The organism is Streptomyces sp. NBC_01352 (assembly GCF_036237295.1).
Lineage (GTDB): Bacteria > Actinomycetota > Actinomycetes > Streptomycetales > Streptomycetaceae > Streptomyces > Streptomyces plumbiresistens.
The window spans coordinates 1,991,252-2,048,147 of sequence record NZ_CP108354.1 but is presented as its reverse complement, the minus strand read 5'-3'; the positions used below and the strand labels follow the sequence as shown (position 1 = coordinate 2,048,147).

Here is a 56,896-nt window from a genome sequence, read left to right as displayed (position 1 = left end):
GCGGGCCCGGTCGGAGGGCCGGGTGCCCGCCGACTGGCCACTGGGCCCCTCCCTCGAGGTCAACCACGTGCTGATCCAGGGCGGTCCGGGCTACCCCGCGCTGCGCACCGCCTGGGACGCGGCACTCCGGCCCTTCCAGGATCCCCGGCACCCCCAGGCCAAGCGGCTGAAGTCGGCCGTCACGGTCTACGCCGACGAGCTGATCACTCTGCTCGCCCAAGGCGGCGGCACCGGCATGGCCGACCTGTCGGCGCAGTTCTCCCGACCGCTCCCGCTGATGGCGGCGAGCCACCTGCTCGGCTTCCCCGGCTCCCAGGGCGACGACGCCCTCATGGACATGTGGCGGGTGCTGGACGCGGGCCCGGACGCCGAACCCGCCCTGGAGCGGCTTCTGAAGACGCTCTCGGAGCTGGCCGCCGCCAAGCTCGAGCGACCGGGGGACGACTTCCCCTCCCACCTGCTGGCCGCACATCCCGACCTCTCGGTCGACGAGCTGGCCCGGGAACTGTTCATGCTGCTCGGCATGACCTCCGACCACGTCGGCATCCTCATCTCCAACACCGTGGTCGAGGTGATCTCCGGAGAGCGCGAGGGCGGAGTGCGCACCACCCTGTCCGCGGGAATGGTCCGGGAGACCATGAACCGGGTGGTCATGCGCAAGCCGCCCCTGGTCAACTTCGTCCCGCGGTTCGCGACCGCGGACACCCGGCTCGGGAACTACACCATCCACGCCGGCGACCCCGTGTGGGTGTCCTCCGCCGCCGCGCACGCCGACCCCCTCTTCTCCGGGCAGATGACACCGGGCTCCTCCACCATCAGCAGCCGGGCGCACCTCTCGTGGGGTGCGGGGCCCCGCCAGTGTCCGGCCCGCGAGCTGGCGTCGACGATCGCGGCGGCCGGAGTGAGCCGCCTCTTCGAACGGTTCGGGCACCTGGAACTCGCCCTCCCCGTCGACCAACTGCCCTGGCGCTCCTCGCCGTTCATGCGAGGGCTGCGCTCGCTGCCCGTGCGCTACGAGCTCACCGCATCGCCCGCACGGTATGTCCCGGCGCTCCCGGAGGCCGAGACGCCCGCCGCGGACGTACCGGACCAGGCAGCCAAGCGCCGGTCGTCGCTGTGGCGGTACCTGACGGGCCTCATCCGCTCGGACGGCTGAGCGGCGGTCAAGTTCCGGCCCGCACCTGCCCGTTCTGCCACGCCCAGGCCGCGATCTCCACCCGGTTCCGCGCCGCCAGTTTGAGCTGGACGCTGGACAGGTGCGTCTTGACCGTGGACAGGGAGACGTACAACTCGGCGGCGATCTCCGCGTTGGTGCGGCCGAGGGCGACCAGGCGGACCACGTCGAGTTCGCGGTCGGTGAGGGGTTCGGCGGGGGGCGCCGGACGGGCCGGGGCGCTCGGCTGCGGGGTCTCGGTGACGTGTCTGAGGAGACGGACGGTGACCGACGGGGAGACCAGGGAGTCGCCGGCCGCGGCCGCGCGGACCGCCTCCGCCAGCAGGGTCGGCCCCGAGTCCTTGAGCAGGAACCCGCACGCGCCGCCGCGCAGCGCCCCGTACACGTACTCGTCGAGGTCGAAGGTGGTCACCACGACCACCCGCATCGGGTCGGCGACCTGAGGCCCCGCCAGCATGCGGGTGGCCTCGAGCCCGTCCAGCTTCGGCATCCGGATGTCCAGCAGGCACACGTCCGGTCGCACCTCGCGGGCCAGCGCGACGGCCTCCTCGCCGTCGGCGGCCACGGCGACCACCGTGATGTCGGGCTGCGCGTCCAGGAAGAAGCGGAAGCCGGTACGGACCATCTCCTGGTCGTCGGCGATGAGGACGCGGATGGGGGCGCCGGGCGGGGTGGGGCTCGTCATGGCTCGATCATGCCTCAGGGGTTGGAGGGTGAGGGCCCGCCGGCAGGTGCGGCGGGCCCCGGCGCTCTTCAGTCCGCGGTCGGGGCCGGACCGTCCGTGACCTTCCGCAGCAGCGGTCTGCTGCCGGCGATGGCGGCGAACATCGCCAGCGCGCCGACGACCACGCACGCGGCCAGCTGCAGGGCCCCGGTGGTGTTGATCGTGACGTCGGCCGCCTTGTTGAGCTGGTAGGAGCCGTAGACCCCCATCGCGGTGGTGCCGCCGGCCAGGACGACCAGGGGCAGGACCGTCTCGCGCACCCGGGCCCGGTTCAGCACCCGCAACGGGGTGCCGGCCAGCCGCAGCAGGCCGTACACCCGCCGCCGGTCCAGGACGTTCGCCGCCGCGGTGAGTCCGGCGGAGGCGGTCGCCAAGGCGAAGCTCAGGGCCAGGGTGGCGGTGCTGACGTCGGAGACGCGGTCGATGGCGATGCGGTCGGGCGCCGTCGCGTAGTCCTCGGTGTACGGGGGCGTGCCCGCCGCGACGGCGGTGAGGGCGGTGACGGCCGCGTCGATCCGCTCCGTACCGCCGACGACATGGGCGATCACCCCCGGGTTGCCGCCCAGCAGATTGCCGGAGTCGTCGGCGCCGCCGGTCGTGACGGTCGCGGTGACGCCCGCGCGGTCGAGCAGTGTACGGGCCTCGGTGGCGGTGTGCCGGGCCTCGGCGGCGCTCGGGGAGACCACGGCGACCTGATTCCCGTAGTCCGAGCCGCCCAGCTGACTGCCCAGCTGGCTCACGGAGAAGAATCCGGCCACGAATCCGGCGAGCACCAGACCGCTGACGGTGCGCCAGGCGCCGCGCGGGTCGTCGCTGAGCCGCCGCGCGGCCAGCAGGGTCGCCGGGCGGCGGGCGAAGCGGCCCACGATCCGGCCCAGCCGGTCCACGACCCACGGCCCGAACAGCCAGAACGTGCCGTAGAACAGCCCCAGCAGGACCAGCGCCTGCCGGGACGACAGCTCGCCGCTGCCCGCGGACTGCCATATGTAGAGCAGGGCCACCGCGAACAGAGCGAACCGGATCCAGCGGGTGCGGCGCGGATTCGCCTCCTGGGCCACGCCCAGCGGCGCGGTCGCCACCTGGCGCAGCATCGACACCGCGCTGACGGTGAGGAGCACCGTGACACCGGCCACCACGGCGGCGCACCACGGCAGGCCCACCCACAACTGATCGGTGTACCAGCCGCCGACGCCGTACGGGACCTCGGCGAGGATCGGCAGCAGCGCCACGTACGCGAGCGCGCCCGTCAGGGCCCCGGCCGCGCCGACCGCCGCCGCCTCGACCGCGGTCATCGTGAGGATCTGCCGGGGCGTGGCCCCGGCCAGACGCAGCGCGGCCAGCCGTTGCTCGCGGCGGGCCGCGCCGAGCCTCCCGGCCGCCGAGGACAGCACGACCACGGGCATCGCCAGCAGCACCAGACCCAGCAGCACCATCCCCTTGTCCAAGCCGGTGAGCAGGGGCTTCTGCGTTCCGGAGAACCCGGAGATCTCGGCACGGGCACTCTGCCCCTCGTCGAACCACGGAGTGCTGCCCTCGGCCGCAGCGGACACCGCCGGGTGGCCCGGCGCCCGTCCCACCACGGCGACCAGTTCGTCGGGCGAGGCGAGACCGGCGGCGCCGATCGTGCCGTACGACGTCACCTTCGGGAAGCGGTCGGCCAGTTGGTTCGCGGGGAGCCCGCGCAGCAGCGCGGCCAGGGCGGGGGAGACGTACACCTCGCCCTTCTCGGGGAAGGCGCTCAGGCCGGGCGGGGCGGGGGTCGTCCCGCGGCCGGGCAGTCGAGCCAGCGAGACGACGGTCACGGGCTCGTGGCGGACGTACGTCGTGGCGAGCGCCTGGACTGCGGTGGCCCGCTTCGCCGGTACGGCGTCGGGGGTGCGCCAGGTCGTGTGGTCGGCGCGGATGCCGGCGCCGGAGGTGGCGGCGATCATCACCAGCATGACGAACGCGCCGACGGCGGCGGCCCCGGCCGCCAGCAACTGGCTCTGCAGGCCGCGGCGGCCGGAGGACCGGGCCAGATGCCAGGTCAGGGGCAGGACGGGGGAACGCATCGGAGTCTCCGGAGGTTCTGGGCGCGAGGGTCTCAGGCGGCCGTGTACTGGGTGTAGTGGGTGATCAGGCCGTCCCGGACCTGGAGGACGCGGTCGCAGTGGGCGGCGACATCCGCGTCGTGCGTGACCATGACCAGGGCGGCGCCCTGCTCGCGGGTGACCGAGGTCAGCAGTCGGACGACCTCCGTGCTGGTGGTCTGGTCCAGGGCGCCGGTCGGCTCGTCGGCGAAGACGACGTCCGGTTCGACGACCAGGGCGCGGGCGATCGCCACCCGCTGGGTCTGACCGCCGGACAGCTGGCCGGGCCGGCGCTTCTCCAGCCCGTCGATGCCGAGCGGGGCGAACCAACGGCGGGCCCTCTCGACGGCCCGCCCACGGGGCATGCCTTCCAGCATCAGCGGCAGGGCCACGTTCTCCTCGGCGGGCAGCTCCGGCAGCAGCTGGCCGAACTGGAAGACGAACCCGAAGCGCTTCCGGCGCAGCGCGCTGAGCCGGTTCTCGCCCAGCTTGTCGATGCGCTCCCAGCCTTCGCCCGGCGGGACCCCCGTCTCGCTTCGCTCGCTGCGCAGCAGCACCTGCCCGCCGTCCGGGCGGACGATCCCGGCCAGGGTGTGCAGCAGGGTGGACTTGCCGGACCCGGACGGGCCCATGATCGCCAGCGAGTCGCGCTCGCCGACCTCGACGTCCACGCCGGACAGGGCGGTGGTGGAGCCGTACTTCTTCACGAGGCCGTGACCGGCCAGAACGGTGTTCATGATGTGGCGGGGCCCTTTTCTAGCGCTCGAACTTCCAGGTGACGGAGTGGGCCGTGGCCTTGACCACGGTCACCGGTATGTCGACGGTCTCGCCGTCGCTCTTCTTGCCGGTGCAGGTGACGGTGGCCCCGGCGACGGCCTTGAGGCCGGTGGGACAGGTGACCCCGGAGACCTTCGCCCCGACCCAGGGCAGCGGGTGGTACTTGCTCTCGGTGCGGCCCGCGACGATGTCGGCGGCCAGTGCCCGGTGTCCGCCGACGGACACCCCGGAATCGTCGTTCAGCCCGGTGGTCGACTGTGTTCCGGACAGCAGATGGGTGCCGACACCGAAGACGGCCGCGACGGCGGCGGCACCGCCGACGGCACCGACGAGGAACTTGCGCTGCATCACGTACTCCTGAGGGCTCTGATGGCTGGGGCGCAGGCTGCGGCTCCGCCTGCTGAGGAAGTGGCTCCACCCTCGCCCGCGCACCCGGCCGCGCGCCTCGGCCATACGGTCAGGGTTCACGCGGTGCCGCCTCGACCGTTCGGCCGATCCCGCCGCCGTCCGCGCCGCATACCGTGAGCGGCATGAGATCCGTTTCTCCCCGGGGCCTGGCCAGGGGCTTCGGCGTCGGCGCCCTGCTCAGCGCGGCGACCGTCGACCTGGCCTACGCCGCCGGCCAGGACGCCGGCGCCTGGCCGACCGCGGTCGTGCTGCTCGTCGGCGGCGCCGCCGTGCTGTGGCCCGCCGACCGGCGCCCCGCCTGGCTCACCCCCCAGGTGCGCACGGTCGTGCCCGCCGTGGTCTCCGGCCTCTGCACACTGGCCACGGTGGAGTACCCGGAGGCGCTGTTCGGCCCGGGCGAGCTGAGCATCCTGCTGTGCCTGTTCTTCATCGCGGTACGGCACTGTCCGCGCGGATCGGTCGTGGCGTGCGGCGCGCTCGTCGGCGGTGCCGTCCTGGCGCTGCCGGTGCGGGCCCTGCGCAGCGAGCCGGACACCATGCAGGGCTTCATGCTGATCGCACTGGTCCTGATCGGACTCACCGCCGGGTTCGCCGCCTATCTGCGCTCCATGGACTACCGCCGGACCGTGGCCGTGAGTGAGACCCGCCGCTCGGAGCGCCTCGCCATCGCCGCCGACCTGCACGACTTCGTCGCTCACCACGTCACCGGGATCCTCGTCCAGAGCCAGGTGGCCCGCATGATGGCCGACTCGAGGCAGGACGAACTCGACCCCGTCCTCGCCGGCATCGAGCGCGCCGCGACCGAGGCGCTGGCGTCCATGCGCCGCACGGTCGGCGTGCTGCGCGACGCCGGCACCGACCCGGCCGACCGCCGCCCGGTGGGCGACCTCGCCGGCATCGCCGACCTCACGGAGGGCTTCGCGGGCCCCCTTCAGAAGGTCGCTCTGCTCCGCGACCCCACCGTCCACGACGACCTTCCGCACGAGGTGCAGGCGGCCGCCTTCCGCGTCGTCCAGGAGGCGCTGACCAACGTACGGCGCCACGCGGGCGACGCCACCCAGGTCACCGTCCGCCTACGCCACGACGAGGGCCGACTGGAGGTGTCGGTCACTGACGACGGCCGCGGCGGCAGCCGGCTCCCGGACGCCGCACACGGCGGTGGCTTCGGCCTCGTCGGCCTGAAGGAGCGGGTGACGGCGCTGGGGGGCGACCTGCACGCGGGGCCGCGCGGCGGGTACGGCTGGGAGGTGCGGGCGGTGTTCCCGACGTGAGGGGATCGGAGGGTGCGCACGACTGTCGCGCAAGGCGTAGTGAACGGGCTGGCGTCAAGGCATCAGGGCGTCGGTGTCGGGGCGTCGGTTCTTGGGCGTCGGTTTCAGGGCTTGAGGCCGACCGCGCCGTACAGCGACACGGGCCCCTGCCCGTCGGGTTTCTCGCCTTCCGCGGTGAGCTCCGGATGCCAGTCGGCGACCGACACGATTCCCGGCTCCATCACCTCGAGCCCCTTGAAGAATCCGCCCATCTCGGCCTGCGACCGGGCCACGAGTGTCACCCCGCCCGCCGCATAGGCGGCGATGCCCCGCCGTACGTGCTCCGGCTCGAAGTCCGCCGTCATCGCCGACAGCACCAGGCAACTGCCCGGCGCGAGGGCCTCGACGAGAGCGTCCACCAGCTCGTACGCGCCGTCCTCGTCCGCGACGAAGTGCAGCAGGGCGATCAGGGACAGGGCGATGGGCCGGTCGAAGTCGAGGACGCGGCGGGCCTGTTCGAGGATGCCTCGCGGATCGCGCGCGTCCGCCTGGAGATACTCCGTCACGCCCTCGGGGGTGCCGTGCAGCAGGGCCTCGGCGTGGGCCAGGACGATCGGGTCGTTGTCGACGTAGACGACCCGGGCGTCCGGGGCGACGGACTGGGCGATCTGGTGGAGGTTGGGCTCGGTGGGTATGCCCGTGCCGATGTCGAGGAACTGGCGGATGCCCGTCTTACGGGCGAGCCGGCGGGTGGCCCGCTGCATGAACCGGCGGTTGGCGTGGGCCGCCCGCGGGGCTCCCGTCTCGATGGCCATGATCTGTCGGCCGAGTTCCTCGTCGACTGGGTAGTTGTCCTTGCCGCCGAGGAACCAGTCGTAGACCCGTGCCGGATGAGGTCTGGTGGTGTCGATCCGGCTCGGACCGGTCCGAGCCGTAGCCGTCCGATTCATAGCCGTCTGACTCGCATCGGTCCGGCTCGTGTCGGTTCGGTGGACGGCCGGCTCGGTCACGCCGTACTCCTCTGCTCGACAAGGCCCGCGCAACACCCGGCAGGCTGTTCGAGCAGTCTGGCACGATCATGCGACGTGGCAGAGGCGGTCTTCGGCCACCTGTTCGGCCAAGCGCTGCCGCGTCAACGCGGCGGCGGGCACGGCCGGTTCGGCCACTTCGACCGGTCCAACGGGATCGGCCGTCCTGGCCGGTCGGTCACGGCTTGAGCGGGTCGTGGCCGATCGTCATCAGGCGCTGGCGGCGGGCCGTGTCCTCGGCCGCCGGCTCGTTCTCCATATCCGTCTCTTCGACGACGGTGTCGACGACCTCGTGCATCACCCTGAGGTCGTTGTCGGTGAGATCCGTGCGCCGCTTCTGCAGGATCGCGAGGACGTGCTGCCCCGTGGGCGTACCCGCGTTCTCCGGCAGCGGCTCCGTGTTCTCGTCGGCGTCGCGGACCCGCAGCCATGCGGCCAGCTCCTGCGAGGTCATGTTCACCACGCGGTGGAAGTCCTCCCACAGCGCGTCGAGCTCGAGGGCGTCGGTCATCGAATGCCCCTTCGTACGTATGGGTTCGGGCGTTCGGGCGCTGGTCAGCTGTCCTTGGGCCAGTTCTCCGCATCGAACATCCAGCGCTGCTTCTCCAGTTCGGCGGTGACCGTGATCAGCAGGTCCTGGGTGACCGGGTCGGCCTTCTCGGTCGCCTCGATGCGCTCGCGCAGCCGGCCGATCGCCGCCTCCAGGGCCTCGACCATCACCTCGACGACGTCCGAGTCACGGACCCAGCCGTCCTTCGGGCTGGGCAGGGTGAACGCCGACGCGATCGTCTCCGGCCGGCCGTCGGGCGGCAGACCGAGCGCCGAGGAGCGTTCCGCCACGGTGTCGGCGAACTCGCGTGAGGCCGTGACCACTTCGTCGAGCTGGAAGTGGATCGAACGGAAGCGCGGGCCCACCACGTTCCAGTGCGCCTGCTTCCCGATCAGGGAGAGCCCGAGAAGGTCCACCAGCGTGCTCTGCAGTGCGTCCCCGGTGACCTGACGGGCGGCTTCGGGAATCGTGCTCTTCACGACAGTCATACGGTGCTTCTCCTTGCGGCGTCGTCTGTGGTGGTGCGGAGCAGTGCGTCTCGCCCTCCTCCTCGCGGCAACCACTCCTGGCGGCGCGGGTGCCCAGGGCGAACCGGTGCAAACGCCTCGCCGGGGATCTTCCCCAGGAGTCACGGGCAGGGCGGCAGACCGCGCGGCGCCCTGTCCGCCGTACGGCCCTACGACCGACGACGTCTGCTGGGGCGCCGCCGCCAACCCGGCCGGCGGGGACAACCGCCACGTGGCCCGCATGGCCGCGCTGCTCGCCGGCCTGCCCGAGACCGTGCCCGGCGCCACGGTCAACCGGCTGTGCGCCTTTGGCCTCGAAGCCGTCACCACCAACCCGGCCCGGCGCCGCCCCCACCGGCCACCGCCCTGATGCCACCCACACCAAGCCCGCCCCGACGTCGCCACTGCAACACTGGTCACCTGGCGAGACGCTCCTTACGCGACCTGGTTGCTTGCACATAGCATCGGTCTCCGCATGAACACCATGACCCTCTGGCACATCACCGGCTGGGAGTTCGCCGCCCTCGCCTTCGCCGCCCTGCTCGTCGGCTTCTCCAAGACCGCCGTGAGCGGGGCCAACACGGTCAGCCTCGCGATCTTCGCCGCCGTGCTGCCCGCCCGCGCCTCCACCGGCGTGCTGCTGCCGGTCCTGATCGCGGGGGACCTGCTCGCCGTGCTCACCTACCGGCGGCACGCGCACTGGCCCACGCTGTGGCGACTGTTCCCGGCGGTCGCGGTCGGCGTGGTCGCCGGCACGCTGTTCCTGGTGTGGGCGGACGATGAGATCGTACGGACGTCGATCGGGGCGATCCTGCTGCTGATGGCAGGGGTCACGGTCTGGCGCCGCCGCAGGGCCGACACCGAGGAGGAACCCGACTCGGTCGCCACCCGATCGGGCCGCGTGAAGGCCCGCTCGTACGGTGTCCTCGGCGGCTTCACCACCATGGTCGCCAACGCGGGTGGCCCGGTGATGTCGATGTACCTGCTGTCCGCCGGCTTTCGCAAGCTCGGCTTCCTCGGCACCTCCGCCTTCTTCTTCCTGATCGTCAACGTGTCCAAGGTGCCCTTCAGCGTGGGGCTCGGCCTGATCGACGGCCGCTCACTGCTCCTTGACGCGGCGCTCGTGGCGTTCGTCGTGCCCGGCGCGTTCATCGGCAAATGGGCTGTGAACCGGATCAACCAGCGCTTGTTCGAGCAACTGGTGATCGGGGCGACGATCCTGGGCGGCCTACAGCTCCTGCTGCGCTAGTCCCAGCAGGGCGGGCAGCTCCGCGAAGGACTCGATGACGTGATCCGGCGTGCCGCTCGCCGCCTCGTGGGTCTGAGGCAGGTACTTGCCGGTCTTCACCAGCACCCCGGTGACACCTGCGCGCTGCGCCGCCAGTACGTCGGACTCGATGTCGTCGCCCACCATCACCGCGTCCTGCGCGCCGACGCCGAGGTGCGCCAGCGCCGCCGCGAAGAAGGCCGCCGACGGCTTGCCCGTCACCTCGGCCTCGACCCGCGCGGCCTGCTCCAGGCCGACCAGGAAGGCACCGGAGTCGAGCCGCAGCCCGGCGTCGGTGCGCCAGTACAGATTGCGGTGCATCGCCACCAGCCGCGCACCGCGCTGCACCTGGCCGAAGGCCCGGTCGAGCGCCGCGTAGTCGAACTCGGGACCGGCCCCGCCCACCACCACGACATCCGGGACACTGTCGGTGTCGTCCGCGTCGAGGACGGTGACACCCTCCAGATCCAGGTCCTCCCGGATGTCACCGCTGTTCAGCAGGGCGCACCGCGCGCCGGGCCAGTGCTCGGCGAGATAAGCGGCCGTGACGGCCGGCGCGGTCAGGATGTCCTCGGCGGTCACCGGGAACCCCGCGTCCGCCAGGGTCGCGGCGATCGACGCCCGCGTCCGGGACGTCGTGTTGGTGACCAGGGCCACCACGAGACCGGCCTCCCGGATCTCCCGCAGGGCCTCGACCGCCCCCGGCAGCGGCTGCCACGACACGGTGAGAACCCCGTCGATGTCGATCAGGACGGCACGCACGGATTCCATGTCCGGTTCCATGTCCGGACGATAGCCACCCGGGCCCGGGAAGTCGGCTCGTACCCGGCGTGCTGTCCTCCGTCCGGGCCTCGTAGGCTCGGCGCCATGCCTTCGCACGTCCTCATCCTCGGAGGTACCGCCGAGGCCCGGGAGCTGGCCGCCGTGCTCGCGGCTCGCCGCGGTCTTCGTGTCACCACCTCGCTCGCCGGACGCGTGGCGCGGCCCGGGGTGATCGCGGGGGACGTACGGATCGGGGGCTTCGGCGGGGCGGAGGGTCTCGCCGACTGGCTGCGCGAGCAGCGCGTGGACGCGCTCGTCGACGCCACGCATCCCTTCGCCGCCGGGATCACCGCGAACGCGGCGGCGGCCGCGGCGGCGACCGGCGTTCCGGCGGTGGTGCTGCACCGCCCGGCCTGGCAGGCCGGCCCCGACGATCGCTGGCACACGGTCGCGTCGCTGGACACGGCCGCGGACCTGCTGCCGAGCCTCGGCCGACGGGTGTTCCTGACCACCGGACGCCTGGGCCTCGCCGCCTTCGCCCACCTGACGGACCTGCACTTCGTCGTACGGTCCGTGGAACTGCCCGACCCGCCGATGCCGCCGCACACCGAAGTCCTGCTGGCGCGCGGCCCGTTCACCGTGGCCGACGAGTCCGCGCTGCTGTACGACCACTGCATCGACGTACTGGTGACCAAGGACAGCGGCGGAGAGGCGACGTCGGCCAAGCTGACGGCCGCGCGCCACCTCGCGCTGCCCGTCGTGATCGTGGCCCGCCCGCCACTGCCTCACGGCGTGACGACGGTCCCCGACGTGGCGGCGGCTCTGGCCTGGCTCGGCCTCAAGACGACAGGGCCTAGCCCGCCGTGACGACGGAGGCGCGGAGGCGGTCGACGGCGCGCAGTACCTCGTCGCGGTTCTTGGCGTTCTTGATCCAGGTGGGCAGGCGGGCGACGTAGGTCATCTTCTGACCCGTGTCGTACCAGGGCGCGCGTTCGCGCAGGGAGGCGCCGACGAACCGCCCGAGCAGATCCAGCTGTTCGAGGTTGTACGCCCAGAGTCCGCCGTGCCGGGTCTCGAACTGCAGCCAGAGCGGCAGGCGGAAGTACGGATCGCGGGCCGGCGAGTGGCGGCCGCCGGAGAACTCGATCGACCGGCCCTGCCAGGTCCGGGACAGCCCGCAGGCGCGGCAGACGAGACGGCGGGGCGCGAACAGCCGCGTGGGCAGCGCTTCTTCGGTCGTCCTGTAGGCCTCGACGTGCGCGATCCGCGTACAGCGTGGGCAGGTCACCAGTACCGAGCCGATGAAGTCGTATGTGGTGCTGCGCGGATCACGGAAGCGGGTCGGTTCCGGAGACATGCCGCGAGTATGGCCATCGCGCCGACCGCCCGCACCTGGTTATCAGCGGGCCGTGCTCGACGCCAACTCCGCCGGCTGATGCTGTGTCACTCCATGGGTGAGGTCCTCCACCAGCAGCCGTTTCGCGATGGTGTCCACCGCGGCACGCAGATCCGTCCCCGAGGGGCGCCCGATGTCCTGCTGTACCCGGTCCGCCAGCCAGCTGCCCCAGGCCTGGCTGATGACCCGGGCCTCCCGGGCCCCCGCCTCGGTGTGGGACAGGAGGGAGCCGTCGCGGGTCAGATAGCCCTCGTCGACCATGCGGTCGAAGACCGGCAGCAGCACCTCCGGCGGCACGTGGCGGCGGGCGGCGATCATGCCGAGGCCGGCGTGGCCCACCATGCGCGTGAAGAGCTCGACCTGCATGACCGCCCAGGCACCGGCGATGTCGAGCCGGGTGTCCGCCTCCGTCATGAGCCGGCGGGCGGTGTCCAGGTCCGTACTGCCGATGATCTTCCCGACGGTCGCCTCCAGCACGCGCTGCGAGTCCGCGCCGGACGGCTGGGCGAACCCCTCGCCCATGTCGGTCGAGCCGGCCCGCGCACTGTCCCGCAGCTCGACCTGCTTGAGGAACAGGGCGACCACGAAGCCGATGGCCGCGACCGGCACCGTCCACAGGAAGACGGTCTGGATGGTGTCGGCGTAGGCTCCGATGATCGGGGCGGCGACCTCGGAGGGGAGCTCGTGCAGGCCCTCGGGGCTGGTGGCGGCCCTGGTCACGGTGGCAGCGTCCACGGACCCCACCTCGACGGCGGACGCGATCCCGTCCCTGAGGTTGGGCGTGAGGGAGTTGGTGTAGATCGTGCCGAAGACGGCCGTGCCGAAGGAACTGCCCAGCGTACGGAAGAAGGTGACACCGGAGGTGGCCGTGCCGAGGTCGGTGTAGTCGACGGTGTTCTGCACGGCGATCGTCAGCACCTGCATGCACAGCCCGATGCCGGTGCCGAGCACGAACATGTACAGGGACTCCAGCCAGGCACCGGTGGACGGGTCCATGAGCGACATCAGATACAGCCCGACCCCCATCACCAGGGAGCCGACGATCGGGAAGAACCGGTACTGCCCGGTCTTGCTGACCACGTTGCCGCTGAAGACCGACGCGATGAGCAGACCGAGCACCATCGGCAGCGTGCGCACACCGGAGACCGTGGCCGAGTCGCCGTCGACGTACTGCAGGTAGGTCGGCAGGTACGTCAGCGCGCCGAGCATCGCGAAGCCGACGATGAAGCTGAGGATCGAGCAGACCGTGAACACCGGATTGCCGAACAGCCGCATCGGCAGCATCGGTTCGGTCGCCCGCGTCTCCACCCAGCAGAACAGCCCGAGCGCGACCGTACCGCCCACGAACAGCCCGATGATGACGCCGGAACCCCACGCGTACTCGTTGCCGCCCCAACTGGTCGCCAGGATCAGCGCGCTGGCGCCGACCGCGACGAACGCGATGCCCAGGTAGTCGATGACCGGCCGGATCGCCGACTTCACCACCGGGATGGTGCGGGCGGCCGCGATGACCACGACGATCGCGATGGGGACGTTGACGTAGAACGCCCAGCGCCAGGTCAGATGGTCCGTGAACAGGCCGCCCAACAGCGGCCCGATGACCGTGGCCACCCCGAACACCGCGCCGATCGCGCCCTGGTACTTGCCGCGCTCCCGCAGCGGGATCACATCGGCGATCAGCGCCATCGACGTCACCATCAGCCCGCCGGCGCCGATGCCCTGCATCGCCCGCCAGAGGATCAGCAGCGTCATGTTGGAGGCCAGACCGCACAGGAACGAGCCCGTGATGAAGACGATCGCGGAGACCTGGAAGACCACCTTGCGGCCGAACATGTCGCCGAACTTGCCGACCAGGACGGTCGCCACGGTCTCCGCGAGGAGGTACGACGTGACGACCCACGACATGTGCTCCGCGCCGCCCAGGTCCGACACGATCGTCGGCAACGCCGTGCCCACGATGGTCTGGTCGAGCGCCGCGAGCAGCATGCCCAGCATGATCGTCACGAAGACGACGTTGCGGCGGCGCTTGTCCAGCACGGGGGGTTGGGCGGCGGCGGGCAGTGCGGTTTCCTCCACGACTGTCACGAGGTCACCTTCACACCGGTGGATTGCTCCCGCATGCGGGGACGGTCCGCACGAGTGCCCGGACCACCCGTGCCTCACTCCTGCCGATTCCGGCGCAGCAGATACGTGTCCATGATCCAGCCCTTGCGCTCGCGGGCCTCCGCACGCAGCCGCTCGATCCGGGGCGCCGCCTCCGCGATCGGGCCGGCGGCGAGGATCTCGTCCGGCGTGCCTATGTAGGCGCCCCAGTAGATGTCGATGTCCTGGTCCGCGTACTGCCGGAACGTCTGGTGGGCGTCGAGCATCACGACCACGTCGTCCACGCCCTCGGGGAAGCCCTCGGCGAGCCGCCGGCCGGTGGTGATCTGCACGGGGCGGGCGACCCGGTTCAGGCCGGTGCGGTGCCGGGCGACGAGCGCGGAGACACTGCTGATGCCCGGCACGACGTCGTACTCGAACGCCTCCGCGCCCCGCTCGAGGATCTCGTCCAGGATTCCGATCGTGCTGTCGTACAGCGCGGGATCCCCCCACACCAGGAACGCGCCGCTCTCGTCCTCGCCCAGTTCCTCGGCGATCAGCCGGGCGTAGATCTCCGCGCGGGCACTGCGCCAGTCACCGACCGCGGGGGAGTACGCGGCCCCGCCGGCCGCCCGGTCGCGCTCCGGGTCGCGCGCCTCGACGACGCGGTACGTGCCCTCCGGTACGTGCGCGTCGAGCATGTCCCGGCGCAGCTGCACGAGGTCGGACTTCACCTCGCCCTTGTCCAGGACGAAGAACACGTCCGTGCTCCGCAACGCCCTGACCGCCTGCAGGGTCAGCTGGTCGGGGTCGCCCGCGCCGATACCGATGACATGAATCTTTCGCACGCCCCGAGTCTGCCGCACGGCACTGACACCGCGGACACCGCGTCCACGCCGGCCCGGCTGCTACGAGCCCGTGTCCCCTCGCAGCCGCGGCGCCCGCGCCCGCGCGTCGACGGTCCGCTCGTCCCGCTCCACGTCGTGGGCCAGCCGCCGCGCCCAGCCCACGATCCCCGGCAGGTCCATTCCGTACGGCCGCTCCCGCCCCGCCGCCGACGCCCACTCCTCCACGGCCCCGGCGCCGCGCCGCAGCAGCCGGGCGCCGCCCGTGACATTGCCCCGGGCCGCATGGGTGAGCCCCACGGCGAGCTGCGCCAGCCCGCGCCACAGCCCGCGCTCCTCTTCGGGCCCCGACTTCCAGGCGTCCTCGAACACCTCGTGCGCGTGGAACGGCTTCCCCGCGTCCAACAGCTCCTGGGCCTCGGCGACGCTCTCGTCCGGCGTGCGGACGACGCCCTCGGGCTGCCGCTCCACACCGTCCGAGCCGTACGGCAGCGGCTGCCCGAGCCCGTCCCGGGGCCGCGCGTTGCGCGCCCGCCCCTCGTCGTCCCGGTCCCGTGCGTCGGCCTGTCGTCCTGAGGATGCACTGCCCATACGCCGATTGTCCCGCGCACCGCCCCCCACCTCGCCCCGCCCCGCCTTCGGCGAGGCCTCCGACGTGGGGTAAAGTGCTCTTCGCGCGATCCCGTGGGTCACTGCGGCAGGCGCGCACCGGGACGTGGCGCAGCTTGGTAGCGCACTTGACTGGGGGTCAAGGGGTCGCAGGTTCAAATCCTGTCGTCCCGACGGTGTTGACCAGCGGGTCTGCCGACAGCGGCAGACCCGCTGGTTGCTTTTGTGCGGTAGGTGACGGCGCCGTCATCCACCACCGTCCAGGTCGGCGCGTCGGCGGAGCACCCGCAGCTCGTCGCCGAGGAGCTGCATCTCGTACAGCTTTCCCCGCGCGTTGTCGAAGGGGCGGTGCAGGACCATCATCAGGCGGCCGTCGAAGGTTTCGAACAGCATGCCGTGACCGCTGTCGTCGCGGACCAACGGCCTCTGCTGCTGCCACGGTCCCGTGAGATCGCCGGACTTGGAGACGGCGTAGGTCTGCACATAGCCGCCGCTCACGGTGCCGTCCTGGCCGGCCGTGTTCTTCTCGTACGTCGACCACAGCATGAGCAGGGAGCCGTCAGGGGTGCGGTACAGCTGCGGGCCGTCGGTGATGTAGGGCGGGAGCTGGTGCGGTACGCCGCCGGGTATCTGTTCGCTGATCCAGGACGCGTCCGAGGCCTTGAACAGGAAGATCGGCTCCCCGATCGACCGGGACAGGTCCGGGGCGAGCCGGATCGCCTCCATGGTTCCGTCGATGGTCTGCAGCCACTCGTGCGCGTACACCATCCAGGGCTGCCCGGACGGGTCGACGTAGAGCGTGCCGTCGAGGGTCATGAGGCGCTCGGGCGGGGTGGGGCGCGAGGGGTCGACGGCGGTGAAGGGACCCAGCAGCGAGTCCGAGACGGCCGTGATCGTGCCGCGCATGTGGCTCGGGGTCCGGAACGGCGCGCCCCACTGGTTCGGCGGTGGTACCGGAAGCGGCTTGTCCTGGTCGTGCAGCGTGGTGAACAAGTAGTACCTGTCGCCCCACGCGTGCACCTCCGGCGCCCATCCGCCGTCGGTCGCCCAGATCCCCTGCTGCTCGGCGGCCAGGAACACCACGACGGGGCGCGTCCAGTCGCGCAGGTCGCGGCTGCGGTAGACCATCGTGCCGGTGCCGTCCACGCCCGACACGGAAGGGTCGTTGGACGTGTAGAGGTGGTAGGCGCGGGTCTTCTTGTCGGCGACGATGTACGGATCGTGCAGCGGCATGTCGGGAAGTCGCATCAGGTCGGTCTCAGCCACGGCCGAAGAATACGTCGATGTGGTGGCGGCGGAAGCGTCGCGTCTTGCGAGGGTGGAGCCTGGCATGCGGGTGGTGACCTGGAACGTCTGGGGCCGTTTCGGGCCCTGGCGCGAACGAGAGCCACGGATCCTGGCGACCTTGGACGAGCTGCGAGCGGACATCGTCTGCCTGCAGGAGGCCTGGAGCACGCACGGCACGACCCAGGCCGACGAGCTGGCCGCGCGGCTCGGTCTGCATGCGGTCTTCGGCTGAAGCCGGATGCCGAGACCGGAGCCGGGGCCGGGGCCCGAGACCGGAGCCGGAGCCGGGTCCCGAGCCGGGGCCCGGTCCGGGGCCGCAGCCGGCCGCCGACGCCCCCGTTCTCGGTCTGGCGGTCCTCGGCCGGTGGCCCGTTCTGGAGTACCGGCTGCACCGGCTGCCCGACGGCCCGGACGGCCCCTTGCACGACCGCGCCCCCTCGATGGCTCTCGTCGTCACCTTCGAGCATCCGGCGGGTCCCCTGCACATCGCGACGGCCTGCCCGGACTGGCAGGCGGACCGTGGTGGCGCCCGGCTCGCCCAGAACCGCGGGCTGACGGCGCTGCTCACCGACCCCGCTCTCGACGGCCCGCTGCCGGTCGTCCTCGCCGCCGATCTCAACGCGCGCCCCGACACACCGGAGCTCCGGCCGCTGGCCCGGGCCTTCGTCGACGCCTGGGATGCGGTCCGTCCAGGACAGCCCGGTTTCACCTTCACCACCGGCAACGGCTTCGTCGGGTCCCACGAGTGGCTCGCCGACGGACGGATCGACCACATCCTCGCCCGCCCGGGCACACCCGGCCGTGCGGTCAGCGTTCAGGCGGCTGCCCTGGCCGGCACCGCCGATCCGGCGCCGTCGGACCACTACGCCGTGGTGGCCGATCTGGGCTGGTGCCGATCTGGGCTGGTGAAGCCGCGGGAGGGCCGGTCGCATCGATCGGGAAAAAAAGAGTTCTGGTGTTCGGGAATGATTCCGGTGGTGGCCCCGTTGTACGAGGCGGTCGCAGTTTTACTTGTGTGTTTGTGTCAGTCGCATGCTCGCAGAGAACGATGTTGCGGGCGCGAAGCTTACCTTCAGGTTGCTGGAGGAGCCGCGTCGTTAACCGGCCGGGGTCTCGCACGGTGCGAGTCCCTCACCCAGCCCCTGTAAGGGAGCAGCAATGACTCAGGGAACCGTCAAGTGGTTCAACGCCGAGAAGGGCTTCGGCTTCATCGCCCAGGCCGAGGGCGGGCCGGACGTCTTCGTGCACTACTCGGAGATCGACAGCTCCGGCTTCCGTAGCCTCGAGGAGAACCAGCAGGTGGAGTTCGAGATCGTGCAGGGCCCCAAGGGCCCGCAGGCCTCGCGCGTCCGCCCGCTGTAATCACGCGTCTTTCGGCAGGCCCGACCTGCCGCAGTTGATCGCATGAGGAGGGCCGGCACCGACAGGTGCCGGCCCTCTTTTGTGCGCCGGTTCGGTAGTGGAGAGTGCGCCCCCCGGGAGGCTGGCTTCTGGTTGACTCTGATCGATTCTGATCAATCCAGAGATCAATTCAGTGATCAACCCAGAGATCAATCCAGAGGGGGATGGGCATGGAGCCCACACGAAGACTGTTCATGGGCGGAGCCGCGGCGGGGGTCGTCGCCGTTGCCTCGGGGGCGGGGAGCGCGACGGCGGCGGAGGCGGCCGAACCCGGACCGAACGACCTCGGCTGGCATGATGTGCGCGCCTACGGGGCCACGGGCGACGGCACCACCGATGACACGGCCGCCATCCAGGCGGCCCTGGACGCCTGCGAGCCGGGCAACACCGTGTATCTGCCCGCGGGCCAGTACCGTACGAGCGAACCGATACGGATACCGCCGTCCGTCACCTTGCAGGGCACCCACGGCTCCGGCGAGAACGAATGGGACGTGAAGGACCCCGAGTTCGGGCTGAAGCCGCTGCCGGGGTTCACCGGGGTGGCCGTGGTGCTGATCCTCGACCAGCTGAGGGGCGGCTATCCGCGCCGGGCGCTGGAGCCGAGGATCTTTCAACTGACCATCGACGGCAGCGCGTTGCCCCGCGACGGGGCGGAGGTCGACGGCATCCGGGCCGTCGGTCAGATCCAGCACTTCCAGCTGCGGGACGTCCAGGTGCGCAAGGTCACCGGCGTCGGCATCAACAACACCTTCAACACGGACGTCCCCAAGGGGCCGCAGGCGCCGTTCTGCCTTCACTTCGAACGCGTCTCCGTCCAGTGGTCGGGAAGCTTCGGCATCGCACTCAACAACTGCACCGACTCCGTCCTCCATGACGTGTACGTCCTCGGAGGCGACGGACCCGGCTGGTGGATCGCCGGCTCGGGCAACTCCAACTTCGTCAGCTGCCGGGCCGAATGGACGGCCAAGGAGGGCTTCCTGCTGCAGGGCTGGACGGGAGTCATCCAGTTCACCGGCTGCTCCACCGACCGCAACGGGTACGACGGCATCAAGGTGGAGAACAAGGACGCCCGGGGCATCCTCCAGCTCAGCGGTTGCCGTCTGACCCGCGACGGCCGCAACGGCGGTGCCGGCGGCGGGGGTTACGCCGGCCTTAAGGTGGTCGGCACCACGGCCAAGGTGCTGGCCGACGGGCTCCTCGTCACCGCCGGGAACGACGACGACGGCGCACTGCAGGCCTCCCCGGCGCGCGGGGTGTCCGTGACCAACTCGGCCTACACCGTGGTCAGTTCGGGTTTCCTGGACGGCGTCGAGATCGACTGGCACGACGGCGGCGGCAACACGCGCCTGGTGAAGGGCGCCACGGTCTGACGCACCTCGGGCAGCTGTCGCAGCCGGCGCAGCTGCCGTGAGATCTGCGGCGATGCCGTCCCGCGCGGCGCCGGTTCCGGGAGGTCCGCCTCCCGGAACCGGCGTGACCGGAACCGGCGCAGGTCCCGCCGTCCCGCCCCTGGAGCCTCAGCGGCCGGGATCCACCCACGTGAGCCCGTCCTCCGAGGCCACGAGACCACCGGGGCGTTGCGGGGTCTCGTCCTCCAAGGGGCCGCCGAAGACGCCCCGTTCCTGCAGAACCGCGCCCTCCTGGAACACCTGGCGGATCGTGGCGGCCTCGAAGAGCGGATTGCGCAGGCCGGCGGAGTCCGGGAGCCGGGCCACGGCCTCGTCGAGTTCCGAGGAGGCGGCCGCGAGCCGGGCGCCCGCCTGCCCGGACTGCCCGGACTGCCCGGACTGCACGGACTGCCCGGGCCCGCCGAGGGACGCGTCGCCGGAGGCCAGACCGCCCACCAGCTCGACGAATGCCTCCAGTTCGGATGTGTCGACGTGGGTGACCTTGCGCGCCTTCCAGAAGTACGACCGCTCGTCCTGGTGCATGTCGTAGAAGGAGACCAGAAACTCGTGGAACAGGCCGTACTCGTGCCGGTAGCGGGCCTCGAACTCGTCGAAGAGGCGGCTCTCGTCCGGCGCCCCGGCGAGGCCGCTGTTGACGGATCGGGCCGCGAGCAGGGCGCCGTACGTGGCGAGGTGCACTCCGGACGACAGGACCGGGTCGACGAAGCAGGCCGCGTCGCCGACCAGCACCATGCCGGGCCGCCACAGCCGGGTCTTCCAGTACGACCAGTCCTTGCGGACGCGCACCTGGTCGTAGGGCGCCTCGGTGGCCTGCGGGACGCCGGGGAGCAGGTCGCGGACCTCGGGACACGAGTCGATCAGCCGGCGCCAGGCCGTCACCGGGTCCCGCTGGATCGCGGCGGCGCTCTCCCGGCTCACCACCGCTCCGACGCTCGTGAGGTCGTCCCGGAGCGGGATGTACCAGAGCCAGCCCTCGTCGAAGGCGGCGCAGAAGATGTTGCCGTCGTTCGGTTCCGGGAGCCGCGCGCCTCCGGCGAAGTAACCGAACACCGCGATGTTCCGGAAGAAGTCGGAGTACGTCCGGCTGCCGCCGACCTCGCCGTGGATCCGGCTGCCGTTGCCGGAGGCGTCCACGACGTACCGGGCCCGGGCCTCGCGGATCTCCCCGGAAGGGCCGGTCCAGTTGACGCCCCGGACGCGTTCCTCGTCGGCGAGCACGCCCTTGACGCGGCAGCCCTCCCGTACGTCGACGCCGACCCGGCGGGCGTTGTCCAGGAGGATCTTGTCGAACCGGGACCGTTCGACCTGGTAGGCGAAGGAGGTCGGGTCGGCCAGCCGGGGAGACAGCGCGAAGGAGAACTGCCACGGCTCCGGGTTCCGGCCCCAGCGGAAGGTTCCGCCGCGCTTCGTCTTGAAGCCCGCCCGCGCGACCTCCTCCTCGACGCCCAGGATCCGGCACACCCCGTGCACGGTGGACGGGAGCAGTGACTCGCCGATCTGGTAGCGGGGGAACGTCTGCTGCTCCAGCAGCAGGACACGGTGGCCCCGCAGGGCGACGGCCGTGGCGGCGGTCGACCCGGCCGGGCCGCCGCCCACGACGACGACGTCGAACTCCTCGACCGCCGTCCGCTCATCGGTGGGGTTCACTGTTCTCCTTCTGCGGTCGGCGTCGGCGTCGGCGTCGGCGGAGCGTCCGTGCGGTCGAGCGAGTCGATCCAGGTGCGGACGGCCGCCGCCGTGGTCGGGGTGTGGTCCTGCATGAACGAGAAGTGGTCGCCGGGAACGTCGACGTGGGCGTGCGGCAGCGGCCAGGACGTCCGCCACTCGTCGGGGTCCGCGCTCGCCACCATCTCGGGCGTCGGCTGCGTGGCCCGTACCAGCAGGGTCGGGGTGCCGACCGGTTCCGGATCCCAGTCGAGGAACATGCGGGTGTACGCGCCCAGCGCCGCCACCCCGGTGTCCTCGTCGCCGGTGAACTGGTTGCCGCCCAGGCGCGGCGCGATGACGGCCGGCAGGGACAGCAGCCAGTCCTTGTCGCTGTTGCCGTCGTTGATCAGGTACGTGTCGAGCAGCACCTGACCGACGGGAGCCCTCCCCATGGCTTCGAGCCGCCGGGTCACCGTGTGGGCGACGGCGCCCCCGGTGCACATGCCCACGACCGCGAAGGGCCGGTCGCCGACGTGCCGCAGCACCGTCTCCGCGTGGGTCCTGGCGAGCGTGTCCCGGTCGGCCGGCACGGCAGGACCCGCCCCGATGCCCGGGTGCGGGAGTTCGAGGATGTCCCGCTCTCCCTGGAAGTGAGCGTGGAACCGGGCGAATTCACCACCCGGGGCCGCGAAGGGCGGGTGGTACCCGGTGAAGAAGACCAGCACCGGACGCTCCCCGGAGCCCTCGGCGCGCCGCAGCGGAGGCAGGGCGTGCTTCCGGCTGTCGGCCCGGTCGAAGGTCGGCACCGCCCAGGACGCCGTGACCAGCATGTGCATCGCGGCGACCACCTGACCGGCCTCGCAGACCCGCCGGTAGAGCGAGGAGAGGGTCTGCGGGGGTCGGTCGTCCGCCGATGCGCGGTCCGGGTCCGGGTTCTGGTCCGGGTCCGGGTCCGGGTTCTGGTCCTGGTCGTGGTCCGGTGCGGCCTCGGGCAGGTCGTCGAGCAGACCCAGTACGTGGCGGGCCAGTCCCTGGGCCGTCGGGTGCTCGAACACCACGGCGGCGGACAGCCTGAGCCGCAGGGCCATGCTCAGCCGGTTGCGGACCTGGACCGCCATCAGCGAATCGAAGCCCAGCTCGGCGAAGGACTTGCCGACCGGAAGCGCGTCCGCGCTCGGGTATCCGAGCACCGCCGCCACGTCGGCGCTCATCAACTCCGCGAGCCTCTCCTCCCGTTGGGCGGCGGGCAGCGCGGACAGCACCATGCGCCAGGCTCCCGGCTCCCAGGTCTGTTCCGTACCGGGCGCGGAACTGGTACCGGCATCCCCAGTACCGGCGTCCCCGGTGCCGGCGGCAGGCCTGCGCGGGCGCAGCAGTCCGTGCAGGAGCGGCGGCAGGGGCCCTCGGGCGGACCGGAGGGCGTCCCGGTCCAGCAAAATCGGCGCCAGCACGGGCTCACCCGCGCCGAGCGCCGCGTCGAACAGGGCCAGGCCCTGCCGCACGGAGACCGCCCGGAGCACGTCACCGGTACTTCGGCTCGGGGAGCCCGCACCGGCCATGCCGCCCCCGTGCTCCCACGGCCCCCACGCCAAGGACACGGCGGGCAGGCCGAGTTGGGCGCGGTGGCGGGCCAGGGCGTCCAGGAAGGAGTTCGCCGCCGCGTAGTTGCCCTGACCGGCGCGACCGAGCAGGCCGGACACGGAGGAGAACAGGACGAACGCCGACAGATCCAGATCCCGGGTCAGCTCGTGCAGATGCCAGGCCGCGTCCGCCTTGGGCCGGAGCACCGCGGCCATCCGCTCGGGAGTCAGCGCCGCCAGCACGCCGTCGTCCAGTACCCCGGCGGCATGGACCACGGCGGTCAGCGCGGGCGCACAGCCCTTGATCACCTCGGCCAGCGCGGCGCGATCACCCGCGTCACAGGCCACGATCCGCACCTCGGCGCCCAACTCCTCCAAGCTGCGGCGCAGTTCCTCGGCGTTCGGCGCCTGGGGCCCCTGACGCCCGGTGAGCAGCAGGTGCCGTACGCCGTGCGAGGTGACGAGATGGCGGGCGAGTTCCGCGCCCAGCGCCCCGGTACCGCCGGTGATCAGGACCGTGCCGTCCGGGCCGAAGGCGCCGCTAGAGAGGGGCAGTTCACCGAGCCCGACGAGGCGCGGCACCGTCAACTGCCCGCTTCGTAACGAGAGTTGAGTCTCTCCGGTGGCCACCGCCGCCGGAAGCAGTCGCAGTGACTCGGGCCGACCGTCCACGTCGACGAGCACGACGCGCCCCGGCAGCTCCGCCTGTGCGGCACGCACCAGCCCCCACACGGCCGCCCCGGCCGGATCCGGGTCCGGCGCGGTGGCGTCCCGCGTCACCACCACCAGGCGGGAGCCCGCCGTCCGCGGGTCGTCCTGCCAGTCCTGGAGGGTACGGAGCACCCTGCCGGTCAGCAGGCGGACGGCGGCCGGCGGATCGGCATCGGTCACCGGGCCGCCGACAGCCGTGACGACGACGGTGTCCGGCTCGAGAGCCCCGGCAGCCACGGCGTCGGGCAGCAGCTCGCCGAGATCCAGGTCGTCCGGGCCCGCGAGCTCCCAGCGCCGGGTGTCCACCCGCTGCCGCTCACCGCCGGGCGGCTCGACGGTGGTCCACTCGGGGCGCAGCAAAGCGCGTCGTACCACCTCGGCCGCCGGCAGGGCCGTGTCGGCCGGGAGTTCCCGGGTGGTCAGGGAGCCCACCCGCGCCACCGGGCGCCCGGTCGGGTCGGCGAGGGTCACGGAGACCGTGTCCGTCCCGTCCGGGACGACCTGTACGCGTACGTCCGACGCACCGGCCGCGTACAGGCGTACGCCGTTCCACGCGAACGGCACCCGGAGCGCGTCGGACTCGGATGCGGAGCCCGCGAGCAGCGGGGCGTGCAGTGCCGCGTCCAGCAGCGCCGGGTGCAGGCCGAACCGGTCGGCGGACGCCAACTCCGCCTCGGCCAGGCGGACTTCCGCGAACAGTTCGTTGCCGCGCCGCCAGACCGCCCGTACGCCCCGGAAGGCCGGGCCGTAGGCGAGGCCGCCGTCCGTGAGACTGTCGTACGCGCCGTCGAGGTCGACCTCGACGGCGCCCTGTGGCGGCCACACCGCGAGCTCCGGCTCCGGCTGAGGGGTCTGAGTCCCGCCGAGTACCCCGGTGGCGTGCCGGGTCCAGGCGGGTTCGGCGTCGTCCAAGGCGGGCCGGGCGTAGATGTCGACCTGGCGCCGGCCTTCGTCGGCCGCGCCCACGACGACCTGGACGCGTACGCCCGTGGCCGCGGGCAGGATCAGCGGGGCCAGGACGACGAGTTCGTCGAGCGCGCCGCACCCGACCTCGTCGCCCGCCCGTACGGCCATCTCCACGAACGCGGTCGCCGGGACCAGGCCGGTACCGGCGATCACATGGTCGGCGAGCCAGGGGTGGGTCGCGGCGGAGAGCAGACCGGGGAACACCGTCCGGTCGGTGTCCGGCACGGCGAACGCCGGGCCCAGCAGCGGGTGTTCGTCGGGGTTCGCGGCGGGGCCGGGAGTGCGCGGTGCGTCCAGCCAGTACCGCCGGCGCTGGAAGGCGTACGTCGGCAGGTCCACCCGCCGGGCACCGGTGCCCGCGAACACCGCGGGCCAGTCGACGCGCGCCCCGCGCACCTGCAGCCGGGCCACGGCGGACAGCAGCGTCTTGGGCTCGTGCTCGCCGCCACGCGTCGCCGCGGCGCACAGGGGGGCCGGGCCCTCGTCGTCCGACCCCGTCAGACAGTCCTCGGCCGCGGCGGTGAGCGCGGGACCCGGGCCGACCTCCAGGAACGCCGACACCCCATGATCCCCGAGCCACCGCACGGCGTCGCCGAACCGCACCGGCAGGCGGGCGTGCCGTACCCAGTACTCCGGCGAACACAGCTCCCCGGCCTCGGCCAGGCGGCCCGACACGGCCGAGACCACCGGGATCCGCGGCGGCCGGAAGGACAGCTCCTCGGCGACACGGCGGAAGTCGTCGAGCATCGGTTCCACCAGCGGCGAGTGGAAGGCATGGCCGACCCGCAGACGTACGGTCCTTCGACCGCGCGCCTCGAACCCGGCCGCGACGGCGAGCACCGCCTCCCGGACGCCCGAGATCACCACGGAACGCGGCCCGTTGACGGAGGCGATCGCCACCCGGTCGCGCAGGCCGCCGAGCTCCGGCAGTGCGGCTGCGGCGAGGACCTCCTCCTCCGTCGCGTGCAGTGCCACCATCGCCCCGCCCTCGGGCAGGGCGTGCATCAACCGGCCCCGGGCCGCGACGAGTTCCGCCGCGTCGGCCAGGTCCAGCACTCCGGCGACATGGGCCGCCGCCAGTTCCCCCACGGAGTGGCCGGCCAGGAAGTCGGCGCGCACGTCCCAGGACTCCAGCAGCCGGAACAGCGCCACCTCGAAGGCGAACAGACCGGCCTGGGTGAAGTCCGTACGGTCGAGCAGGGCGGCCTCCGGCGAACCGGGCTCGGCGGACAGCACCGTGCCCAGCGGTCGCTCAAGACGCCCGTCCAATTCGCTGCAGACCTCGTCGAAGGCCGAGCCGAAAGCGGGGAACGCGGCGCGCAACTCCGTGCCCATCCGCACCCGTTGAGCACCCTGGCCGGTGAACAGGAAGGCCGTACGAAGACCGGGATCCGCGACGGCCCGCCCCGCGCTCGCGCCGGCGGCGAGCGCCTCCAGCGCGGCGAGCATCCTCGCCCGGTCGCCGGACGGCACCAGAGCCCGGTGGGGGAGCGGCGACCTCGACACGGCGAGGGTGAAGCCGACGTCGGTCGCGGACAGGTCGGGGTGTTTCGCCAAGTGGGCCGCCAGGCGGTCGGCTTGGGCCCGCAGGGCGCTCTCGTCGGCGCCGGAGAGCAGCCAGGGCAGGGGCAGCTCCAGGGGCAGCTCTTCGGCGGTCGATCCCGGGTGGGGTGGCTGTTGAGCTTCGCCTGTGTGGGGCGCGCGTGGAGCCTCGCCTGTACTGGGCGGGCGCGGAATCTCCCCCGTACGGGGTGGCCGCGGGGCCTCGCCTGCGTGGGGCGCCCGTGGAGCCTTGCCCGTGCGGGGCGGCCGTGGGGCCTCGCGCGTGCGGGGTGGCCGTGGAGCCTCCTCCAGGATCACGTGCGCGTTGGTCCCGCCGATGCCGAAGGCCGAGACGCCGGCCCGGCGCGGCCCGGTGTCAGTGGCGGGCCACGGGCGGGCCTCGGTCAGCAGTTCCACCCGGCCCGCCGACCAGTCGACGTGCGGGGTGGGTGTCTGGGCGTGCAGCGTGCGCGGGAGCTCCTCGTGCCGCATGGCCTGCACCATCTTGATGACCCCGGCGACACCGGCGGCCGCCTGAGTGTGCCCGAGGTTGGACTTGACCGAGCCCAGCCACAGCGGAGGCCGGTCCGCGGCCCGTTCCTTGCCGTAGGTGGCGAGCAGGGCCCGCGCCTCGACGGGGTCGCCGAGGGTGGTGCCCGTGCCGTGCGCCTCCACCGCGTCCAGGTCGTCCGGGCGAAGCCCCGCGTCGGCCAACGCCAGGGTGATCAGCCGCTGTTGGGCCTGGCCGTTGGGGGCCGTGAGGCCGTTGGACGCGCCGTCCGAGTTGACGGCGGAGCCGCGCAGCACGGCGAGCACCGGGTGGCCGTTGCGCCGGGCGTCGGACAGCCGCTCCAGCAGGACCAGTCCCGCGCCCTCGCCCCAGGCGGTGCCGTCCGCCGAGGCCGCGAACGACTTGCAGCGGCCGTCGGGGGAGAGGCCGCGTTGGCGGCTGAACGCGGTGAACGGCTTGGGTGTCGCCATCACCGTGACCCCGCCGGCCAGGGCCAGGGAGCACTCCCCGGAGCGCAGGGCCTTCGCCGCCCAGTGCAGTGCCACCAGCGAGGAGGAGCACGCGGTGTCGACCGTGATCGACGGCCCGCGCAGGCCGTACACGTACGAGATCCGGCCCGAGGCCACGCTGCCGGCCGAGCCCAGCGCCAGATGGGCCTCCAGCTCGCTCCGGGTCAGGCGGGCGGAGTAGTCGCCGTGCATCACACCGACGAACACGCCCGTGTCGCTCTCACGCATCGCCGCCGGGGCGATGCCTGCCCGCTCCCAGACCTCCCAGGAGGTTTCCAGCAGCAGCCGCTGCTGCGGGTCCATCGCCAGCGCCTCGCGCGGCGAGATCCCGAACAGGCCCGCGTCGAACTCCGCGGCCCGGTGCAGGAATCCGCCGCTGCGGGTGTACGAGGTGCCGATGCGGTCCGGGTCGGGGTCGTACAGGGAGGCCAGGTCCCAGCCCCGGTCGGTGGGGAAGCCGGAGATCGCGTCCCGGCCCTCCGACACCAGCCGCCAGAGGTCCTCGGGGGAGTGCACGTCACCGGGATAGCGGCAGCCCATGGCGACGATCACCACGGGATCGTCCGTGCGCGCCGCTGCGGCCGAGGGCGCCGGGACGGTGGGCACCGGCGTGAAGAGGGTGCTGTGCACGTGCTCGGCCAGGGCCGCCGGGGTGGGGTGGTCGAAGACCAGCGTCGAGGGAAGCCGCAGGCCGGTCGCCTCGCCGAGCCGTTCGATCAGCGTGACGGCGCCGGCGGAGGTCAGCCCGAGATCGGTGAAGGGGCTGTCGGCGTCGACCTGTTCGTACCTTCCGCTGCCGACCTGTTCGTACGGTCCGCCGCAGACCGCGGCCGTCTCCGCGAGCACCGCCTCGCGCAGCGCGCGTTCCCGGCCCTCGGGTGGCAGGGACAGCAGCCGCCGGCGCAGGGCTCCGTCGGCGGCCGTCGCTGTCGCTGCCGCAGGGGAGAGTGGGGCCGGCCGGGCCAGATCCGGCAGGACCGCGTGGCGGGCGATCTTGCCGGACGCCGTCCGCGGAACGGCCGCGATCTCGCGGATCTCGACGGGCAGCTTGAAGTCGGCCAACCGGGTGCGGCACGCGGCCAGCACCCGCCGCGGCTCGAACCCGTCCGGTCCCGGGACGACGTAGGCCACCGGGACCTCGCCGAGGACGTCGTGCGGCATGCCCACCACCACCGCGTCCCGCACACCGGGACAGTCCAGCAGGGCCTGTTCGACCTCCGTCGGGTGGATGTTCTCCCCGCCCCGGATGATCAGCTCGCTGACCCGGCCGGTCAGCGTGAGATGGCCGTGCTCGACGCGTCGGCCGAGGTCACCGGTGCGGTACCAGCCGTCCCGCAGCGCGGCCTCCGTCGCCTCGGCCTGGTTGTGGTACCCGGTCATCAGGCTCGGCCCGCGCGCCCAGATCTCGCCCTCGTCGCCGTCCGCGACATCGTTGCCAGAACCGGGATCGACGAGCCGTACGTCCATGCCCGGGACCGGCGGCCCGCAGGACCCGTCGACCCGCGGCCCGTCCGGCCGGTTCACCGCGATCATGCCGCAGGTCTCGGTGCTGCCGTACGCGTCGAGCAGCGGCGCCCCCAGCAGGTCACCCACGGCCCGCCGCAGGTCCGGCGCGCTCGGGGCGCCCGCCACGACACACGTCCGCAGACTCGGCAGGGGCGAGGCGTCCTCGGCCGCCGACGCCACGAGCTGGTGGTAGACGGCGGGCACACCGGCCAGCACGGTGTAGGAGCCGCCGAGAGCTGCGTGAGGAGTCCGCAGCTCCCGCAACAGGCCGCCGGGCGGCAGGAGTTCGCCGGTGATCCGCGCGCTCGCGCCGACGGCGGTGACCCCCAGGATCGCCAGCGAGTGCCCGAAGCTGTGGAACAGCGGGAGCGGCCACAACAGCCGGTCCTCGGGCGAGAGGCCGAAGATCGGGGCGTAACAGGCCGCCACCGACCACAGGGCCGCGCGCTGCGTGGACAGCACGCCCTTGGGGCGGTGGGTGGTCCCGGAGGTGTAGAGCATCCAGGCCGGCTCGTCGAGCCCGAGGTCGTCCCGGGGCGGTAAGGAGTGCTCGGTCTCGGTCTCGGCCGCGTCCGCGAAGAGGACCGTGCCTTCGGGAGCGTCCTCCGGGATTGGTCCCGTGCCGGTGAGCAGGACGCGCGTACGGCGATGACCGGGGGTCACGCGGTCCAGTCGGGCGAGGTGCGCCGGGTCGGTGACGACCACCGAAGCATCGCTGTCCGCCAGGAAATGGCCGAGCTCGGCGTCGGAGGACCGGGGATTGAGCGGCACGCCGACCGCCCCGGCCCGGACGGTGGCGAGCACGCTCTCCACCATCTCCACGCAGTTGCCCAGACAGATCGCGACCCGGTCCCCGCGCCGCACTCCCGCCCGGGCGAGATGGGCGGCCAGCCGGCCGGTGCGCCGCTCCAGCTCGGCATAGGTGACACCGCGTACGTCGTCGACGTACGCCACCCGTAACGGCCACTTCTCGGCGTGGTCCTTCAGCAGCTCCGGCAGCGGCCGGATCAGCTCGTCGCGCGTCATGTACCCGCCCCTCCGGCCCGTGTTGCAGCACGGCCGACGTCAAACCCCTTGCAGATCAACGTGGTTGAGCCTACGGGCAGGCCAAGCGGATGATCGAGGATTCGGGCGCCCGGCGTTGCGGAACGTCCTGGCGGTGCCGGATGGTGCCGGATGGTAAAAGCAGGCATGACCAACTTGCACTCTCCCTCCTCCTCGGCGGGCGTCCGATGACCGCCGGAATCGACACCCCCGACCGCCGGGGCCGCACCGGACTCGACCGCACCGGCAGGGACCTCACCGGCAACCCGCGGGTCAGGGTGCGGGACGTGACCCTCCTGTCCAGCTACTGGTACGTCGAGCGCACCACGACGTTCGACTTCCAGCACGCCGACGGCACCTGGAGCACCCAGGAGCGCGAGACGCACGACCGCGGCAACGGGGCCACCATGCTGCTGTACGACGCCGAACGCGAAACCGTGCTGCTCACCCGCCAGTTCCGCTTCCCGGTCTACGTCAACGGCCACCCCGACGGCCTGCTGGTCGAGACCCCGGGCGGACTGCTCGACGACGAGGACGAGCACCCCGAGATCGCCGTACGCCGCGAGGTCGTCGAGGAGACCGGCCACACCATCGGCGACGTCCAGCACGTCTTCGACGTCTACATGAGCCCGGGCTCGGTCACCGAACGCGTCAGCTTCTACGCCGCCACCTACGGCCCCTCGACCCACACCCACGAGGGTGGCGGCCTGGACGAGGAGGGCGAGGACATCGAGATCCTCGAACTGCCCTTCCGCCGGGCCCTGGAGATGATCCGCACCGGAGAGATCGCCGACGCGAAGACGATCATGCTGCTGCAGTGGGCGGCACTGGAGGGGCCGTTCAGCAAGTAGGAGCGGTAGACCGGTAGGAGCGGTAGACCGGTAGGACCGAGCCCTTGACTTGAAGTGCGCACGAAGATGAAGACTCCCGTTCGTGCCGCCCGAAGGCGGGCGCACGAACGGGAGGACACCATGAAGTACCGCACGATCGGTAGCGACCCGAACACCCGCCGTGAGGTCAGCGTGCTCGCACTCGGCGCGATGCTCTTCGGCTCCCGGACCGACGAGGAGACCTCCTTCGCCGTGCTCGACCGCTACGTCGAGGCCGGCGGCACCTTCATCGACACGTCCGACAACTACGCCTTCTGGGTCGACGGCGGCCAGGGCGGCCAGAGCGAGGAACTCCTCGGCCGCTGGCGGCGCAGCCGCGGCATCGGCGACGAGATCGTCATCGCCACCAAGCTCGGCGCCCGCCCCCTCGCCCCCGGCACGAGCTACGTCGACAACCCGGAGGGCCTCTCGGCGAAGGTGATCCGCGAGTCGGCGGAGCGCAGCCGCGAGCGCCTCGGCGTCGAGAAGCTGGACCTCCTCTACGCCCACATCGAGGACCACACCGTCCCCCTGGAGGAGACCGTCGAAGGCTTCGCCTCCCTGGTCGCGGAGGACACGGTCGGCCTGCTCGGCGTCAGCAACCACGCCGTCTGGCGAGTGGAACGGGCCCGCACGCTGGCGGTCGCGGACGGCCTGCCCGGGTACGAGGTGCTCCAGTACGAGCACAGCTACCTCCGGCCCCGGACCGACGTACCAAGCGATCTCTTCCCCGACGGCACGCTGGGCGCGGCGGGACCGGACCTGCTCAGCTACTTGAGGGCCGAGCCCGGCATGACCATGGTCGCCTACTCACCCCTCCTGAAGGGCACGTACGTGCGCCCCGACCGACCGCTTCTGCCGGGTTACGACCACCCGGGTACCCCGGCCCGACTCGCGGTCCTGCGCGAGGTGGCCCGGGAAACCGGCGCGACCGTCAACCAGGTTGTCCTGGCCTGGCAGATGGGCGGGGCACTGCCGATCATTCCCTTGGTCGGGGTGTCGTCGGTGGCACAACTGGAGGAGAACCTGGCAGCGGTGGAGCTGGAGCTCACGGAGGAGCAGCGGGGGCGGTTGGACGGGGTGCACTGAGGGCGACACCTGCACCCTTTCACCGGGCCCGGCGGTCACCCGCCAGGGTGACCGCGTGGCCCGGAAATCTCCCCGAGGTGTTCAGCTAGGCAAGGTGCGGATCGTCATTGGTGATGCCTGTCGCCACTCCGATGAATGTGTTACCGGTCGAAGCGCCCAGAGCACCCTTGTAGTTGTAGATAGCCCACTGCATGCCGCTGAACGTGTTGTCGTACACATTCGCGCCGATGTAGTAGTTGATGCCGACGCCGAACTTGTTCGTGCTTCCGATGTCGTGGATGTTGTTGCTGAAGACGTTCACGTTCCTCGCGGCGTTGAACGGACCGCCATTGATGCCGATGATCAGGATGCCGTCCGTGAACCTGGTTCCGCTGACGTCGTTGTCGTGGATATTGATGTTGTTGGCTGCCGCGTTCTGGAAGCCGCCGTAAACGATGCCAGGCAACGTGCCCGTACCGGTCGTGGAGCCGCCGACGATCGTGTTGTGGTGAACGAATACGTCGGAAAGGGTGTCTGTGGAGGAGTTCGGCTCAAGGTCGATGGGACCGGGCATTCCGGAACGCGAGCACTTGGTAAAGGTGTTGTTGTGCACCTCGATGTGCGTTCCGGCGATAACGGAAACACCGTTCCGATTGAAGTAGTCGGATGTGAACTTGTTGTTCGGTCCGATGGTGCAGTTCTTGCCGGAACTCCCGATGTTCACGTAGACGCCGTCAGCGATGATGTTCCTGAACTCGCAGTTCTTGACGATCACATTGCTGACGTTGCCCTGGATCCGCACGCAGTGGCGGAACTGGGACCAGGTGGCTCCCTGGTTCGCGGCACGCCCGTCGAACTTGAGGTTGTCGATCGTGACGCCCGATCCACGCACCGTCAGGATCTCATCGCTCTGAGTGGTCGACTTGGTGGAGTTGTCCGGGAACCGAAGGGTGGAACCGTTGCCCTCGACGTAGCAGTTCGCCGGAATCGACAGCGAAGTGACCGTGTACGTCTTGCCCGCCGGGAAGACAAGGCGCTTGCCGGCGGCGGCATTGGCTGCCAGTTGGGGCGTGGGGTAGTCCGCCACGAGAACTTTGCCGCTGTCGCGGGAAGGGCGTAGTCCTGCGGCCAGAAGGGGAATTGACACTATCGCCAACATGGACCTTCGGGAGATGGGGCTGGAACTGGAGAGTATCTCCACCGGTGATCTCTGTGCTCCGAACAAACCAAGAACTCCATGCCTCTGGAACAATCATAACGGTCGGCGCTGCTCGATGGCGCACTCTACCTCACGTCTTCTAAAGCGCCAGTCCGGGTTTCCCAGGTGCTTTCCCTGAATTGATCTTTATCGGTGCTGTCTCTTCGGGGACCGTGAACATGTCGCAGAGATGGCGGCTTCCACGTCTTTCCGCCGGCCAATTACTCGGCCGAAGGCCGCCTGTCTGTACGGCAGTTACCGACGAGAGCGATCAGACATCATGGGCATCGGCAACCGAGCGGAGCCGGTGAAGTCCAGTGCCCGTCACTCCGCCGCTGCGGTGAAGCGGTCGAGCAGCGCGTCCAGCCCGGTCGCCAGGCCCTCAGGCCCGCCCCGTGCGGCGAGTGCGGGGGCGGTTTCCCGGAGCCGGGGCAACTCGTGCGGCGGCATGCGGTGCAGTCCGAGACGGAAGCCGGGGTCCGGCTCCTCGGGGTTGTCCACCATCAGCCGCAGCTCCGCGGACACGTAGCCGAGAAGCCACGCGGTGTAGGCGCGGAACGCGGCCGTGACACGGGCCTCGTCCAGACCGGCCTCACTGAGCAGGGTGAGCACCCTCTCGTGGTCCTTCAGGACGGCGAGGGGGCGCTGGGCCAGCGGGACCGCCAGCATGCGCGTGGTGAGCAGCGGGACCGCCTGGGGATGGGAGAGGCAGACGTCGTACGTCGCCGTGGCGATGCGATGGAGTTCGCTGCGCCAAGCAGCCTTCCCCGCGCTTGTGCCCGGCACGGCGGCCAGCCGTTCCTCCAGCTCGAGGTACAGCGCCTCCACCAGGCCGTCCAGAAGGGCGTCCTTGCCCTCCGCGTACCGGTAGAGCGCCATCGCCTCCACGCCGAGCTCGGCGCCCAGCCTCCGCATGCTCAGCGCGGACAGGCCCTCCCGGTCCACCAGCTCCAGGGCGCTGGCCAGCACGCGTTCGCGGCTCAGCCGTCCGTAACGGCCGCGGTCGCTGGCGCGGCGTGCCGGACTGGCTCCGGCACCCTTCCCGCGCGCTTTCGCCTGCTCCTTGGCCATGCCCCGCCTCCAAGTGGTCGACCTGCGCCATGTCCCGTTTGTGTTGACTCTATACACCCGCAGGTGGAGAGTGTACGTATACGTCGTAAATATACGTCTTATGTAGGTACGGCGGCGCCATCCCGCCGCGCGAGCCACCGGGAGCGAGAAATGACAGTCCACCGTCTCCGGCCCCGGCAAGAATCCGCCGATCGTGCCCGGCCCGCCCTGAACGGTGCGCCTCCCACCGATGCCCGCACAGCGGAGCCCACGGGTGCGCCGGACGTGCCCTTCGCCGTGACCTGGATCAGCCCGGAGGCCCGGAGGGCAGCACAGGACGTGCTTGCCTCCGGCTGGGTGACCACCGGTCATCAGACGGAACTCTTCGAGAGCGAGTTCGCGGCACACGTCGAGGCCGAGCACGCCATCGCGGTGAGTTCGTGCACGGCGGCGCTCGAACTGGCGCTGCGTGCCCTGCGGCTGCCGGCCGGTGGGGCAGTGTTGGTCCCGGCCGTGACCTTCTGTGGCGCCGCACACGCGATCCTGCACGCCGGACTGCGGCCTGTGCTGGTCGACGTCGATCCACGCACGGCGACACCGACTCCGGCCACCGTCGCCCGTGCTGTCGTCGCCTGTGGCGATCCCCAGGCGATGATGGTCCTGCACTACGCCGGGGCCCCGGCGCCGGTGGCCGAGCTGGCGGAGGCCGCGGGACTGCCCCTCACGCACGTCGTCGAGGACGCCGCCCACGCTCTGGGGACGTCCGTGGGCGACCGGTCCGTGGGAAGTCTGTCGAGAGCGACCTGCTTCAGCTTCTACGCCACCAAGAACCTGCCCATCGGTGAGGGCGGCATGGTGACCACGGACGACGCGGAACTCGCCGTGCGGATCCGCCGCGCGAGGCTGCACGGAATGTCCGCCGACGCCTGGCGACGAACGCTGCCGGGTGGCCGCTGGCAGTACACCGTCGAGGAGCCAGGCCTGAAGGCCAACATGACGGACGTACAGGCCGCCATCGGGCGAGCCCAGCTCCGTCACTTCGACGACTGGCAGCGACGGCGGCACGCCCTGGCCGCACAGTACGAGACGAGGCTCGCGGCCGTTCCCGGGATCGAGCCGCTTGACGTCCCCACCCTGGGGCGGCACGCCCGCCATCTGTACGTGGTGCGGGTGCTGGAGGAGTACGCGACCGGCCGCGGCGAACTGGTCGACAGGCTGGCAGGGCATGGCATCGGTACCTCCGTCCACTTCATCCCCCTGCATCACATGCCGTACTTCCGGCGCACCGCTCTCATGCCGCTCGGCGGCCTTCCGGGAGCCGACGCCCTCTTCCCACAGTTGCTGTCCCTGCCACTGCACCCGCTCCTCACCGAGCAAGCCGTCGACCGGGTCTGCGCTGAGCTGGCCCGACTCACGCCTCGAAGGGTCGCTGCAGCACGTAAGCAGGTGAGCCGACCGGCTCGGCCACGCAGCGTCATGGTCCATCCATACTCGGAGGGCCCCTGATGTTCGCGCGCCGCCAGTGGCACCAGTGGACGCCGAGGCAGGCTCCCCGGAGAGGCCGCCGACGGCACCGTGGGCTGCTGTTCCTGCTGATATGCGTGGTGGTGGCGGCGCTCGGTGTGCTGGGACTCGGTGTCGGCGGCACATGGTGGGCCACTGAGCACTACGGCGACCAGGTCAAGCGGATACCCCACGTCTTCCCGCAGGGCCCGCGGCCCGAGGCCGGCGAGGGCACCACGTTTCTGCTCGCCGGTGTCGACAGCCGTTCCGCGAAGCCCACCACCGGGGACGACGCCACAGCCGATCTGTGGAAGGTCGGCGCCCAACGCAGCGACACCCTGATGCTGGTTCATCTCGGCCCCGGGGAGCACACGTCGTACACGGTGTCGATACCCCGAGACAGCTGGGTGCCCATCCCCGGACACGGACACGCGAAGATCAACGCCGCGTTCTCCTGGGGCGGTCCTCCGCTCCTCATCCAGACGGTCGAGCAGCTCACGGGAGCCCGGGTCGACCACTTCGCCGTCATCGACTGGCACGGCTTCAGGTCACTCACCGACGCGGTCGGCGGGGTGCCCATCGCCGTGTCCGAGAACTCCTACGACCCCGAGCAGGGGCGGCGCTTCCAGGCGGGGACCCACACCATGAACGGCGAGGAGGCACTCTCCTACGTCCGGCAGCGCCACGGCCTGCCCGGCGGGGAGCTGGACCGCATCAAACGGCAGCAGCAGTTCCTGCGGGCCCTCGTCGACGAGATCCGCGGCGAGGTGAGCGTCACCGACCCGCTGAAGGTCGACCGGATGCTCGACGCCGTCACCCGCACCGTGAGCGTCGACCACCGGCTGTCCAACGGCGACCTGCGCGACCTCGTGTTCGGACTGCGCCACCTGGACTCCGCGGACGCCCATTTCACCACCGCGCCGATCGTCCGGTCGGACATGATCGACCGCCAGTACGTCCTGATTCTCGACCGGGCCGGCTTGCGACAGCTGTGCCAAGAGTTCGAGACCGGGCGCCTGCCCGGCATCGTGAAGTGAGGCCGTCCCGTGCGCCTCCGTCACCGTATGAAGCGATTCCCGGACCAGTCGGCCACGTCGAACCCGGCGGGGCAGGGCGAACCGGCGGACGTGTGCGCCACCGTGTCCGCCGGCCCGGCCCGGAGCCTCGCCTCCGGCATGGGCTTCAGCGCGCTTGCTCAGATAGCGCCGCTGCTGACCAACCTGGCGCTGACGCCGTACCTGATCCATCGGCTGGGACTGGACCGGTTCGGCGTCTGGTCACTGGTCCTGGTCTTCCTGGCCACCCTCACCGTGCTGGACGGCGGAATCGGCGCCTCACTGGCCCGCTTCTACGCCTACCACGGAGCCCGCGGCAACCGAGAGGGAACGGGTCGACTGGTCGTCGGGTCGGTAGCGGTCTTCCTCGCGCTGGGCGCGCTCGTCACCGGGCTCGCCGCGCTGATCGGCCCCGCGGTGGTATCCGTACTGAGCGTTCCACCAGCGCTGACAGAGGAAGCCGAGCACCTGCTGCTGGCTCTCGGCCCGCTCCTCACCCTGGCCCTGATCTCCAACTCCGCCATCGCACTGCTCCAGGCGAACACCCGCTTCCGCAGCCTGGCGGCCGTCAGTGCAGGATCGTGTCTGACCTACGGCGTCGCCGTGACGATGTTCGTCAAGGACGGGCAGGACCTGGTACTGCTCGCGGTGCTGACCACGATCAGGTACCTGCTGGTGACGGTCGGGGGCTTCTGCGCGGGGGCACGCCACATCCGCATCCGGCGACCGCTGCTGCCCCGGCCGACCGAACGACGTGAGTTCGTCGGATACGCCTCCCGCATGCAGTTGTCGGGCTTCACCGTCTTCCTCAACGGAGAGATCGACGCCCTGGTGGTCGCCGCGCTGCTGCCGGTGCGGTACGTGGGCATCTACGCCGCCGGATACCTGGCCGCCAACGCCTTGCGCAGCCTGCCGCTCTACGCCTTCCCCCCGATCCTGACTCGAATGACCCACGTCTACGCGGCACACGGACTCACCGGAGCGATACGGGAGTTCCACGTCCTGCAGTCCCGCTGGCTGCCCGTGGTTCTCACCTACGGGGCGGTGACGATCACGGCGGTGGGGCCGGCGGTCCTGGTGTGGCTGGGCCCCGAGCTTGCCCTCAGTGGAGCGGTGGCCGCCGTTCTGCTGGTCGGCTACGTCGTGCAGGTGGCGTTCACCGGGATGCGTACCTGCTTCGTCCGGTCGATCGGCCGACCTGGGCTGGAGACCCGGTACTCCTGGTGTTCGACGGTGGTGAACCTGGCGCTCACGGTGCCGCTGACCCTGCTGTTCGGGGTCGTCGGTGTCGTCATGGCGACCTCGATCGGACTCGTCGCGGGTTCCCTGTACCTCGTCGTTCTGTGCCGGCGGCTGGCGGGTCTGCGGGACCGGCACCTGCCGAGGCGATGGGTGTCGGCGACCGTGACGGCCGTGATCACCGCCGGTCTCGGAGAGCTCTTGATGCTGAGGCTCGGATGGCACGGCGCGCTGCCGCTGTTGCTGGCCGGTCTCCCGGTGCTGGTCGGCCTCGGTATCGCGTGGTCGCTCATGGCCCGCGAACTCATCCACGCTCCGCACACGCCGGAACGAGTGCCCGTCAAGGAGGAGGCATCATGACCCCAACCACCCTGGACAGGCCCGGGGTTCGGCAAGGCAAGCGTGTCCTGATCGTCGCTCAGCTCGACGGGTACGCGAACAGCGTCAAACCCCTGGCCATCGAACGGTTCCTGCGCGAACACGGTCACGACGTGCACCTGGCGGACACCAACTGCCTGGCCCGGGCATCCAGCACCGCTGGCTCCCTCGGCCGGATGCTCCCGGGATCCGCGCGCCCCGCAAAGCTGGCGCTGTACGCGAACGACGTCGTGTCCAAAGTGCTCACCCGGCGGTGGCGCCTTGGACGACGTCACCTCTCGTACTACGTGCTGCTGACGGACCACCATCTGCGCCGGCGCATCCTCAAGACCGATCTGGCACTGGACGACTTCGACCTCGTCATCTGCGAGACCCCGTTCGACGCCGGTGTGCTCACGACGGGCACAGCGGCCGAGACCCTCTATGACTGCCCCAATCCCTGGGCCGACGAGGTGTTCTACGAAGGCCGGCTCACCGCTCGGCAGCACCGGAAGTTCCGCCGCTGGGAAAAGGACTTTCTGGAAGGAATGGAACACCTGTCGTTCTCCTGGGAGACCTACGGCCGGTACGCCCAGGCACATTACGGGCTCAGCGGGGACAACTTCCTCCAGCTCAACTGGGGTTGCACCCCTGCGGCCGAACGGGTGCGGTTCGCCAGTCCGCCGCGCGTGGCGTACGTCGGGTCCCTCAGCGGCCAGTTCATCAACCTCCCCCTGCTCGGACGGCTCAGTCGGCTGTACCCCCACATCGACGTCTACGGCGGCCCGCCGCCGAACCCGTCCCTCGGCATCCGCTACCGCGGCTATGCGTCTCCCGAGGTCCTGAGCGAGTATCAGTTCGGACTGATCACCTGCACGAGGGATCCGATCCGGGAAGAGGGCTTCTCGGCCAAACACCTGCACTATCTGGCATACGGTCTGCCCGTCCTGGTCCCGGCCTGGCGGCGCCACCTTGACCTGCTCCGAGGATCGGTGCCCTACACCGAGGAGAACTTCACCACCGTCGTCGACTCGCTGAACGACGAGGCCGGGTGGAACGCGGTCAGCCACGAGGCATACGAACAGGGACGGCGACTGGACTGGAACCGGACCCTGGAGCCGCTTCGACGGTTGCTGGACGAATCGCTCGGGCGACCCGAGCGGGAAGCCGCGGCGGCAGTGAGGTCCGAGTCCCCATGAGCACCGCACCCGGACGCCTCACCGTCGACATCGTGATCGTCAACTGGAACGCCGGTCACCACCTCGGAAACTGTCTGCGCTCCATCGCCCGAGCCGACCAGTCCGTGCTGCATGTCGGCAAGGTGGTGGTCGTCGACAACGCGTCGAGCGACGGCTCCGACTGGAACCTTCACGTCACAGGCCTGCCGCTCCGGTGGGTGAGGAACACCGAGAACCATGGTTTCGCCCGGGCATGCAACCAGGGCGCGGCGTTGTGCGACTCAGAGTTCCTGCTCTTCCTGAATCCGGACACCGAGCTCTGTCCGGACACCCTGCGGATCACCGGTGAGGCTCTGCGGACGCCCGGCGCGGCAGGCTTCGGGATCTTTGGGGCACACATGGTGGACGAGCAGGGACGCCCGCAGGTCTCCTGCTCCAGGTTCCCCAACCCGCGCATCTACGTCGGCAGGATGACAGGGCTCGACCGGCTGGCGCCCGCTCTCTTCCCGACTCATCACATGCGACCGGAGGAAGTGCCCCGCTCCGGTCCTGTCGATCAGGTCATAGGCGCGTTCTTCCTGGTACGCCGCCCCCTGTTCACCGAACTGAACGGCTTCGACGACGGCTACTTCCTGTACCTGGAAGAGGTTGACTTCGCCCTGCGGGCTCGGAGGCTGAGCTGGCCCTCGTACTACATCAAGGAAGCACGGGTCCATCACGTCGGCCAGGTCAGCTCGGTTCAACTCGGACCGTGGCGGCACTACCTGCTGCTGTGCAGCCGTACCCGTTACATGTTCCGGCACTGGCCGAAGTACCAGGCGTGGCTGATCACGGCCCTGAGCCTGTCCGTGGAACCGGTGGCCCGGATGGTCGGGGCGGCGCTGCGGGGACAACGCGTGGAACTGCGGGCCACGCTCGCCGTTCACCGGGAGTTCCTGCGGTGGCTCCGTCGCGATCACGAGCTGGGCCCGCCGTCGGCACCGCCCGCTGCGGCACGGCTTCGTCAGACGGCGACATCACAGCGCGCGCGCCCTGCGCACGCAAGGAACGCTCGGAAGGCAAGGCAATGAGATTCACACGGGTTCTGGTCACCGGGGGGCAAGGGTATCTGGGTTCTGTCGTAGTCGACCTGTTGTCCCGCAGCGGATTCGAGGTCGTGTCGCTGGACAGCGGCTATGTGACGGACACGCGGGCCGCTCTGCCTCATGTGACGTATGTGCAGGGGGACGTGCTGGATCCGGCGTCCTGGCAGACAGCTCTGGCGGATGTCGAGGCAGTGGTCCACCTCGCCGCGATCGTCGGAGATCCCGCGTGCGGGGTCGATGAGGACCTGGCGATGAGGACGAACTACCTGGGCACGATCCGAGTCGTGGAGGCATGCAGGAAATTCGGTGTGGGGCGGATCGTCTTCGCGTCCACCTGCAGCAACTACGGGAGCACCGAGGGCGAACAGGTCGACGTCTGGTCCCCCCTCAACCCCCAGTCGGTCTACGCGCAGACGAAGGTGCTGGCGGAGCACTATCTCCTCTCGCCGCACGGGGGCGGACCGGAGCCCTGCATTCTGCGCTTCGCGACCCTGCACGGCCTGTCGCCCCGCATGCGCTTCGACCTGGCCGTGAACATCATGACGGCCAGCGCCCTCGCACAGGGCCGCATCGTGGTCCAGGGAGGATCTCAGTGGCGGCCCTTCATCCACGTTCGTGACGCCGCCTCGGCCATCCTCAAGTGCCTCAGACGAAGGCCGGGTTCGCAGGCCGTGGTGTACAACTGCGGCTCGAACGAGGAGAACTACCTGATCAAGGATCTCGCCGAACTGATTCGGCACGAGGTCCCCGGATCGGTGACCGACATCCTCGGGGACGTACAGGACCTGCGGAACTACCGAGTGGATTTCTCCCTCATCCGACAGACGCTCTCGTTCACGAACAGTTTCCGTGTCGTCGACGGCGTACGCGAGATCCGCGACGCGATGATGAACGGCGCATATGACGACTACCTCTCGCCGCGTTACAGCAACCATCTACGTGCCCTTGATGTGTCGCACCAAGGAGCGCTCTGACCATTCAGCGAGAGCCCGCCCGTCGGTGGACGTTCCGCGCGGCGTCCAGCAGGACGGGTGGGGTCACGCGCTCCACGGCCCTGCGGGCGCGTCCCTGGCGTTCCCCCGGCCGTGCCTGGTAGACGGTGCTGTGCTGGGAACTGCGTTCCTCCGCCGGGCGGCCGTTCGTGTAGTAGTAAAGCGCGAGCGAGCGCCGGGTCCGATCGGGCGGGCAGGCCAACGGGTCCGGGTGGCCGTGGTAGGAGAAGTCCGTCGTCGCAAAGACGACGAAGCGGTTGAACACGGGAAGGACGTCCGCCACGGCGTGCGTCATCTTCCTGTCCCACAGCTCCAGGGCGCCACCGTAGGACTCCTCCCAGTCCTTGTTCAGATAGACGATGACGTTCAACCGGCGGTCCAGGCGCAGCTTCTCGTGCCAGTTGAAGTCCGCGTGCACCTTGAGGAACCCACCTCGCTCGATCTGATGGAGGCCCCCGCCTTCGAAATACGGATCCGGCACGAGGCCGTCGATTCCGGTCAGCCGCTCGAGAAAGCCAAGGAAGGTGGCCGAGTTGAACTGAGTGAGCAGGTGTCGGGTGAACTCCCCGAAGAATGCGTCCCCTTCACTTGCCAGCTTCTTCGAGGTCGCTCGCTCGAATGTCTTCCAGGGGACCTCGCCGGGCTTGGGGAACTCCGACAGGACCGTGTCCAGGACCCATTCGGGCAGGAAGTCGTCAAGAACGATGTGGGGAAACGGCTCGGCCGTGCGGAAACGGTCGCGATGCAGGTCGGCGAGGTCCGACAGGTGCTCATCCGAGAAGTAGTAGGAGTCGAACATGATTCACCCTCACCGTAGGTGTTCAGCTCTCCTTGCGAATCTATGTCTCCGGGCGCGAGCCTGCCACCGGGGCCGGCTCGGCCGTGTGTCTCTCCGGCATCTTTGCCGTGGCGCTGCGGCAGGCACCGATCGGCATGAGCGTGGCCGCGAGGAGCGCGAAGGTCAGCGAATTGCTGATGTCGAAGGCCCAGGGGCGTTCCGTAACCGAGCCCAGCAGGACAGGGAGCAGGACACAGGCCGCGGCGGGCACCCCTCTGGCGCCGTCCCGGAACAGGAGATACACCAGCAGCGCGACGAAGAGGACGACTGCGACCACTCCGCCCGCGTACAGCACGTCGATCCACTGATTGTGCAGCGAGGGGGATACGGCGGCGGGAATCTGTCCCTCCGGGTACTTGGCCGACCACGCCTTGCCTCCGTACCCGAGAAGTGGCGAGTGGGCCCACTCCTCCTTCGCCATGTCCCAGATGGCGGCGCGTAGCCGCAGGTCGCCGAAGTACTCATGGCGGAGCGGCACGACGACGCCCATGACGGCCGTGGGGAGGAGGACGGCCATGGCAAGGAGGTTGCGTCCGGGTGTACCTCGTACGACGTCTCCGGGCTCCTCGTCCGGGAGCCGCGGGCGCAGCACAGCCAGCAGTATCACTGTGGCGACCGCCGCCGCGCCGGCGAGCACACTCCCGGTGGCAGCTGCCAGGAAGGCGAGGTAGCAGGCCAGGAAGATCCGCACTCTTCCGCGCAGCCCCAGCCAGACGAAGGGCACGCACATGATCAGCAGCAGGCCGAAGATGTTCTCGTTGGTGAAGACACCCGCGTAGTGGACTCCGAGAACATTGCACGCGTTGTCGGCGCGGCACGAGCGTATGACGCTGGCCGGTTCTATCAGCGCCTCGACCCCGCCCAGCACGGTGAACAGCATGGCGACCGCGGCGCCGCCGAGGAACGCGGAGCGTCCTGGACGCCCGACTGCCGCCGCGAGCAGGACCGCCAGCAGTGTGAGCTGTCTCGGCGTCCACAAGGGCTGACCGTGAAGACCGTCGGACGCACAGAGGGTCAGGACGATCACGAAGGCGATGAGCGGTGCGCCGTTGAGGCGGGCACGGGCGACCAGCAGCCGGTAGAGGATGAACGCCACACATGCGACCAACAGCAGGCCGTTGGAGACCACGCCGATCCTGTGCACCGACTCGGGGAATCCGATCACGGCGTGACCGAGGGGATCCAACCGCTCCTTCCGGCCCGAGCTGATCACGTATGCGGCGGTCTCCGCGTTGGCCAGCGCGCCGACCAGTAGGACCAGGGTCGCGGTGAGGTCCCAGTCCCTGAAGGCGTGGGCTCTGCGGAAGGCCACCGCCCAGGGGATCAGGGCCAGCAGGGCCAGGATCCCGATGATCAGCACCGAGGTGGACTGCTCCTGCGGCATGCGCAGCCTCCCTGTACCTAGTCGCGGTGGCCGGCCCGGGCGTGGACGCCGGTCGACACAGGCGCCGGTTCACCCTGAGGTGTCGGCCGGCGGCCGGGGACCGGGGCGTCGGCCGCCCTCGTCGCCTCGCTGCCGGGGTGGCGGCCGTTGAACCTCTCGGCGGGCAGGCCGGTGAGAACGGCGCCGAGGACGCGTGCGTGGACGGAGTCCAGGCTTTCGAGCGCACGGCGGACCAGGTCGTAGCGCATCTTGCCGGTTCGGACGACGAGAAGTACGGCCTCCGCCTCCGAGGCGAGGATCGCCGCATCGGCGTAGGGGAGCAGCGGAGGGCTGTCCACGACCACGAGATCCGCGTCCGCCTCAAGGGTGCGCAGCAGGTGCGTCATGTACGGGGACGGGAGCAGTGCGCTCGGGTCCGGTGGCGGAGTGCCGCCTGGCAGCACCCGCATCAGCCCGTTTCCCCAGCTCTGGAGCGCGACGTCGAGTACTGCCTCACCGGTGACCACGTCGGTCAGTCCGGGCGTGTCAGGAAGGTCGAGTGCCCTGGCCAGACGTGGTCGGCGCAGATCCCCCTCGACGAGCACGACACGCCGCCCGGTCCGCGCGACGTTGGCCGCCACGTCGATGGCGGTCTCGGTTCTGCCCTCGGCGGGCAAGGCGCTGGTGATCAGCAGCGAGCTCGGCATGCGCCCGTCGCTGGAGAAGCGAAGACGAGTGGTCAGCTGGCTCAGCGCCTCGTCTCGCCTTGTCGTGCCGACGACCTGGCTGGAGAGGGCGTGACCCCGTGGGGGCTTCGGCAGAGCACCCAGGGTGGTGATGCCAAGACGGCGCCGGACGTCGCCCGCGGAGCGGACTGTGGCGTCGAGTGACTGACGCAGTACGGCGCCTGCGGTGCCGACGACGAGACCGCAGAGCAGCCCGATCACCAGGTTCAGTGCCGGGCGGGGGCTTGTGGGTGACGACGGCGGTCCGGGGTCACCGATAACGCTGGCCTTCACCAGCGGTGGGGCGTTCGTGGACGCCTTCTCGATGTCGTCGATGTACTTCGTGAACTGGACTGCGGTCTCGTCGGCGATCGCCTGCGCGCGTGCGGCGGATCGCTCCTGCACCCGGATGTCGACCAGGGTCGTGTCCAGGGGCGCCTGTGCGCTGATCTTCTTCGCGAGTTGCTCGGGTGTCATGTTCAGATTCAGGTTCGCTATGACCCCCTGAAGCACAGCGGGACTGTTCGCGATCTTCGTGTAGGACTTCACCCGCTGCTGTGTGAACAGACCGCCCGCGTACGCGTTGGAGCTGTCCTTGTCGTTGGTGGCGACGAAGAGCTGCGCCCTCCCCGTGTACGTGCGCGGCGTCACGGCCGTCACAGCGACCGCCGCGCCAAGTCCCAGCAGGACGCACACCACGACGAACCGCCAGCGTCGGCGCAGCACATCGATGAATTCGCGGAGATCCATGCGAGCTCCTCCAACTGCCCGTACTGCCACCTTGACTCCTGACGGACATCAAGGCATATTCCTGTTTACAACGTAAATGTACGGTATCAGCGTTAAGCGTCGGATGTGAAGCCATGGATCGTCACCCGGATCACTGCGCTGTCACTCCCTACAACCGGAAGGCAGGCAGCTCGCGGGTCCGCGTCTTCGAATGGCTGGACCGTGTCGACACCGACTTCACCGTCAGCAGCTATGCCTCGCTCGCCGATGCCGCCCCGTCCCGTCTCGCCCGGCATCCCATGGCCGTGGCGCGGGCGGAACTGCGACTGCGCCGGCTCGCGACCGCGCGACCGAGCCGTCTGCTGCTGCACCGGGAGGCGTCCCCGCTCAGCCGCGGCTGGTGGGAGCGCCGCCTGCTGTCGAGCGCCGAGTTCGCCGTGTACGACTTCGACGACGCCCTGCAGTGGGACCGGGGTGACGGAGGCCTGGCGCGCAGGCTGGCACCCAAGGCCGACAAGGCGCGGACCGCCGTGCGTCACGCGGACCGCGTCATCGCGGGCAACGACGTCCTCGGGGACTGGGCCGCGCAGCATCATCGCGATGTCGTGGTGATCCCCAGCTGTGTGGCGCCGGAGGACTACACGCCGAAGACCTCCTACGCGCTGCACGACCCACCACGGCTCGGCTGGATCGGCTCGCGCGACAACGAGGCGTACCTGCTGCTGTTGGCAGGAGCGCTCGAAGAGCTCCACCGCCGTAGCGGCGCCCGCCTGACCCTCGTCGGTACGACGCAGCGTTCGCTGGGCCGTCTGGAAGCCTTCATCGACCGTGTCGCCTGGAGCCCGCACAACGAGCGAACCGCCCTGGCCGGCCTCGACATCGGCCTGATGCCTCTGCCTTCGACCGCCTACAGCCTGGGCAAGTGCGGCTACAAGCTGCTCCAGTACGGCGCCGCGGGCGTGCCCTCGGTGGCCACGCCGATCGGGGTGAACGCCGACATCCTGCGCCAGTTCCGGATGCCGGCCGCCCGCGACGGCGCTGAATGGACCGAAGCGGTCCAGGAACTGCTGGACGGCTCGGACGCGGTCCGGGAGCGGTTGGGGCGCGCAGCCCGCGCCGTCGTGAGCCGCCGGTACTCCTACGACGCCTGGCTCTCTCGATGGACGGCGGCTCTGGAACTCCCCGGGCCGCCGTCATGACGGCGGCAAGCAAGGAAGGGACACCCTCCATGGACACCACTGACGATCTGCGGCACCACGCTCTCCCGCGCATGACTCCGGTGCGTCTCACTGTGCCTCGTCGTGCCCTGGACGTCTTCGTGTCGCTGGCGCTGCTCGCGCTCCTGTCACCACTGCTGCTGTTCCTGACCGTCCTGGTGCGCACCACGAGCGGCGGGCCGGCGATCTTCCGGCAGCGGCGCATGGGGGAAGGCGCACGCGAGTTCACCCTCTACAAGTTCCGCACCATGCGGCAGGACGCCTCGGGTCCCGGGCTCACCTGTTCCTCCGACTCGCGCGTGACCGGCACGGGGTGGCTCCTCAGGCGCTTCGGCCTTGACGAACTGCCGCAGCTGTTCAACGTATTGCGCGGGGACATGACGCTGGTCGGCCCGCGCCCGGAGGCGGCCGACCTGGCTCACCGCTACCCGCCCCAATACCACTGGGTGTTCCGTCATCGCCCCGGCCTCACAGGACCGTGTCAGCTTCGTTCCCGCTCCGACGCGGTGCTGCTCGAAGGGAGGCCGGACCCCGAGGAGTACTACCTCGAGGTCATGGTCCCGCGCCGCGCCGCGATGGACGAGGAACTCCTGGCGCACCTCACCCCGGCCACCGTGGCGCTCTTCGTCGCGCGCACGCCGTGGTACCTCCTGTCCGCCGCCTGGGACGGGTCCGGGAGGTCCTCAGGGGGAGTGGGCGGGGATACGGGCCGGTGCACCGAAGGAGGCCGATCCTGATGCGTGCCGTCGTGACCGGAGCAGCCGGATTCATCGGCTCCCACCTGTGTGAGCATCTGTTGTCCTGCGGCGACGACGTCACGGGCGTCGACGCCCTGACGGACTTCTACGATCCCGCGTGGAAACGGGAGAACCTCCACTACCTGCTGGACCAGGACCGTTTCACCTTCCGGCAGGACGATCTGCTGGCGGCCCCCCTGGAGCCGCTCCTCGCCGACGCCGACGCGGTCTACCACCTCGCCGGACAGCCCGGCGTGCGAGGCTCCTGGGGACCGGAGTTCGCCGTCTACGTGGAACGCAACGTCCTGGTCACCCAGCGCGTTCTGGAGGCGGCCCGTGCCACCGGCCTGCGTCGGCTCGTGTACGCCTCCAGCTCGTCGGTCTACGGGGACGCCGAGACGTACCCGACCAGGGAGACGGCGCGGCCCAGACCTGTGTCCCCGTACGGCGTGACCAAGCTGGCCGCGGAGCATCTGTGCGAGACGTATCGCACCGCTTTCGGCGTGCCGGCCGTCTCCCTCCGGCTGTTCAGCGTCTATGGCCCCCGGCAACGACCCGACATGGCGTTCTCCAGGCTGGTCACGGCTGCGCTGGCGCAGCGTCCCTTCGCGCTCTACGGAGATGGAGAACAGAGCCGTGACTTCACGTATGTCGCGGATGTGGTCACTGCCATGCGCCAGGCCGCGCTCTCCTCGTGGACCGGCGTCGCCAACGTGGGCGGTGGTTCCGAGGTGACGATGAACCAGGCCGTCTCCCTGCTCCGGCTGCTGGGTGCCTCCGTCCGTGTGGTGCGGGTACCGCGCCGGGCCGGTGACGCGCGCCGTACCGCCGCCGACATCACGCTTGCCCGCGAGGCCTTCGGCTTCCGGCCCACGACGGGCGTACGGGACGGCCTCGCGGCGATGGTGGAGGCCGCACGGGTGGGCCGGCCGGTGTCGGCCGCCTGACGTCCGGGCGGTGTCAGACCTGAGCTCCGCGGTAGTAGGTCAGGATCTCCCCGGGCGACATCTCACCGTCCTGCTTGCGACCCAGGAAGTAGTAGGCGGTGGCGTCATCCATCGCGTACCTCGCCGACACCAGACGATCGAGGGTACGCAGCCAGAACAGCAACCCCCGCGCCGCCTGGCCCGCGCGACGGGAGCGGGCCAGGCCGCGGACCAAGTGGTCGACACTCCACAGAAGTTGGGTGCCGGGGCCGCTGACGGGGCCGGCGGCGAGCTCCTCGAAGCGGCGGAAGAGGTAGCGGTGGCCGCTCGCGGTGAAGCGCGTGAAGTCGTGGGCGCCGGCGTGCACTTGCTGCAGAAATGGGGTTTCGGCGTAGACGAGCCCCTCCTCCTTCAGGACCCGGTGGATTTCCGCGACGACCCCGGCCGGATTGAGTACGTGTTCCAGAACGGCCTGCACCAGCACCGCGTCGACGCTCGCCGCGGGCAGCGGGATCTGGTGGGCGTCCGCGATCAACTGCGTCACGGGACTGCCGACGATGTCGAAGCCGATCACCTGGACACGCGGATCGCGGTAGATCGCGCCCACGCCGTTTCCGACGGTGGCGCCGCCGACGACGAGCAGCCGCGGCGCGCGACCGGAAAGGCTGCGCAGCAGGAGCTCGACGTTACGGGCGGCGACGCGGTTGGGCGGTTTGAGGGCGCGGCGCAGGGGTGCCGGAAGACCGTCGGCGCCGGTGGAAGGGGGCGGCCTCCTGGAATCCGTGCCGTCGGCCCTCGCCATGACTGCCTCGCGGTCCACGACGCTGCGCTTGAAGTCGACGAGGACCGGCCACCGGCCTGCGACGGGGAAGGACGAGGGCGCGTGGCAGGGGCAGTCGGTCGCGGTGCAGTTGAAGCCGCCGAGCCGCGCCACCAGCGGCGACCTGCAACGCGGGCAGACCAGTAGATGCTCGATCGCCTTCCTGTCGGCCAGGACCATGTGCGTTCCTCCTGCGGTCTCCCACGGTCATCCCGTATGGACCATCTTCCGATGAATTGACCTGCAATGCCCGATGAGCGATGATGTACGTATACGTCGTAAACATACGGCTTTGGACGGGATGATCGACCATGCTGAACGCGACGCGTGTGACCGGTTCGGGGCAGTCGGCCAGGAATGCCGTGAACTGGCCCGCGCCGCCCCCGCAGGTAGCACCGGCGGCGACGCTGCCGACACCGCCGGTGCTGCCCCGCATCAAGGTCCTGCACGTCATCACCCGCTTCGTGGCGGGAGCCGGTGGCAACACACTGCTGTCGGCCGAGGGAATGGACCCCGAGCGGTACGAGGTGTGGATCGCGGGCGTCCCGGGGGGCGACCTCTGGGACCGGGCACGTGCCGCCGGGCTGCGCACGGTCGAGATACCGGGGTTCCGGCACACCCTGACCCCCATGGACCTGCTGGTGCTGTGGCGGCTGGCGCGCCTCATCAGACGCGAGCGGTTCACCGTCGTGCACACCCACTCGGGCAAGGGCGGCTTCCTGGGGCGGGCCGCCGCACGGCTGTGCCGCACGCCGGTGGTGGTGCACACCTTCCACGGCTTCAGCTTCCACCCGTACATGTCCCGCCGCAGGCGCATGGCGTACCGCTGGCTGGAACGGGCGACACGGCGTTTCACCCACGGGTTCCTCGCCGTCGCGCCGCGCGTGGCCGAAGAGGCGGTCGAAGAGCGGCTCGCCCCGCCGGGCCACGTCCACGTGGTGCCGTCCGCAGTGGATCTGGGGCACATCCCCGAGCGGTTCGACCCAGTCGCCCGCCGTGTGCTGGGCGTGCCCCGTGAGAAGGCCCTCATCGGCACCGTCGGCCGACTCGACTACCAGAAGGCACCCTGGGACTTCATCCGCATGGCGGCCGCGATCCGTGCCGTTCGCCCCGACACCGCGTTCGTCGTGATCGGCGACGGGCCGCTGGAGGACGAGGCCCGGCGGCTCGCGGCCGAACTGGACGTCGACATCACCTTCACGGGGTATCGGCCGGACGCCGCGTGGCTGGTGGCCGGGCTGGACGTCTTCGTGATGACGTCGCTCTACGAAGGCCTCGGCCGGGCGCTCACCGAGGCGCTGGCCACCGGTCGCCCGGTTGTCACCACGGCCGTGAACGGTGTGCCCGACCTGGTCGAGCACGGTGCCACCGGCCTGCTCGTACCACCGGCCGACCCGGAGCGGGAGGCACAGGCGGTCGGCTGGTTGCTCGACCACCCGAGGGAGGCCGCCGAGATGGGGCGGCAGGGCCGTCGCCGGGTTCGTACGTCCTTCGATCCTCAGGCCATGTGCGCGGCCGTCGACGCCTGTTACCGCGACCTGCTCGGTCTGCCGCCCCTCCCTGGGCCGTCGGCCATCGGCCCGAGCCGTACCCAGGGGGCCGCCTCAGGCCCTTGACCCGAGTGCCGGGGTCCTTCCTTCTCGATCCCTGAACCGACCGGGCGTCCATCGGTGTTACGCCTCCGACAATGCGCCCACGACGGAGACCACCATGCGCCTGACAGTCATCGGCACCGGCTACGTAGGAGCCGTCCACGCCGCCTGCATGGCGGACATCGGACACGAGGTCCTCGGCGTGGACCTCGACCCGGAGCGGATCGCCGCGCTGGCCGCCGGCCGGCCCCCGTTCTTCGAGCCCGGTCTCGCCGCGATGCTCCAGCACACCGTGGACACCGGCCGGCTGCGCTTCACCACCTCACTCGACGAGGCCGCCCGGTTCGCCGACACGCACTTCGTCTGTGTCGGCACTCCGCAGCTGCCCGACTCGGGCGCCGCCGACCTGCGCCATGTCGAGGCCGCCGTGGACGGTCTGGCCGCGCAGCGGACCGGCCGAGGGGACGAGCCGGCCCTGGTCGTCGGCAAGTCCACCGTGCCGGTCGGCACGGCGGACCGGCTGGCCAGGCGGTTGCGTGTGACCGCCGGGCACGTCGACATCGCCTGGAACCCGGAGTTCCTGCGGGAGGGCTGCGCGGTCCAGGACACGCTGCGGCCGGAGCGCATCGTGGCGGGCGTCCGTACGGCGCACGCCGAGGCCCGGCTGAGGGAGATCTACTCACCCCTGACCGCGGCCGGCGCCCCCTTCATCGTCACCGACACCGCCACCGCCGAACTGGTCAAGCTCGCCTCGAACTCCTTCCTCGCCACGAAGATCTCCTTCATCAACGCCATGGCGGAGATCTGTGACGCCACCGGCGCCGACGTTCTCACCCTGGCCGGGGCGATGGGCGCGGACCCCCGCATCGGCTCCCGCTTCCTGGCACCCGGCCTCGGCTTCGGCGGCAGCTGCCTGCCCAAGGACATCCGGGCGTTCACCGCCCGCGCCGAGGAACTGGGGCTGGGCGAGTCCGTGGCCTTCCTCCGGCAGGTTGACGAGATCAACACCCGGCAGCGGCGGCGGACGGTCGACCTCGCCGAGCAGGTGGTCGGCGGCTCCTTCACGGACCGCAGCGTCGCGGTCCTCGGTGCCGCGTTCAAGCCCCGCAGCGACGACGTGCGGGACTCGCCCGCGCTCGCGGTCGCGGAGGCCGTACGACGTCGGGGCGCGCAGGTCCGCGTCCATGACCCGGAGGCGGTCGACAACGCCCGAGCCTGCCACCCGGCGCTGCAGTTCGCGCTGGACGTGAACAAGGCGTGCGAGCAGGCCGACGTCGTACTGCACCTCACCGAGTGGCCCCAGTACCGGGACCTCGATCCGGCCGCCCTGGCCACGGTCGTACGGACCCCCGCCATCGTCGACGCACGCCACACTCTCGACCCGGATGCCTGGCGCTCCGCGGGCTGGACGCTGCGCGCACCGGGCCGACCCCGGCTCGGCTGACCCGGGAGGAGGAACCATGCGTGTCGTAGTGGCCGGCGGAAGCGGCTTTCTCGGATCGCATCTGTGCGAGGCCCTGCTGAGCCGGGGCGACAGTGTCTGCTGCCTCGACAACTTCTCCTCCGGCCGTGCCGCCAACATCGCCCACCTGCTGGCCGCGCCCGGCTTCGAGTGCATCACCTGCGACGTCACCGCACGTTTCCGGGTCTTGGGCCACGTCGACGCCGTCGCCCATCTCGCGAGCCCAGCCTCGCCGTACGACTACCACAACCACCCCCTGGAGACGCTGGCCGCCGGCAGCCGGGGCACGGAGAACCTGCTGCAGCTGGCCCTTCGGCACCGGGCGCGCTTCGTACTGGCGTCCACCAGCGAGGTCTACGGCGACCCCCAGGTGCACCCGCAGGACGAGGACTACTGGGGGCACGTGAACCCCATCGGCCCGCGCAGCGTCTACGACGAGGCCAAGCGCTACGCCGAGGCCCTCACGATGGCCTACCGCCGTACCCGGGACGCGGATGCCGGCATCGTGCGGATCTTCAACACCTACGGGCCCCGCATGCGGGCGCACGACGGCCGCGTGGTCTCCACCTTCGTCAGGCAGGCCCTCGACGGACAGGCCCTGACCCTGTACGGCGACGGCAGCCAGACCCGCAGCTTCTGCTACGTCGAGGACATGGTCCGCGGCCTGACCGCCATGATCGACTCACCCCACCCGGGCCCCTTCAATCTCGGCAACCCGAGGGAGCGGACCGTTCGGGAACTCGCGGAACTGGTCCTGCTGCTCACCGGGTCGCCCGGAGGACTGCGCTTCCTCCCGCTGCCCGTCGACGATCCCGTCCGCCGCCGCCCCGTCATCGACCGGGCCCACGCAGAACTCGGCTGGCACCCGCAGGTGCCGCTGGACGAAGGCCTGCGCCGCACCCTCGCCTGGTGCGCCGAGCAGCCCGAGCCCCGCGTACCGCCGTCGGACCGATCCGCAGTGGGGCGGCCATCATGAAAACACTCGTGCTGTGCGGCGGAGCGGGCACCCGCCTGCGCCCCGCCACCCATACCTCGGCCAAGCGACTGGTCCCAGTCGCCGACAAGCCCGTGCCGCTCCACGGCTTGGTCTCGCTCATCGGCCACGACGTCGAAGTGACCCCCGCCCCGCGCCCGCCCGCCATGCACCGGCTGCTGCCCGGCGACCACAGCAGAGCGCAGATCCCGTCATGACCGCCACCCGCATCCTCGTGACCGGCGGAGCCGGGTTCATCGGCTCCCACCACGTCCGGACGCTGCTCGGCCCGAACGGCCCGCCGGACGTCTCGGTGACCGTCCTCGACAACCTCACCTACGCCGGCAACCCCGCCAACCTCGACGATGTTCGAGACACGGACCGCTTCGCCTTCGTCCACGGCGACATCTGCGACCCGGACCTAGTCGACGCCCTGCTCGCCGAGCACGACCAGGTGGTGCACTTCGCCGCCGAGTCCCACGTCGACCGGTCCATCTCGGGCGCCGCCGCCTTCGTCCGGACGAATGTGCAGGGCACCCAGACCCTGCTGGACGCCGCCCTGCGGCACAGGCCGAAGCGGTTCGTGCACGTCTCCTCCGACGAGGTCTACGGCTCGATCCGCCACGGTTCCTGGCCGGAGACCGACCCGCTGCGGCCCAACTCGCCCTACTCCGCGTCCAAGGCCGCCTCGGACCTGATCGCGCTGGCCTACCACCGCACCCACGGCCTCGACGTCCGCGTCACCCGGTGCTCGAACACCTACGGGTCCCACCAGTTCCCCGAGAAGCTCGTCCCCCTGTTCATCACCCGGCTGCTGGAGGGCAGACCGGTGCCGCTGTACGGCGACGGGCACAACGTCCGCGACTGGATCCACGTCGACGACCATGTGCGAGGCATCGAACTCGTCCGCACCCTCGGCCGCCCCGGCGAGGTCTACAACGTCGGCGCGGGCAACGAACTGTCCAACCGGGAGCTGACCGGGCTGCTGCTCACTGCCTGCGGCGCCGACTGGGACATGGTGCGGTTCATCGAGGACCGCAAGGGCCACGACCGGCGCTACTCGGTCGACTTCACGAAGATCCGCACCGAGCTCGGCTTCATGACGGCCAAGGACATGTCCTCGGGACTCGCCGAGACCGTCGACTGGTACCGGACACACCGCTCCTGGTGGGAGCCGCTGCTGCGCCGGGCCGAGCAGGGGAGAGCGCTCCCCATGAGGGTCCTGTCATGAGCGCCCCCATCGAGGACTACGCCCTCATCAGCGACCTGGAAACCGCCGCCATGGTCGGCCGCGACGGCTCCGTCGACTGGCTGTGCCTGCCGCGCTTCGACTCCCCGGCGTGTCTCGCCGCCCTGCTGGGCACCGAGGAACACGGGTTCTGGCGGGTCGCGCCCGTCTCCGGTGGCGCCTGTACGCGGCGCGCCTACCGGTCGGACACGCTGGTTCTGGACTCGGTGTGGGAGACGGCCGCCGGGACGGTGCGCGTCACGGACTTCATGCCGCCCAGGGGGCAACTGCCGTGTGTCGTGCGGGTGGTGGAGGGGCTGAAGGGTGCCGTGACCGTCCGCAGTGAGCTTCGGCTGCGGTTCCACCAGGGGCGTGTCGTGCCCTGGGTGCGCGACATCGCACCCTGCACGGTCGCGGTCGCCGGGCCCGACGCCGTGTGGCTCGGCGCGGACGGCCCGGTGCGGGTGGCGGACGGCGACGGGAGAGCCACGTCCTGGGAGGTCACGGTTCCGGCCGGACGCCGGCTGGCCCTCAGCCTGGCCTGGGCGCCCTCGCACCTGCCCGAACCGCCGGCGCCGCTGTTCCTCCCCGCCGAGACGGTGCTCAAGGAGACCGTCGACTTCTGGCGCCGCTGGAGCGGCCAGTGCCGCTACCAGGGCCCCTGGCGGGAGGCCGTAGTGCGTTCCCTGATCACGCTCAAAGCGCTCACCTACGCCCCCACCGGCGGCATCGTCGCCGCGCCGACCACCTCGCTGCCCGGCTGCATCGGCGGCGAACGCAACTGGGACCACCGGCACTGCTGGCTGCGCGACTCCACCGCAGCCCTGTCCTGTCTGCTGCGCAGCGGCTACCACGCCGAGGCCACGGCCTGGCTGGACTGGCTCGTGCGGGCCATCGCCGGTGACCCGGCCGACCTGCAGACCGTGTACGGCGTCAAGGGGCAGCGGCTGCTGCCGGAGACCGAGGCGCCCTGGCTGCCCGGCTACGCGGGATCGCGGCCGGTGCGGTTCGGGAACTCGGCGGTGGGGCAGTTCCAGCTCGACGTGTACGGGGAGGTCCTGGACACCTTGTGGCTGTCGCTGCGGGCCGGGATCCCCATGCCCGCCCATGTCTGGGACCTGGTCCAGGAACTGATGGGCTTCCTGCACCGGCACTGGCGCGAGGCCGACCAGGGGCTGTGGCAGGTGCGCGGACCGCGGCGGCAGTTCGTCCACTCCAAGGTGATGGCCTGGGTGGCCGCCGACCGCGCCCTGCGCATGGGCGAACTGCTGGGCCGCAACGGCTCCTCGGGCGAGTGGCGGGCCATGCGCGACGAGGTGCACCGCCAGGTCTGCCAGGAGGGCTGGGACCCGGCCAGACAGTCCTTCGTGCAGTCCTACGGCTCCTCGGCCCTGGACGCCTCCGCTCTGCTGATGCCCCGCCTCGGCTTCCTGCCCGCCCGGGACGAGCGGGTGCGCGCCACCGTCCGGGCCATGCGCGGGCTCCGTCGCGGCGGCTTCGTACGGCGGTACGCGCACGGCGGCACCGGACCGCACCGCGTGGACGGCATGCACGGCGGCGAGGGCACGTTCGTCGCCTGCTCCCTCTGGTACGCCGAGGCCCTGGCCGCGACCGGCCGGCCGCGGCAGGCCCGGGAGGCCTTCGAGCGCGTCCTCGCCGTCCGCAACGACGTCGGCCTGCTGTCGGAGCAGTGGGACCCGGACGCCGGCCGCCAGCTCGGCAACGCCCCGCAGGCCTTCAGCCACATCGCCCTGGTCGAGACGGCGTTCGCACTGACGCCCCTCAACCATCAGTCATCAGCCCTCAGTCGTCCTTCGTCTTCGGCCCCCGCGCCGACCCCGCGTACCCATCCGGATTGAGCCGCTGGAAGCGCCACGCGTCCTGGCACATGTCGGCCAGGTCCAGGGCGGGCCGCCAGCCCCAGGCGCGGGCCACCGCGCCGGCGTCGGCGACGAGTTCGGCGACGTCGCCCGGACGTCTCGGCGCGAACTCGTAGGGCACCGCCCTGCCACACGTCGCGGAGAACGCTGCGACCACGTCCAGGACCGAACTGCCCCTGCCGAGGCCGAGGTTGTACACGTGCATGCCCGGTGCGTCGGCGAGGTGGTCGAGCGCGACGCGGTGGGCCTGGACGGTGTCCATGACGTGGATGTAGTCGCGGATCGCGGTTCCGTCGGGGGTGGGGTAGTCGTGGCCGAACACCCGCAGCCGCTCCCGTCGGCCGACGGCCACCTGGGCGATGTACGGCATGAGGTTGTCGGGCTCGCCGCGCGGGTCCTCGCCGAGCAGCCCGCTGGGGTGGGCGCCGGTGGGGTTGAAGTAGCGCAGGCACATCACGGTGTACTCGGGGCGGCGGCGGCAGACGTCGGCGAGGATCTGCTCGCAGAGCCACTTGGAGGCCGCGTACGGGTTGGTGGGGCGGACCGGGGTGGACTCGTCGAGGGGGCCGTCGTCCGCGTCGCCGTAGACCGAGCAGGAGGAGGAGAACACCAGTCGGTGGACCCCGTGTTCCTGCATGGTGCGCAGCAGTGCGGTGGTGCCGCCGACATTGGTGTCGTAGTACTCGACGGGGGTGCGGGTCGAGCCGCTGACCGACTTGTGCGCGGCGAAGTGCACGACGGCGTCCACGGCGTGGCGCTCGAACACGGCCGAGAGGGCGCGCCGGTCACGGATGTCCAGCTCGTAGACGGCGCCGACGAAGCGGCCGGCGATCCGTTCCACCCGGGTGAGGACCTGGGGGGTGCTGTTGGAGTAGTCGTCGACCACGATGACCTCGTAGCCGTGGTCGAGGAGGTCCACGCAGGCATGACTGCCGATGAAACCGGCCCCGCCGGTGACGAGGACGGTCGACGGTACCGGCTCGCTGCGTGCCATGGCAGGACGCTCCCGCGGGTTGCGGAGATGCCGTACGTTTACGACGTATACATACGACTCTCCGCCCCTCTGCCCCCCGCGTCAAGAGAAACCGGGGCCGCCCGGCGCCCGGAATCGCGGCGTCAGGGTCTGACCAGCAGCTGGAAGTCGAACGCGTACCGGGAAGCGCGGTAGATGTGCGTCCCGTACTCCACCGGCCGGCCCGTGTCGTCGTACGCCGTGCGCTGCATGGTGAGCAGTGCGGTGCCCTCCTGTTCG

At 70.8% G+C, this 56,896-nt stretch carries 47 protein-coding genes, 1 tRNA gene and 2 pseudogenes (2 of these 50 cut by a window edge); 27 read left to right on the top strand and 23 right to left on the bottom strand.

From position 1 onward, the window contains the following. On the top strand, window positions 1-1,156 hold the 3' portion of the coding sequence (locus OG252_RS09765) for a cytochrome P450 (protein WP_266450485.1). 254 nt of this gene lie to the left of the window's left edge; only the last 1,156 of its 1,410 coding nucleotides appear in the window; its start codon lies off the left edge, out of view; the stop codon is at window positions 1,154-1,156. Window positions 1,157-1,163: 7 nt separating this feature from the next. Here the strand turns inward: OG252_RS09765 and OG252_RS09760 are convergent, their stop codons facing one another. The 4 genes from OG252_RS09760 to OG252_RS09745 form a co-directional block, all read right to left on the bottom strand. Further along, window positions 1,164-1,859, bottom strand: a complete 696-nt coding sequence (locus OG252_RS09760; protein ID WP_266450487.1) for a response regulator — start codon at window positions 1,857-1,859, stop codon at window positions 1,164-1,166. Window positions 1,860-1,927: 68 nt separating this feature from the next. After that, window positions 1,928-3,949: an FtsX-like permease family protein gene (locus OG252_RS09755; protein WP_329335272.1), complete on the bottom strand. Its 2,022-nt coding sequence runs from the start codon at window positions 3,947-3,949 to the stop codon at window positions 1,928-1,930. 32 nt (window positions 3,950-3,981) lie between these two features. Then, window positions 3,982-4,704 (bottom strand): ABC transporter ATP-binding protein, encoded by a 723-nt coding sequence (locus tag OG252_RS09750; RefSeq protein WP_329335269.1) that lies wholly within the window; start codon window positions 4,702-4,704, stop codon window positions 3,982-3,984. A gap of 19 nt (window positions 4,705-4,723) precedes the next feature. Then, window positions 4,724-5,212 (bottom strand): DUF4333 domain-containing protein, encoded by a 489-nt coding sequence (locus OG252_RS09745; protein WP_323186283.1) that lies wholly within the window; start codon window positions 5,210-5,212, stop codon window positions 4,724-4,726. A gap of 62 nt (window positions 5,213-5,274) precedes the next feature. Between OG252_RS09745 and OG252_RS09740 the strand changes: the two genes are divergently transcribed. Further along, the gene (locus tag OG252_RS09740) at window positions 5,275-6,423 is read left to right on the top strand and encodes a sensor histidine kinase (RefSeq protein ID WP_266450493.1); all 1,149 of its coding nucleotides are present in this window, start codon (window positions 5,275-5,277) and stop codon (window positions 6,421-6,423) included. Window positions 6,424-6,527: 104 nt separating this feature from the next. Here OG252_RS09740 and OG252_RS09735 read toward each other — a convergent pair whose 3' ends face one another. From OG252_RS09735 to OG252_RS09725, 3 genes are all read right to left on the bottom strand, one after another. Further along, on the bottom strand, window positions 6,528-7,352 hold the full coding sequence (locus OG252_RS09735; RefSeq protein WP_329335266.1) for an SAM-dependent methyltransferase: 825 nt from the start codon (window positions 7,350-7,352) through the stop codon (window positions 6,528-6,530). A gap of 256 nt (window positions 7,353-7,608) precedes the next feature. Continuing rightward, window positions 7,609-7,941 carry a DUF3140 domain-containing protein gene (locus tag OG252_RS09730; protein ID WP_329335264.1) on the bottom strand — a complete coding sequence of 111 codons (333 nt, stop codon included), beginning with the start codon at window positions 7,939-7,941 and terminating at the stop codon, window positions 7,609-7,611. A 44-nt stretch (window positions 7,942-7,985) separates the two neighbouring features. Beyond that, window positions 7,986-8,468, bottom strand: coding sequence for a Dps family protein (locus tag OG252_RS09725; protein WP_266450499.1), 483 nt, complete (start codon window positions 8,466-8,468; stop codon window positions 7,986-7,988). A gap of 193 nt (window positions 8,469-8,661) precedes the next feature. On the opposite strand from OG252_RS09725, the pseudogene OG252_RS52305 reads away from it, so the two are divergent. Both OG252_RS52305 and OG252_RS09715 read left to right on the top strand, forming a co-directional pair. After that, window positions 8,662-8,817, top strand: a pseudogene (locus OG252_RS52305) (3-oxoadipyl-CoA thiolase); the annotation flags it as partial. A 144-nt stretch (window positions 8,818-8,961) separates the two neighbouring features. Then, entirely contained in the window at window positions 8,962-9,735 is a 774-nt protein-coding gene (locus tag OG252_RS09715) for a sulfite exporter TauE/SafE family protein (RefSeq protein ID WP_307680290.1), read from the top strand. Here the strand turns inward: OG252_RS09715 and OG252_RS09710 are convergent. Next, a complete protein-coding gene (locus OG252_RS09710; RefSeq protein ID WP_329345112.1) occupies window positions 9,715-10,524 on the bottom strand; it encodes an HAD-IIA family hydrolase in 810 nt (269 codons plus the stop codon). The genes OG252_RS09715 and OG252_RS09710 overlap by 21 nt on opposite strands. Window positions 10,525-10,620: 96 nt before the next feature. On the opposite strand from OG252_RS09710, the gene OG252_RS09705 reads away from it, so the two are divergent. Then, the gene (locus OG252_RS09705) at window positions 10,621-11,382 is read left to right on the top strand and encodes a cobalt-precorrin-6A reductase (protein ID WP_329335258.1); all 762 of its coding nucleotides are present in this window, start codon (window positions 10,621-10,623) and stop codon (window positions 11,380-11,382) included. On the opposite strand, the gene OG252_RS09700 is transcribed toward OG252_RS09705, so the two are convergent. The 4 genes from OG252_RS09700 to OG252_RS09685 form a co-directional block, all read right to left on the bottom strand. Beyond that, entirely contained in the window at window positions 11,369-11,872 is a 504-nt protein-coding gene (locus tag OG252_RS09700; RefSeq protein WP_329335257.1) for a hypothetical protein, read from the bottom strand. The genes OG252_RS09705 and OG252_RS09700 overlap by 14 nt on opposite strands. Window positions 11,873-11,914: 42 nt before the next feature. After that, window positions 11,915-13,996, bottom strand: coding sequence for an MDR family MFS transporter (locus tag OG252_RS09695; RefSeq protein ID WP_329335255.1), 2,082 nt, complete (start codon window positions 13,994-13,996; stop codon window positions 11,915-11,917). Between the two features lie 74 nt (window positions 13,997-14,070). After that, on the bottom strand, window positions 14,071-14,841 hold the full coding sequence (cobF, locus tag OG252_RS09690) for a precorrin-6A synthase (deacetylating) (protein ID WP_329335253.1): 771 nt from the start codon (window positions 14,839-14,841) through the stop codon (window positions 14,071-14,073). Between the two features lie 60 nt (window positions 14,842-14,901). Then, entirely contained in the window at window positions 14,902-15,429 is a 528-nt protein-coding gene (locus OG252_RS09685; RefSeq protein WP_329335251.1) for a DUF309 domain-containing protein, read from the bottom strand. 118 nt (window positions 15,430-15,547) lie between these two features. Here OG252_RS09685 and OG252_RS09680 point away from each other — a divergent pair. Then, a tRNA-Pro gene (locus OG252_RS09680) sits at window positions 15,548-15,621 on the top strand. Between the two features lie 72 nt (window positions 15,622-15,693). On the opposite strand, the gene OG252_RS09675 is transcribed toward OG252_RS09680, so the two are convergent. Further along, complete coding sequence (locus OG252_RS09675; RefSeq protein WP_329345111.1) at window positions 15,694-16,695, bottom strand: glycoside hydrolase family 43 protein; 1,002 nt, start codon at window positions 16,693-16,695, stop codon at window positions 15,694-15,696. Between the two features lie 82 nt (window positions 16,696-16,777). On the opposite strand from OG252_RS09675, the gene OG252_RS09670 reads away from it, so the two are divergent. From OG252_RS09670 to OG252_RS09655, 4 genes are all read left to right on the top strand, one after another. Beyond that, window positions 16,778-16,966 carry an endonuclease/exonuclease/phosphatase family protein gene (locus OG252_RS09670; RefSeq protein WP_329335250.1) on the top strand — a complete coding sequence of 63 codons (189 nt, stop codon included), beginning with the start codon at window positions 16,778-16,780 and terminating at the stop codon, window positions 16,964-16,966. Beyond that, entirely contained in the window at window positions 16,950-17,882 is a 933-nt protein-coding gene (locus OG252_RS09665; protein WP_329335248.1) for an endonuclease/exonuclease/phosphatase family protein, read from the top strand. Before OG252_RS09670 ends, OG252_RS09665 begins: the two co-directional genes overlap by 17 nt. Window positions 17,883-17,892: 10 nt before the next feature. Next, on the top strand, window positions 17,893-18,096 hold the full coding sequence (locus OG252_RS09660) for a cold-shock protein (protein WP_266450516.1): 204 nt from the start codon (window positions 17,893-17,895) through the stop codon (window positions 18,094-18,096). Between the two features lie 209 nt (window positions 18,097-18,305). After that, window positions 18,306-19,505: a right-handed parallel beta-helix repeat-containing protein gene (locus tag OG252_RS09655; protein WP_266450517.1), complete on the top strand. Its 1,200-nt coding sequence runs from the start codon at window positions 18,306-18,308 to the stop codon at window positions 19,503-19,505. A 147-nt stretch (window positions 19,506-19,652) separates the two neighbouring features. On the opposite strand, the gene OG252_RS09650 is transcribed toward OG252_RS09655, so the two are convergent. Both OG252_RS09650 and OG252_RS09645 read right to left on the bottom strand, forming a co-directional pair. Beyond that, window positions 19,653-21,191 carry a tryptophan 7-halogenase gene (locus OG252_RS09650; protein ID WP_266450518.1) on the bottom strand — a complete coding sequence of 513 codons (1,539 nt, stop codon included), beginning with the start codon at window positions 21,189-21,191 and terminating at the stop codon, window positions 19,653-19,655. After that, on the bottom strand, window positions 21,188-29,542 hold the full coding sequence (locus tag OG252_RS09645; RefSeq protein ID WP_329335244.1) for a type I polyketide synthase: 8,355 nt from the start codon (window positions 29,540-29,542) through the stop codon (window positions 21,188-21,190). The genes OG252_RS09650 and OG252_RS09645 overlap by 4 nt, the downstream gene beginning before the upstream one ends. A 206-nt stretch (window positions 29,543-29,748) precedes the next feature. Between OG252_RS09645 and OG252_RS09640 the strand changes: the two genes are divergently transcribed. Then, a complete protein-coding gene (locus OG252_RS09640; protein WP_266450522.1) occupies window positions 29,749-30,411 on the top strand; it encodes an NUDIX domain-containing protein in 663 nt (220 codons plus the stop codon). 120 nt (window positions 30,412-30,531) lie between these two features. Next, window positions 30,532-31,518 carry an aldo/keto reductase gene (locus OG252_RS09635; protein WP_329335241.1) on the top strand — a complete coding sequence of 329 codons (987 nt, stop codon included), beginning with the start codon at window positions 30,532-30,534 and terminating at the stop codon, window positions 31,516-31,518. Between the two features lie 85 nt (window positions 31,519-31,603). Here OG252_RS09635 and OG252_RS09630 read toward each other — a convergent pair whose 3' ends face one another. Together OG252_RS09630 and OG252_RS09625 are read right to left on the bottom strand one after the other, a co-directional pair. Continuing rightward, complete coding sequence (locus OG252_RS09630; RefSeq protein ID WP_266450527.1) at window positions 31,604-32,584, bottom strand: hypothetical protein; 981 nt, start codon at window positions 32,582-32,584, stop codon at window positions 31,604-31,606. A 435-nt stretch (window positions 32,585-33,019) separates the two neighbouring features. Next, entirely contained in the window at window positions 33,020-33,766 is a 747-nt protein-coding gene (locus OG252_RS09625) for a TetR/AcrR family transcriptional regulator (RefSeq protein WP_329335239.1), read from the bottom strand. Window positions 33,767-34,030: 264 nt separating this feature from the next. On the opposite strand from OG252_RS09625, the gene OG252_RS09620 reads away from it, so the two are divergent. Genes OG252_RS09620 through OG252_RS09595 form a run of 6 tightly spaced genes read left to right on the top strand, consistent with a single transcriptional unit; the run spans window position 34,031 to window position 41,136 of the window. Continuing rightward, a complete protein-coding gene (locus tag OG252_RS09620) occupies window positions 34,031-35,251 on the top strand; it encodes a DegT/DnrJ/EryC1/StrS family aminotransferase (protein ID WP_329335237.1) in 1,221 nt (406 codons plus the stop codon). After that, window positions 35,251-36,285 carry an LCP family protein gene (locus tag OG252_RS09615; protein ID WP_329335235.1) on the top strand — a complete coding sequence of 345 codons (1,035 nt, stop codon included), beginning with the start codon at window positions 35,251-35,253 and terminating at the stop codon, window positions 36,283-36,285. The genes OG252_RS09620 and OG252_RS09615 overlap by 1 nt, the downstream gene beginning before the upstream one ends. A gap of 27 nt (window positions 36,286-36,312) precedes the next feature. Next, a complete protein-coding gene (locus OG252_RS09610; RefSeq protein WP_266450534.1) occupies window positions 36,313-37,902 on the top strand; it encodes a polysaccharide biosynthesis C-terminal domain-containing protein in 1,590 nt (529 codons plus the stop codon). Continuing rightward, window positions 37,899-39,098: a hypothetical protein gene (locus OG252_RS09605; RefSeq protein WP_329335232.1), complete on the top strand. Its 1,200-nt coding sequence runs from the start codon at window positions 37,899-37,901 to the stop codon at window positions 39,096-39,098. The genes OG252_RS09610 and OG252_RS09605 overlap by 4 nt, the downstream gene beginning before the upstream one ends. Then, window positions 39,095-40,147, top strand: a complete 1,053-nt coding sequence (locus tag OG252_RS09600) for a glycosyltransferase family 2 protein (RefSeq protein ID WP_266450537.1) — start codon at window positions 39,095-39,097, stop codon at window positions 40,145-40,147. Before OG252_RS09605 ends, OG252_RS09600 begins: the two co-directional genes overlap by 4 nt. Next, window positions 40,144-41,136, top strand: a complete 993-nt coding sequence (locus OG252_RS09595) for an NAD-dependent epimerase/dehydratase family protein (protein WP_266450539.1) — start codon at window positions 40,144-40,146, stop codon at window positions 41,134-41,136. The genes OG252_RS09600 and OG252_RS09595 overlap by 4 nt, the downstream gene beginning before the upstream one ends. 4 nt (window positions 41,137-41,140) lie before the next feature. On the opposite strand, the gene OG252_RS09590 is transcribed toward OG252_RS09595, so the two are convergent. Genes OG252_RS09590 through OG252_RS09580 form a run of 3 tightly spaced genes read right to left on the bottom strand, consistent with a single transcriptional unit; the run spans window position 41,141 to window position 44,830 of the window. Beyond that, complete coding sequence (locus OG252_RS09590; protein WP_266450541.1) at window positions 41,141-41,953, bottom strand: 2OG-Fe(II) oxygenase; 813 nt, start codon at window positions 41,951-41,953, stop codon at window positions 41,141-41,143. Window positions 41,954-41,993: 40 nt separating this feature from the next. Then, window positions 41,994-43,376, bottom strand: coding sequence for an O-antigen ligase family protein (locus OG252_RS09585; protein WP_266450543.1), 1,383 nt, complete (start codon window positions 43,374-43,376; stop codon window positions 41,994-41,996). Window positions 43,377-43,393: 17 nt separating this feature from the next. Beyond that, window positions 43,394-44,830 carry a polysaccharide biosynthesis tyrosine autokinase gene (locus OG252_RS09580; protein WP_266450544.1) on the bottom strand — a complete coding sequence of 479 codons (1,437 nt, stop codon included), beginning with the start codon at window positions 44,828-44,830 and terminating at the stop codon, window positions 43,394-43,396. A 113-nt stretch (window positions 44,831-44,943) separates the two neighbouring features. Here OG252_RS09580 and OG252_RS09575 point away from each other — a divergent pair, with 113 nt between their 5' ends. From OG252_RS09575 to OG252_RS09565, 3 genes are read left to right on the top strand one after another with little or no spacing between them, the layout of a single operon-like run. Further along, the gene (locus OG252_RS09575) at window positions 44,944-46,008 is read left to right on the top strand and encodes a glycosyltransferase (RefSeq protein WP_266450546.1); all 1,065 of its coding nucleotides are present in this window, start codon (window positions 44,944-44,946) and stop codon (window positions 46,006-46,008) included. Window positions 46,009-46,037: 29 nt separating this feature from the next. Continuing rightward, a complete protein-coding gene (locus tag OG252_RS09570; protein ID WP_329335226.1) occupies window positions 46,038-46,763 on the top strand; it encodes a sugar transferase in 726 nt (241 codons plus the stop codon). Next, a complete protein-coding gene (locus OG252_RS09565) occupies window positions 46,763-47,710 on the top strand; it encodes an NAD-dependent epimerase/dehydratase family protein (protein ID WP_266450549.1) in 948 nt (315 codons plus the stop codon). Before OG252_RS09570 ends, OG252_RS09565 begins: the two co-directional genes overlap by 1 nt. A 13-nt stretch (window positions 47,711-47,723) precedes the next feature. On the opposite strand, the gene OG252_RS09560 is transcribed toward OG252_RS09565, so the two are convergent. Further along, window positions 47,724-48,689: a class I SAM-dependent methyltransferase gene (locus tag OG252_RS09560; RefSeq protein WP_266450551.1), complete on the bottom strand. Its 966-nt coding sequence runs from the start codon at window positions 48,687-48,689 to the stop codon at window positions 47,724-47,726. A 131-nt stretch (window positions 48,690-48,820) separates the two neighbouring features. On the opposite strand from OG252_RS09560, the gene OG252_RS09555 reads away from it, so the two are divergent. The 6 genes and pseudogenes from OG252_RS09555 (at window position 48,821) to OG252_RS09530 (ending at window position 55,623) form a co-directional block, all read left to right on the top strand. Continuing rightward, a complete protein-coding gene (locus OG252_RS09555; protein ID WP_329335222.1) occupies window positions 48,821-50,125 on the top strand; it encodes a glycosyltransferase family 4 protein in 1,305 nt (434 codons plus the stop codon). A 94-nt stretch (window positions 50,126-50,219) separates the two neighbouring features. Beyond that, a complete protein-coding gene (locus OG252_RS09550; protein WP_329335220.1) occupies window positions 50,220-51,545 on the top strand; it encodes a UDP-glucose dehydrogenase family protein in 1,326 nt (441 codons plus the stop codon). A 16-nt stretch (window positions 51,546-51,561) separates the two neighbouring features. Further along, window positions 51,562-52,539 carry a UDP-glucuronic acid decarboxylase family protein gene (locus OG252_RS09545; RefSeq protein WP_266450556.1) on the top strand — a complete coding sequence of 326 codons (978 nt, stop codon included), beginning with the start codon at window positions 51,562-51,564 and terminating at the stop codon, window positions 52,537-52,539. Beyond that, window positions 52,536-52,658 (top strand): annotated as a pseudogene (locus OG252_RS09540) (sugar phosphate nucleotidyltransferase); the annotation flags it as partial. The gene OG252_RS09545 and the pseudogene OG252_RS09540, both read left to right, overlap by 4 nt. A gap of 92 nt (window positions 52,659-52,750) precedes the next feature. Next, window positions 52,751-53,767, top strand: a complete 1,017-nt coding sequence (rfbB, locus tag OG252_RS09535) for a dTDP-glucose 4,6-dehydratase (RefSeq protein ID WP_329335218.1) — start codon at window positions 52,751-52,753, stop codon at window positions 53,765-53,767. Beyond that, window positions 53,764-55,623: a glycoside hydrolase family 15 protein gene (locus OG252_RS09530; protein WP_329335216.1), complete on the top strand. Its 1,860-nt coding sequence runs from the start codon at window positions 53,764-53,766 to the stop codon at window positions 55,621-55,623. The genes rfbB and OG252_RS09530 overlap by 4 nt, the downstream gene beginning before the upstream one ends. Here OG252_RS09530 and galE read toward each other — a convergent pair. Then, a complete protein-coding gene (gene galE / locus OG252_RS09525) occupies window positions 55,568-56,638 on the bottom strand; it encodes a UDP-glucose 4-epimerase GalE (RefSeq protein WP_329335214.1) in 1,071 nt (356 codons plus the stop codon). The two genes, OG252_RS09530 and galE, sit on opposite strands and share 56 nt — an antisense overlap. Before the next feature lie 122 nt (window positions 56,639-56,760). Next, window positions 56,761-56,896 carry the 3' end of a GntR family transcriptional regulator gene (locus tag OG252_RS09520; RefSeq protein ID WP_266450562.1) on the bottom strand. The gene runs 650 nt beyond the window's last position, so only the last 136 of its 786 coding nucleotides appear in the window; the start codon falls outside the window, past its right edge; the stop codon is at window positions 56,761-56,763.

Bases quoted from the DNA above. Each gene is read 5' to 3' on its own strand.
- OG252_RS09585 (WP_266450543.1), bottom strand. From the start codon at position 43,376: ATGCCGCAGGAGCAGTCCACCTCGGTGCTGATCATCGGGATCCTGGCC.
- OG252_RS09560 (WP_266450551.1), bottom strand. From the start codon at position 48,689: ATGGTCCTGGCCGACAGGAAGGCGATCGAGCATCTACTGGTCTGCCCG.
- OG252_RS09595 (WP_266450539.1), top strand. From the start codon at position 40,144: ATGAGATTCACACGGGTTCTGGTCACCGGGGGGCAAGGGTATCTGGGT.
- galE (WP_329335214.1), bottom strand. From the start codon at position 56,638: ATGGCACGCAGCGAGCCGGTACCGTCGACCGTCCTCGTCACCGGCGGG.
- OG252_RS09730 (WP_329335264.1), bottom strand. From the start codon at position 7,941: ATGACCGACGCCCTCGAGCTCGACGCGCTGTGGGAGGACTTCCACCGC.
- OG252_RS09575 (WP_266450546.1), top strand. From the start codon at position 44,944: ATGGATCGTCACCCGGATCACTGCGCTGTCACTCCCTACAACCGGAAG.
- OG252_RS09605 (WP_329335232.1), top strand. From the start codon at position 37,899: ATGACCCCAACCACCCTGGACAGGCCCGGGGTTCGGCAAGGCAAGCGT.
- OG252_RS09675 (WP_329345111.1), bottom strand. From the start codon at position 16,695: ATGCGACTTCCCGACATGCCGCTGCACGATCCGTACATCGTCGCCGAC.
- OG252_RS09760 (WP_266450487.1), bottom strand. From the start codon at position 1,859: ATGACGAGCCCCACCCCGCCCGGCGCCCCCATCCGCGTCCTCATCGCC.
- OG252_RS09700 (WP_329335257.1), bottom strand. From the start codon at position 11,872: ATGTCTCCGGAACCGACCCGCTTCCGTGATCCGCGCAGCACCACATAC.
- OG252_RS09550 (WP_329335220.1), top strand. From the start codon at position 50,220: ATGCGCCTGACAGTCATCGGCACCGGCTACGTAGGAGCCGTCCACGCC.
- OG252_RS09555 (WP_329335222.1), top strand. From the start codon at position 48,821: ATGCTGAACGCGACGCGTGTGACCGGTTCGGGGCAGTCGGCCAGGAAT.
- OG252_RS09635 (WP_329335241.1), top strand. From the start codon at position 30,532: ATGAAGTACCGCACGATCGGTAGCGACCCGAACACCCGCCGTGAGGTC.
- rfbB (WP_329335218.1), top strand. From the start codon at position 52,751: ATGACCGCCACCCGCATCCTCGTGACCGGCGGAGCCGGGTTCATCGGC.
- OG252_RS09715 (WP_307680290.1), top strand. From the start codon at position 8,962: ATGAACACCATGACCCTCTGGCACATCACCGGCTGGGAGTTCGCCGCC.
- OG252_RS09640 (WP_266450522.1), top strand. From the start codon at position 29,749: ATGACCGCCGGAATCGACACCCCCGACCGCCGGGGCCGCACCGGACTC.
- OG252_RS09655 (WP_266450517.1), top strand. From the start codon at position 18,306: ATGGAGCCCACACGAAGACTGTTCATGGGCGGAGCCGCGGCGGGGGTC.
- OG252_RS09610 (WP_266450534.1), top strand. From the start codon at position 36,313: ATGAAGCGATTCCCGGACCAGTCGGCCACGTCGAACCCGGCGGGGCAG.
- OG252_RS09705 (WP_329335258.1), top strand. From the start codon at position 10,621: ATGCCTTCGCACGTCCTCATCCTCGGAGGTACCGCCGAGGCCCGGGAG.
- OG252_RS09665 (WP_329335248.1), top strand. From the start codon at position 16,950: ATGCGGTCTTCGGCTGAAGCCGGATGCCGAGACCGGAGCCGGGGCCGG.
- OG252_RS09725 (WP_266450499.1), bottom strand. From the start codon at position 8,468: ATGACTGTCGTGAAGAGCACGATTCCCGAAGCCGCCCGTCAGGTCACC.
- OG252_RS09740 (WP_266450493.1), top strand. From the start codon at position 5,275: ATGAGATCCGTTTCTCCCCGGGGCCTGGCCAGGGGCTTCGGCGTCGGC.
- OG252_RS09545 (WP_266450556.1), top strand. From the start codon at position 51,562: ATGCGTGTCGTAGTGGCCGGCGGAAGCGGCTTTCTCGGATCGCATCTG.
- OG252_RS09755 (WP_329335272.1), bottom strand. From the start codon at position 3,949: ATGCGTTCCCCCGTCCTGCCCCTGACCTGGCATCTGGCCCGGTCCTCC.
- OG252_RS09590 (WP_266450541.1), bottom strand. From the start codon at position 41,953: ATGTTCGACTCCTACTACTTCTCGGATGAGCACCTGTCGGACCTCGCC.
- OG252_RS09615 (WP_329335235.1), top strand. From the start codon at position 35,251: ATGTTCGCGCGCCGCCAGTGGCACCAGTGGACGCCGAGGCAGGCTCCC.
- OG252_RS09530 (WP_329335216.1), top strand. From the start codon at position 53,764: ATGAGCGCCCCCATCGAGGACTACGCCCTCATCAGCGACCTGGAAACC.
- OG252_RS09710 (WP_329345112.1), bottom strand. From the start codon at position 10,524: ATGGAATCCGTGCGTGCCGTCCTGATCGACATCGACGGGGTTCTCACC.
- OG252_RS09670 (WP_329335250.1), top strand. From the start codon at position 16,778: ATGCGGGTGGTGACCTGGAACGTCTGGGGCCGTTTCGGGCCCTGGCGC.
- OG252_RS09625 (WP_329335239.1), bottom strand. From the start codon at position 33,766: ATGGCCAAGGAGCAGGCGAAAGCGCGCGGGAAGGGTGCCGGAGCCAGT.
- OG252_RS09645 (WP_329335244.1), bottom strand. From the start codon at position 29,542: ATGACGCGCGACGAGCTGATCCGGCCGCTGCCGGAGCTGCTGAAGGAC.
- OG252_RS09685 (WP_329335251.1), bottom strand. From the start codon at position 15,429: ATGGGCAGTGCATCCTCAGGACGACAGGCCGACGCACGGGACCGGGAC.
- OG252_RS09565 (WP_266450549.1), top strand. From the start codon at position 46,763: ATGCGTGCCGTCGTGACCGGAGCAGCCGGATTCATCGGCTCCCACCTG.
- OG252_RS09750 (WP_329335269.1), bottom strand. From the start codon at position 4,704: ATGAACACCGTTCTGGCCGGTCACGGCCTCGTGAAGAAGTACGGCTCC.
- OG252_RS09580 (WP_266450544.1), bottom strand. From the start codon at position 44,830: ATGGATCTCCGCGAATTCATCGATGTGCTGCGCCGACGCTGGCGGTTC.
- OG252_RS09735 (WP_329335266.1), bottom strand. From the start codon at position 7,352: ATGAATCGGACGGCTACGGCTCGGACCGGTCCGAGCCGGATCGACACC.
- OG252_RS09660 (WP_266450516.1), top strand. From the start codon at position 17,893: ATGACTCAGGGAACCGTCAAGTGGTTCAACGCCGAGAAGGGCTTCGGC.
- OG252_RS09570 (WP_329335226.1), top strand. From the start codon at position 46,038: ATGGACACCACTGACGATCTGCGGCACCACGCTCTCCCGCGCATGACT.
- OG252_RS09600 (WP_266450537.1), top strand. From the start codon at position 39,095: ATGAGCACCGCACCCGGACGCCTCACCGTCGACATCGTGATCGTCAAC.